Source organism: Labilibacter marinus (genome assembly GCF_001659685.2).
In the GTDB taxonomy this organism is placed as follows: domain Bacteria; phylum Bacteroidota; class Bacteroidia; order Bacteroidales; family Marinilabiliaceae; genus Saccharicrinis; species Saccharicrinis marinus.
In genome coordinates this window covers 1-57671 of the sequence record NZ_LXYE02000042.1, presented here as the reverse complement: position 1 = coordinate 57671, position 57671 = coordinate 1, and the positions used below count along the sequence as shown (strand labels likewise).

General features: G+C 34.7%; 55 protein-coding genes and 2 tRNA genes (1 of these 57 running past the window's edge). 25 read left to right on the top strand and 32 right to left on the bottom strand.

Annotated elements, in window-relative coordinates; all coding sequences use genetic code 11:
- On the top strand, positions 1 to 1779 hold the 3' portion of the coding sequence (locus A8L32_RS17415) for a transglycosylase domain-containing protein (RefSeq protein WP_066632215.1). It extends 573 nt beyond the left edge of the window; 1779 of the gene's 2352 nt are visible here — the last part of the coding sequence; its start codon lies off the left edge, out of view; its stop codon occupies positions 1777 to 1779.
- 68 nt (positions 1780 to 1847) lie between these two features.
- Here A8L32_RS17415 and radA read toward each other — a convergent pair whose 3' ends face one another.
- The 4 genes from radA to panC all read right to left on the bottom strand — a co-directional run bounded on the left by radA (position 1848) and on the right by panC (position 5003).
- A complete protein-coding gene (radA, locus tag A8L32_RS17410; RefSeq protein ID WP_066632214.1) occupies positions 1848 to 3215 on the bottom strand; it encodes a DNA repair protein RadA in 1368 nt (455 codons plus the stop codon).
- A gap of 22 nt (positions 3216 to 3237) precedes the next feature.
- Entirely contained in the window at positions 3238 to 3735 is a 498-nt protein-coding gene (gene rfaE2 / locus A8L32_RS17405) for a D-glycero-beta-D-manno-heptose 1-phosphate adenylyltransferase (RefSeq protein WP_066632213.1), read from the bottom strand.
- A 67-nt stretch (positions 3736 to 3802) separates the two neighbouring features.
- Complete coding sequence (gene panD / locus A8L32_RS17400; RefSeq protein ID WP_066632212.1) at positions 3803 to 4153, bottom strand: aspartate 1-decarboxylase; 351 nt, start codon at positions 4151 to 4153, stop codon at positions 3803 to 3805.
- Complete coding sequence (gene panC / locus A8L32_RS17395; RefSeq protein ID WP_066632211.1) at positions 4143 to 5003, bottom strand: pantoate--beta-alanine ligase; 861 nt, start codon at positions 5001 to 5003, stop codon at positions 4143 to 4145. Before panC ends, panD begins: the two co-directional genes overlap by 11 nt.
- A 254-nt stretch (positions 5004 to 5257) precedes the next feature.
- On the opposite strand from panC, the gene A8L32_RS17390 reads away from it, so the two are divergent.
- The 4 genes from A8L32_RS17390 (at position 5258) to glmS (ending at position 11539) form a co-directional block, all read left to right on the top strand.
- A complete protein-coding gene (locus A8L32_RS17390) occupies positions 5258 to 6067 on the top strand; it encodes a glycogen/starch synthase (protein ID WP_066632210.1) in 810 nt (269 codons plus the stop codon).
- A gap of 42 nt (positions 6068 to 6109) precedes the next feature.
- The gene (locus A8L32_RS17385; RefSeq protein ID WP_075591076.1) at positions 6110 to 7552 is read left to right on the top strand and encodes a DUF4270 family protein; all 1443 of its coding nucleotides are present in this window, start codon (positions 6110 to 6112) and stop codon (positions 7550 to 7552) included.
- A gap of 131 nt (positions 7553 to 7683) precedes the next feature.
- On the top strand, positions 7684 to 9642 hold the full coding sequence (locus A8L32_RS17380) for a DUF4954 family protein (protein WP_066632205.1): 1959 nt from the start codon (positions 7684 to 7686) through the stop codon (positions 9640 to 9642).
- 61 nt (positions 9643 to 9703) lie between these two features.
- Positions 9704 to 11539 carry a glutamine--fructose-6-phosphate transaminase (isomerizing) gene (glmS, locus tag A8L32_RS17375; RefSeq protein WP_066632203.1) on the top strand — a complete coding sequence of 612 codons (1836 nt, stop codon included), beginning with the start codon at positions 9704 to 9706 and terminating at the stop codon, positions 11537 to 11539.
- Positions 11540 to 11619: 80 nt separating this feature from the next.
- Here the strand turns inward: glmS and galE are convergent, their stop codons facing one another.
- The gene (gene galE / locus A8L32_RS17370; protein ID WP_066632201.1) at positions 11620 to 12648 is read right to left on the bottom strand and encodes a UDP-glucose 4-epimerase GalE; all 1029 of its coding nucleotides are present in this window, start codon (positions 12646 to 12648) and stop codon (positions 11620 to 11622) included.
- A 230-nt stretch (positions 12649 to 12878) separates the two neighbouring features.
- On the opposite strand from galE, the gene A8L32_RS17365 reads away from it, so the two are divergent.
- Positions 12879 to 13811 (top strand): HU domain-containing protein, encoded by a 933-nt coding sequence (locus A8L32_RS17365; protein WP_075591075.1) that lies wholly within the window; start codon positions 12879 to 12881, stop codon positions 13809 to 13811.
- A 69-nt stretch (positions 13812 to 13880) separates the two neighbouring features.
- On the opposite strand, the gene A8L32_RS17360 is transcribed toward A8L32_RS17365, so the two are convergent.
- Complete coding sequence (locus A8L32_RS17360; RefSeq protein WP_066632197.1) at positions 13881 to 14891, bottom strand: aspartate-semialdehyde dehydrogenase; 1011 nt, start codon at positions 14889 to 14891, stop codon at positions 13881 to 13883.
- Positions 14892 to 15015: 124 nt separating this feature from the next.
- Here A8L32_RS17360 and A8L32_RS17355 point away from each other — a divergent pair, with 124 nt between their 5' ends.
- Positions 15016 to 17862, top strand: coding sequence for a lamin tail domain-containing protein (locus A8L32_RS17355; protein ID WP_066632195.1), 2847 nt, complete (start codon positions 15016 to 15018; stop codon positions 17860 to 17862).
- Between the two features lie 352 nt (positions 17863 to 18214).
- Here the strand turns inward: A8L32_RS17355 and A8L32_RS17350 are convergent, their stop codons facing one another.
- From A8L32_RS17350 to sppA, 3 genes are all read right to left on the bottom strand, one after another.
- Complete coding sequence (locus tag A8L32_RS17350) at positions 18215 to 19027, bottom strand: purine-nucleoside phosphorylase (protein WP_066632194.1); 813 nt, start codon at positions 19025 to 19027, stop codon at positions 18215 to 18217.
- Positions 18999 to 20075: a tetraacyldisaccharide 4'-kinase gene (gene lpxK / locus A8L32_RS17345; protein ID WP_066632193.1), complete on the bottom strand. Its 1077-nt coding sequence runs from the start codon at positions 20073 to 20075 to the stop codon at positions 18999 to 19001. Before lpxK ends, A8L32_RS17350 begins: the two co-directional genes overlap by 29 nt.
- A gap of 63 nt (positions 20076 to 20138) precedes the next feature.
- On the bottom strand, positions 20139 to 21902 hold the full coding sequence (gene sppA / locus A8L32_RS17340) for a signal peptide peptidase SppA (RefSeq protein ID WP_066632191.1): 1764 nt from the start codon (positions 21900 to 21902) through the stop codon (positions 20139 to 20141).
- Positions 21903 to 22029: 127 nt separating this feature from the next.
- On the opposite strand from sppA, the gene folK reads away from it, so the two are divergent.
- The gene (gene folK, locus A8L32_RS17335; protein ID WP_066632189.1) at positions 22030 to 22524 is read left to right on the top strand and encodes a 2-amino-4-hydroxy-6-hydroxymethyldihydropteridine diphosphokinase; all 495 of its coding nucleotides are present in this window, start codon (positions 22030 to 22032) and stop codon (positions 22522 to 22524) included.
- 46 nt (positions 22525 to 22570) lie between these two features.
- Here folK and upp read toward each other — a convergent pair whose 3' ends face one another.
- Complete coding sequence (upp, locus tag A8L32_RS17330) at positions 22571 to 23224, bottom strand: uracil phosphoribosyltransferase (protein WP_066632188.1); 654 nt, start codon at positions 23222 to 23224, stop codon at positions 22571 to 22573.
- An 11-nt stretch (positions 23225 to 23235) separates the two neighbouring features.
- On the bottom strand, positions 23236 to 24342 hold the full coding sequence (locus A8L32_RS17325) for a DegT/DnrJ/EryC1/StrS family aminotransferase (RefSeq protein ID WP_066632186.1): 1107 nt from the start codon (positions 24340 to 24342) through the stop codon (positions 23236 to 23238).
- A gap of 68 nt (positions 24343 to 24410) precedes the next feature.
- On the opposite strand from A8L32_RS17325, the gene A8L32_RS17320 reads away from it, so the two are divergent.
- From A8L32_RS17320 to A8L32_RS17300, 5 genes are read left to right on the top strand one after another with little or no spacing between them, the layout of a single operon-like run.
- On the top strand, positions 24411 to 24821 hold the full coding sequence (locus A8L32_RS17320; RefSeq protein WP_066632184.1) for a sugar 3,4-ketoisomerase: 411 nt from the start codon (positions 24411 to 24413) through the stop codon (positions 24819 to 24821).
- Positions 24821 to 25228 carry a sugar 3,4-ketoisomerase gene (locus A8L32_RS17315; protein ID WP_066632182.1) on the top strand — a complete coding sequence of 136 codons (408 nt, stop codon included), beginning with the start codon at positions 24821 to 24823 and terminating at the stop codon, positions 25226 to 25228. Before A8L32_RS17320 ends, A8L32_RS17315 begins: the two co-directional genes overlap by 1 nt.
- Positions 25222 to 26160 carry a hypothetical protein gene (locus A8L32_RS17310; protein ID WP_066632180.1) on the top strand — a complete coding sequence of 313 codons (939 nt, stop codon included), beginning with the start codon at positions 25222 to 25224 and terminating at the stop codon, positions 26158 to 26160. Before A8L32_RS17315 ends, A8L32_RS17310 begins: the two co-directional genes overlap by 7 nt.
- Before the next feature lie 46 nt (positions 26161 to 26206).
- Positions 26207 to 27964 carry a hypothetical protein gene (locus A8L32_RS17305; protein WP_075591074.1) on the top strand — a complete coding sequence of 586 codons (1758 nt, stop codon included), beginning with the start codon at positions 26207 to 26209 and terminating at the stop codon, positions 27962 to 27964.
- On the top strand, positions 27954 to 29348 hold the full coding sequence (locus tag A8L32_RS17300) for a glycosyltransferase family 39 protein (protein WP_066632177.1): 1395 nt from the start codon (positions 27954 to 27956) through the stop codon (positions 29346 to 29348). Before A8L32_RS17305 ends, A8L32_RS17300 begins: the two co-directional genes overlap by 11 nt.
- On the opposite strand, the gene A8L32_RS17295 is transcribed toward A8L32_RS17300, so the two are convergent.
- Positions 29345 to 30541 (bottom strand): ATP-grasp domain-containing protein, encoded by a 1197-nt coding sequence (locus A8L32_RS17295; RefSeq protein ID WP_066632176.1) that lies wholly within the window; start codon positions 30539 to 30541, stop codon positions 29345 to 29347. The genes A8L32_RS17300 and A8L32_RS17295 overlap by 4 nt on opposite strands.
- Positions 30542 to 30669: 128 nt before the next feature.
- On the opposite strand from A8L32_RS17295, the gene A8L32_RS17290 reads away from it, so the two are divergent.
- The 3 genes from A8L32_RS17290 (at position 30670) to A8L32_RS17280 (ending at position 33954) form a co-directional block, all read left to right on the top strand.
- Positions 30670 to 31767, top strand: coding sequence for a glycosyltransferase family protein (locus A8L32_RS17290; protein WP_066632174.1), 1098 nt, complete (start codon positions 30670 to 30672; stop codon positions 31765 to 31767).
- Positions 31768 to 31841: 74 nt separating this feature from the next.
- A complete protein-coding gene (locus tag A8L32_RS17285) occupies positions 31842 to 33041 on the top strand; it encodes an oligosaccharide flippase family protein (RefSeq protein ID WP_262495126.1) in 1200 nt (399 codons plus the stop codon).
- A 1-nt stretch (position 33042) separates the two neighbouring features.
- Positions 33043 to 33954, top strand: a complete 912-nt coding sequence (locus tag A8L32_RS17280) for a glycosyltransferase family 8 protein (protein ID WP_158027261.1) — start codon at positions 33043 to 33045, stop codon at positions 33952 to 33954.
- On the opposite strand, the gene radC is transcribed toward A8L32_RS17280, so the two are convergent.
- The 4 genes from radC to A8L32_RS17260 form a co-directional block, all read right to left on the bottom strand.
- Positions 33949 to 34644, bottom strand: coding sequence for a RadC family protein (radC, locus tag A8L32_RS17275; RefSeq protein WP_066632170.1), 696 nt, complete (start codon positions 34642 to 34644; stop codon positions 33949 to 33951). The two genes, A8L32_RS17280 and radC, sit on opposite strands and share 6 nt — an antisense overlap.
- 101 nt (positions 34645 to 34745) lie before the next feature.
- A tRNA-Glu gene (locus A8L32_RS17270) sits at positions 34746 to 34817 on the bottom strand.
- A gap of 14 nt (positions 34818 to 34831) precedes the next feature.
- On the bottom strand, positions 34832 to 35083 hold the full coding sequence (gene rpsT, locus A8L32_RS17265; RefSeq protein WP_066632168.1) for a 30S ribosomal protein S20: 252 nt from the start codon (positions 35081 to 35083) through the stop codon (positions 34832 to 34834).
- A gap of 35 nt (positions 35084 to 35118) precedes the next feature.
- Positions 35119 to 35190 (bottom strand) — tRNA-Glu (locus A8L32_RS17260).
- Between the two features lie 353 nt (positions 35191 to 35543).
- On the opposite strand from A8L32_RS17260, the gene metK reads away from it, so the two are divergent.
- From metK to A8L32_RS17225, 7 genes are all read left to right on the top strand, one after another.
- Entirely contained in the window at positions 35544 to 36794 is a 1251-nt protein-coding gene (gene metK / locus A8L32_RS17255) for a methionine adenosyltransferase (RefSeq protein WP_066632166.1), read from the top strand.
- A gap of 273 nt (positions 36795 to 37067) precedes the next feature.
- Positions 37068 to 37271, top strand: coding sequence for a sulfur carrier protein ThiS (thiS, locus tag A8L32_RS17250; protein WP_066632165.1), 204 nt, complete (start codon positions 37068 to 37070; stop codon positions 37269 to 37271).
- Between the two features lie 64 nt (positions 37272 to 37335).
- Positions 37336 to 39087 (top strand): phosphomethylpyrimidine synthase ThiC, encoded by a 1752-nt coding sequence (thiC, locus tag A8L32_RS17245; protein WP_066632163.1) that lies wholly within the window; start codon positions 37336 to 37338, stop codon positions 39085 to 39087.
- Between the two features lie 6 nt (positions 39088 to 39093).
- Positions 39094 to 39819: a hydroxymethylpyrimidine/phosphomethylpyrimidine kinase gene (locus A8L32_RS17240; RefSeq protein ID WP_066632159.1), complete on the top strand. Its 726-nt coding sequence runs from the start codon at positions 39094 to 39096 to the stop codon at positions 39817 to 39819.
- 5 nt (positions 39820 to 39824) lie between these two features.
- Entirely contained in the window at positions 39825 to 40598 is a 774-nt protein-coding gene (gene thiG, locus A8L32_RS17235; RefSeq protein WP_066632157.1) for a thiazole synthase, read from the top strand.
- A gap of 3 nt (positions 40599 to 40601) precedes the next feature.
- Positions 40602 to 41711 (top strand): 2-iminoacetate synthase ThiH, encoded by a 1110-nt coding sequence (gene thiH, locus A8L32_RS17230; RefSeq protein ID WP_066632155.1) that lies wholly within the window; start codon positions 40602 to 40604, stop codon positions 41709 to 41711.
- Between the two features lie 12 nt (positions 41712 to 41723).
- Positions 41724 to 42419, top strand: coding sequence for a HesA/MoeB/ThiF family protein (locus A8L32_RS17225; RefSeq protein ID WP_066632153.1), 696 nt, complete (start codon positions 41724 to 41726; stop codon positions 42417 to 42419).
- Here the strand turns inward: A8L32_RS17225 and A8L32_RS17220 are convergent.
- Genes A8L32_RS17220 through A8L32_RS17210 form a run of 3 tightly spaced genes read right to left on the bottom strand, consistent with a single transcriptional unit; the run spans position 42416 to position 44291 of the window.
- A complete protein-coding gene (locus A8L32_RS17220) occupies positions 42416 to 43045 on the bottom strand; it encodes a hypothetical protein (protein ID WP_066632151.1) in 630 nt (209 codons plus the stop codon). The two genes, A8L32_RS17225 and A8L32_RS17220, sit on opposite strands and share 4 nt — an antisense overlap.
- Positions 43046 to 43090: 45 nt before the next feature.
- The gene (locus tag A8L32_RS17215; protein ID WP_066632146.1) at positions 43091 to 43843 is read right to left on the bottom strand and encodes a DUF6048 family protein; all 753 of its coding nucleotides are present in this window, start codon (positions 43841 to 43843) and stop codon (positions 43091 to 43093) included.
- Positions 43818 to 44291: a DUF6452 family protein gene (locus A8L32_RS17210; protein WP_066632244.1), complete on the bottom strand. Its 474-nt coding sequence runs from the start codon at positions 44289 to 44291 to the stop codon at positions 43818 to 43820. Before A8L32_RS17210 ends, A8L32_RS17215 begins: the two co-directional genes overlap by 26 nt.
- Before the next feature lie 245 nt (positions 44292 to 44536).
- Here A8L32_RS17210 and A8L32_RS17205 point away from each other — a divergent pair, with 245 nt between their 5' ends.
- Both A8L32_RS17205 and A8L32_RS17200 read left to right on the top strand, forming a co-directional pair.
- Complete coding sequence (locus tag A8L32_RS17205) at positions 44537 to 45868, top strand: M16 family metallopeptidase (protein WP_066632140.1); 1332 nt, start codon at positions 44537 to 44539, stop codon at positions 45866 to 45868.
- Positions 45869 to 45898: 30 nt separating this feature from the next.
- Positions 45899 to 47956 (top strand): M16 family metallopeptidase, encoded by a 2058-nt coding sequence (locus tag A8L32_RS17200; protein ID WP_066632138.1) that lies wholly within the window; start codon positions 45899 to 45901, stop codon positions 47954 to 47956.
- A gap of 140 nt (positions 47957 to 48096) precedes the next feature.
- Here the strand turns inward: A8L32_RS17200 and A8L32_RS17195 are convergent, their stop codons facing one another.
- The 13 genes from A8L32_RS17195 to A8L32_RS17135 all read right to left on the bottom strand — a co-directional run.
- Positions 48097 to 48990 (bottom strand): hypothetical protein, encoded by an 894-nt coding sequence (locus A8L32_RS17195; RefSeq protein WP_066632136.1) that lies wholly within the window; start codon positions 48988 to 48990, stop codon positions 48097 to 48099.
- A gap of 215 nt (positions 48991 to 49205) precedes the next feature.
- Positions 49206 to 50681 (bottom strand): sensor histidine kinase, encoded by a 1476-nt coding sequence (locus A8L32_RS17190; RefSeq protein ID WP_066632134.1) that lies wholly within the window; start codon positions 50679 to 50681, stop codon positions 49206 to 49208.
- A gap of 20 nt (positions 50682 to 50701) precedes the next feature.
- A complete protein-coding gene (locus A8L32_RS17185; protein ID WP_066632242.1) occupies positions 50702 to 51403 on the bottom strand; it encodes a response regulator transcription factor in 702 nt (233 codons plus the stop codon).
- A 313-nt stretch (positions 51404 to 51716) separates the two neighbouring features.
- A complete protein-coding gene (locus A8L32_RS17180; protein WP_066632132.1) occupies positions 51717 to 52061 on the bottom strand; it encodes a septal ring lytic transglycosylase RlpA family protein in 345 nt (114 codons plus the stop codon).
- A gap of 125 nt (positions 52062 to 52186) precedes the next feature.
- Positions 52187 to 52627: a hypothetical protein gene (locus A8L32_RS17175; protein WP_066632131.1), complete on the bottom strand. Its 441-nt coding sequence runs from the start codon at positions 52625 to 52627 to the stop codon at positions 52187 to 52189.
- Positions 52628 to 52816: 189 nt separating this feature from the next.
- The gene (locus tag A8L32_RS17170) at positions 52817 to 53350 is read right to left on the bottom strand and encodes a carboxymuconolactone decarboxylase family protein (protein ID WP_066632130.1); all 534 of its coding nucleotides are present in this window, start codon (positions 53348 to 53350) and stop codon (positions 52817 to 52819) included.
- A 70-nt stretch (positions 53351 to 53420) separates the two neighbouring features.
- Entirely contained in the window at positions 53421 to 54284 is an 864-nt protein-coding gene (locus A8L32_RS17165; RefSeq protein WP_066632129.1) for a helix-turn-helix domain-containing protein, read from the bottom strand.
- A 72-nt stretch (positions 54285 to 54356) separates the two neighbouring features.
- Positions 54357 to 54893: a hypothetical protein gene (locus A8L32_RS17160; protein ID WP_143525155.1), complete on the bottom strand. Its 537-nt coding sequence runs from the start codon at positions 54891 to 54893 to the stop codon at positions 54357 to 54359.
- A gap of 1 nt (position 54894) precedes the next feature.
- Positions 54895 to 55896 carry a hypothetical protein gene (locus A8L32_RS17155; RefSeq protein ID WP_066632127.1) on the bottom strand — a complete coding sequence of 334 codons (1002 nt, stop codon included), beginning with the start codon at positions 55894 to 55896 and terminating at the stop codon, positions 54895 to 54897.
- Entirely contained in the window at positions 55893 to 56324 is a 432-nt protein-coding gene (locus A8L32_RS17150) for a VOC family protein (protein ID WP_066632126.1), read from the bottom strand. Before A8L32_RS17150 ends, A8L32_RS17155 begins: the two co-directional genes overlap by 4 nt.
- Before the next feature lie 33 nt (positions 56325 to 56357).
- Complete coding sequence (locus A8L32_RS17145) at positions 56358 to 56702, bottom strand: TfoX/Sxy family protein (RefSeq protein ID WP_066632125.1); 345 nt, start codon at positions 56700 to 56702, stop codon at positions 56358 to 56360.
- 67 nt (positions 56703 to 56769) lie between these two features.
- The gene (locus tag A8L32_RS17140) at positions 56770 to 57300 is read right to left on the bottom strand and encodes a hypothetical protein (RefSeq protein WP_066632123.1); all 531 of its coding nucleotides are present in this window, start codon (positions 57298 to 57300) and stop codon (positions 56770 to 56772) included.
- 2 nt (positions 57301 to 57302) lie between these two features.
- Positions 57303 to 57671, bottom strand: a 369-nt coding sequence (locus tag A8L32_RS17135) for an RNA polymerase sigma factor (protein ID WP_066632121.1), incomplete at its 5' end; no start/stop codon positions are given.

The window sequence follows — 57671 nt, the reverse complement described above, 5'->3', positions numbered from 1 at the left end:
ACATTTTTTGGCGCAAGCTCTGATTCCATTAAAATTGAAGAAGCTGCTACGCTTGTAGGCATGCTTAAAAACCCTGCATTATACAACCCCGTTCGAAGATTAGAAAAAACACAAGCAAGACGCAATGTTGTATTAGATCAAATGCGAAAAGCACAATTCATTTCAGAAATCGAATACGACTCAATAAGAAACATCCCCTTAGAATTAAAATTTAAAAGAAGAGATCACAAAGAAGGTGTGGCTCCATACTTTAGGGAATATATTCGTTTAACGCTAAATGCAAACAAGCCACTAAGAGAGAACTACCCTCCTTATTTAAAAAATAAATTTATTGCAGATAGTATCGAGTGGGAGAATAACCCAATTTATGGTTTTATCAATAAAAACTTAAAACCTGACGGCACTCATTACAATATATATAGAGATGGTCTTAAAATATACACCACTGTAAACTACAAGATGCAGACGTATGCTGAACAGGCCGTAAAAAATCATCTAGCAAATGATTTACAGAAAGATTTTTTTAGGGAGAAAAAAGGGAGATCCAGAGCTCCTTTTACGAAAAAACTAAGTGAGGAGCAGTACGAAAATATCATTAACAAAGCTATACGTAATTCTGATCGCTACCGAGTACTAAAAAAGGCAGGTGCCGATATGGATTCAATCATGCATTCATTTAATACACCTGTAAAAATGGATGTATTTACTTGGGATGGCGACAAAGACACCGTACTTACTCCGCTTGATTCTATCAAACACTTTAAGCATTATTTACGAGCCAGTCTTTTTTCTATTGAACCCAATAACGGACATGTAAAAGCTTATGTTGGAGGACCTAACTTTAAGTATTTTATGTATGACATGGCTACAAAAGGGAAACGCCAGGTTGGTTCAACGATAAAACCATTGGTATATACTCTGGCCATGCAAGAGGGGCATACACCTTGTGATTTAGTCCCAAATATTCCACAAACTTTTGTGTTACCAGATGGAAAAACATGGACTCCAAGAGATGGAGGGAAACGACGCAAAGGAGAAATGGTTACCTTAAAATGGGGATTAGCTAATTCCAATAATAACATTTCAGCATGGGTAATGAAACAGTACAACCCAGAGGCAGTAAGAGATATGATTCACGAACTAGGTATTCTCAGCCCTATGGATGCAGTTCCTTCCTTATGTCTTGGAATCCCAGACTTCTCCTTAAATGAAATGGTTAGTGCCTACAGCACATTTGCTAATAAAGGGGTGAGAATTGAACCTATGATGATTAGTAGAATCGTAGACCGATTTGGAAATACGATTGGGCATTTTACACCTAAAAAGAAAGAAGTAATTAGCGAACACACTGCTTTTTTAATGCTGAATTTACTACAAGGAGTAGTTAATGGAGGTACAGGTACACGTCTTAGGTACACATATCAGTTTACAGGACAAATTGGTGGTAAAACAGGAACCACCCAAAATCATTCGGATGGATGGTTTATTGGAGTAACACCTAACTTAGTAACTGGAGTTTGGGTAGGTGGTGAAGATAGAGATATTCATTTTGATGGTATTACACTGGGGCAAGGAGCTAATATGGCCCTACCTATTTGGGCCCTGTACATGAAGGATATTTACGAAGATGAATCTATAGCCATTACTCAGGAAGATGTTTTTGAAGAGCCTATCAACTTTAATTTAATATTGGACTGTGAAGGAGATGCAAAACCTCAAACCGAAGAAGAGGAGGACGAGAGCAATTATACCAATGGCTCTGAAGAGGAATTCTTTTAAACCAATAATACTTCACCAATAAAATTACAACAAGGGTTTCGATTAAATGCGAAACCCTTTGTTTTTTTTTAGGCAAATAACAATTTAAAAGCTTCTTCTAATTTACTTACTTGAGTAACTTGAATGTCATATTTAACCAAATCAAGTCCCTTTGTAAACTTCGGTATTATAATCTGTTCAAAACCCAGTTTAGAAGCCTCTCCTATTCGCTGTTCAATTCTTGTCACTGGTCGTATTTCACCAGAAAGACCGACCTCGCCAGCCATACAAATTTTAGGAGAAACAGGAATATCTATATTAGAAGATAAAATGGCAGAAACCACCGATAAATCAATAGAAGGGTCATTTACTTTTATACCTCCTGCAATATTTAAGAACACATCTTTAACGGCCAACTTAAACCCAGCCCTTTTTTCCAATACTGCCAACAACATATTCAATCTTCGCAGATCAAAGCCTGTTGCAGACCTCTGCGGCGTTCCATACGCTGCTGTACTAACCAACGCTTGAGTTTCTATCAAGAACGGCCTCATACCTTCAATTGCTGCCGAAATGGACACTCCGCTCAAATTATCATGTTGATGAGACAGTAATAATTCAGAAGGATTTGCAACCTCACGAAGACCATTACTTAACATCTCGAAAATACCAATCTCAGCCGTAGAGCCAAATCTATTTTTTATGGAACGCAAAATTCGATACATATGATTTCTATCTCCTTCAAACTGAAGAACAACATCCACCATATGCTCTAGCACCTTAGGGCCTGCTAGGTTTCCTTCTTTATTAATGTGCCCAATTAAAACCACTGGTAAATTTGTTTCCTTGGCCACTCTTAAAATAGAACCCGTACATTCTCTAATTTGAGAAACGCTACCAGGTAACGATTCAATCGTTTCACTACTTAATGTTTGAATAGAGTCAATAACAAGCAAATCTGGATTTACATTTTTAATGTGACCTAATATCTTCTCTATGGAAGTTTCGCTCACCACCAAGCAATTTTCATTTCCCTGATGAATTCTATCTGCCCTAAGCTTAATCTGCTGTGGACTTTCCTCACCAGATACATACAGTACTTTTTTTGAACCAATACGAAGAGCCATTTGCAAAACAAGCGTTGATTTTCCAATGCCAGGTTCACCACCCACTAAAATTAACGAACCAGGTACCATCCCACCCCCCAAAACTCTATCTAACTCAACATTAGACGTATTAATTCTAGGTAAATCAGAAATTGGCACATCCTTAATTAACTCAGGCTTTGAAGATGCCGTTTCAAAAAAATTCTGTGTAGTTGTAGTTTTGGCATTTGACTTAATCACCACCTCTTCTACATAGGTATTCCACTGCCCACATGCATTACATTTCCCTACCCACTTTGGTGAATCGGTTCCGCAATTCTGACAAATAAATACTGATTTAGTCTTGGCCATATAATACTTTTTAGAAACTTGATTAGCCTTTTAATTCCTGGGCAATTTTATCGATGATATTAGTAGTTGAAAATCCATCTACAAAAGTTATTGTCTCAACAGAACCACCTCTTTGAGTAACGACGTCGTAGCCCACAATATCTTCAATATTATAATCAGCTCCTTTTACTAACACATCTGGCTTAACCGCTTTTATTAATTCATAAGGCGTATCTTCATTAAAAAATACGATTAAATCGATAAACTCTAAGGCCGCTAGAACAATTGCTCTACTCTCTTCATCTACAATTGGTCGCGTAGGCCCTTTTATCCTGCTGACAGAATCATCGGTATTTAAACCTAATAATAAACGGGTACCCTTTTCAGCCGCCTTCGAAAGATATTCGACATGACCTCGATGAACAATATCAAAACAACCATTGGTAAAAACTACTTTTTCATTCGCTTTTTGCCATCGACCAACTATTTTTGAAGCGTTATCCCGTGAAACAATTTTTTCTTTAAAAGATAATTTTTCCATCCGTAGAAATTGTTATAAAAAACAAACCCCGGAAGAACCGGGGTTTATTTCAAAAATAAAAAATCTTTTATACCAATTTGTTAGTTTCCGTATCCGGAAAAACAAATTTAGGTTTAAATGCTTTAGCCTCGTCCAACTCCATCATAGCATAGGTAATTATTATAATCACATCACCCACCGCTACCTTTCTGGCTGCTGCACCATTCAGGCAAATAACGCCCGAACCTCTTTCTCCTTTAATAACATAGGTTTCTAATCGTTCCCCATTGTTATTATTTACTACCTGCACCTTCTCATTTTCAATTATATTGGCTTCATCCATTAAGTCTTCATCAATGGTTATGCTACCAACATAATTAAGGTTTGCCTCGGTAACCGAAACATTGTGTAGTTTAGACTTTACAACTTCAACGTACATTCTGAAAGTTTTTGTAAATCAAATTATCAATCAATCTTACTTCATCTGCAAACACAGCTATACACCCTACAATATACTCACTTTGACTCCAATCGTCAAGAGGTTGCAAGCTATTTCCATCTACAATATTAAAATATTCAACTTCTAATAAAGCAGATTCGTTTATCTTTTCGACTACAAAATTAATAACTTCTTTTATATTTTTAGCAGTCATTAGTTCCTTCGATTCAAATAATGTTTCAGAAATCAATGCAGACTCCTTTCTATGTGCATTACTTAAACGTGTATTTCGCGAGCTCATGGCCAATCCATCAGGTTCCCGAACAATATCTCCTGATAATATCTCTATATCATAATTCAACATTTTAGCCATTGCTCTTATTATAGCTAATTGCTGAAAGTCCTTTTCTCCAAAAAATGCTTTATCTGGCTGAACCAAATCAAAAAAACGACTTACCACCTGAGCAACTCCGTTAAAATGACCAGGCCTAAACTCACCCTCCATCACTTTATCTAACATCCCAAAGTCGAATACTCTTTTATCTTCTTCTGGGTAAACATCCTCCACTGTAGGATAATATAATATCGAACAAGACGACTCTTGAAGCAAGCGCTTATCTTCATCAATGGTTCTAGGATACTTTTTTAAATCCTCCTTATTATTAAACTGAGTAGGATTTACAAAAATGCTCACTACAACCACATCACATGCTTGCCCCGCCTTTTCAACTAAACTCAAATGACCTTTATGAAGAGCTCCCATGGTAGGCACAAACCCAACCGTTTTCCCTTCGATTCTCCACCCTCTAATAATTCTTTTAAGCTCCTCAGACCTAGCTACAATCTCCATATCATTTTTTCAAAAAAACGCCGCAAAGTAAATAATAATATCTGTACAATAAAAGCGGAAATATCACTTGTTGTTCAAAGCCCCTTACTTTATAAATTATATTCTCTTTGATATTTGCTTTTCAACTGACTAACAGCACATACTAGTAGTGTTTTATTTACAATAATAATACTTCACTTTGTTTCCGAACATTATTTTTGCTAATTTTGCACCCTGTTATATTTTTCACAAAGCAATTATCACCAACAATTAAGATGGAAAAAACAAAGGTTTTATTTATTTCCCAAGAAATCACCCCATATCTTCCAGAATCAGAAATGTCGAAAATAGGTAGATTTTTACCTCAAGGCATTCAGGAAAAAGGAAAAGAGATCAGAACATTTATGCCACGATTTGGCTGTATTAACGAGCGAAGAAACCAACTTCATGAGGTTATTCGTTTATCGGGAATGAATTTAATCATTGACGACACTGATCACCCATTAATCATTAAGGTAGCATCTATTCAAGCTGCCAGGATGCAGGTATACTTTATTGACAACGAAGATTATTTTCATAGAAAAGCAACACTTGCCAGTAAGGAAGGTGAAGAGTTTGAAGATAACGACGAAAGAGCAATATTTTTTGCCCGCGGCGTACTGGAAACAACTAAGAAATTAAGATGGGCTCCAGATATTATTCATTGCCATGGATGGTTTACAGGATTAGTTCCTTTATACATTAAAAAGGCCATGAATGAAGATCCACATTTTGCCAACTCTAAATTGGTGTACAGCATTTACAATGACGACTTCAAAAACACTTTCCCTGATTCTTTCCCTGAGAAATTTCAGTTAGAAGGTGTAGAAAATAATGACTACGAAGGCTTAGCTCCATTTAACTTTGAAAATTTAAGTAAGCTAGCTATTAATTTTAGCGATGGTGTTATTCAAGGCAACCCTAATGCTAATCAAAACATTGTTGATTATGCTAAGGCGTCTGGAAAACCATTTTTAGAGTTTCATGATGAAGAAACTTACATTGATGCTTACAATAAGTTTTACGACGAATTAATGGATAATTAATTCAAAATCCTTTTATTAGTGCAAACACTAAATATAAAATTTATGCGAGCGCATTATGTACTCACATGTGTCCTTGTGGCATTGGCTATCTCTTCGTGTGAAGACAATCCTGCTTTAATTGAAGCTGACGACAAATTTCGTCCTGACAACATTATTAATGCTGAAATGTATATCACCTCAAAACAAGAGCTTACTGCTCAAAATTTTGAACAAGATAGTGTTGAATTTAGCGCATATAATTATTTAATGCTCGGTCAGCATAAAGATACTAAGCATGGATCAATCAAAGCCGATTTTACCAGTGAGGTTTCTTTAGGTATTCGTCCGTTAAGAGAACTAAACTATGCTGATACAGTTGAATACGTTTCTACAGAATTTAGGATTCATTACCAAAACAATGCTTGGCTTGGAGACACAGCCGCATCGAATAAAGTTACTGTTTACAGATTAAAAAACTTACTTAATCGCGATGAAAAATACAACTCTAATTTTGATCCCAAAGAAAGAGACTTGTACTATGAGACGCCCATAGGAGAATTGGAATATGTAGTGCGTGACGGTGCTGTAGATACTTTATGGCAGCAAGCCAACTATACGCATCGTTTAGCAATTCCTATAGATGATGAAGTAGGCTTAGAAATTTTTAATGCTGATTCCGCTACTATAACAAACGACGAAGCGTTTAGGGAGCTATTTAAAGGTGTTTATGTTACAACAGAGCAGTTGAATACTAGCGAAGGTTCCTTGCTGAAACTAAACTACAGAGAGCTTGGTCAAGAACTTGCAGTTATATATAGAATCAAAAAAACAATTAAGGATTATCTAGGGGTAAATGATAGTATTGCTTATGACACTATCCCTAAAACTTTCCCGATTAATAAAGAAGGTGCAAAAGCTATCTCGTATAAAAGAAGTTTTGATGATTCTGAAATTGATTTTGACGACACTAATACAGATAAAATATATCTTCAGGGTATGAATGGTGCCATGGCCAATGTAAATATTTCTCAGGAATTTATAGATTACTGGAAAGAAATATTACCTGAACCTGGAGAAAAAAATGATGATATTATCACTAGTATTGCTTCAGTTGAATTATCGTTTTATATAGATACTGTTAGAACTGCATTAACTGAAGGTATTCCATCAAGTCTTAACATTTTTATAAAAGATGATAACGGCGAACTTATTGTTCCTAGATTTGACAGGTCTCAAGAGACCTCCGAAATTGGGCTATTGGCATTTACAGGTGGTGCATTTAGCTTTACTAGTAGTGGACAAATCAAATATACATTTTCTTTTCAAACTGGATTTTTCGAAGAGTTTATCCATCCTACATTACCAATAAATGAGGAGCGAAATTTTAAAGAATTGTACATTGGTATATCTAATCCTAATTTTAGTATTAGAAGAGTTATCTTGAACGGAATGTCCATTAGTGAGGAAAACTCGAACATTACAGTTCGATACGTTGAAGTAAATTAGTTATACTAAACTTATATAAAGTAAACTGCCATACTATTTTCTGTGTGGCAGTTTTTTTATACCCCTATTCTAATAACGTATTCTTTTAGTATTTTAGCATCAAAATCACATATCAATCAGGCTACTTAATCATGACATATAGAGCATTATCTGAAAAGGAAATCAAAACTCTTGAAACGCAAAACTGCCAAGCTATTGACGGATGGGATCAAGTTAAGGTTTCTGATAATTTTAAAAGTTCCAATATCAAAAACACCACTTTTTCAGGTGAGAATTATTTAGGTTTATTTGATAAGACCATAACTATTCCTTCAGGAGGTAAAGATTACAAAGGAATATACAATGTACATCTTCATAACTGTATGATAAAAGATGGATGTTACATAAAAAATATCGGCACTAGTATTTCCAATTATATTATCGAGGAAGATACAATCATACAGAACGTTGGAACAATAAGCGTTGATATGGAATCCTCTTTTGGAAATGGAGTAGTTGTATCTCCTATTAATGAAGCAGGCGGTAGGGAAGTTATAATTTACAACGACCTATCTGTACATACCGCTTACTTAATGGCATTTTATCAGCACAATCCTAAATTTATCAAACAACTTAAGGATACAGTCGGAAAGTACGCAGAAACGCAGAAGTCAACACAAGGAAAAATTGGAGCAAATACAATTATAACAAATTGCAAAAAAATCACTAACATAAATATAGGAGAGTATGCCACCCTAGATGGAGTTGACTACCTAAACAATGGTTCAATCAACTGCTCTGAAAAATCACCAACTTATATTGGAACAGGAGTAGTGCTTGAAGATTTCATCATTCATTCCGATAGTAAAATCACAAACGGTGCCATCCTAAAACATTGCTTTGTAGGGCAAGGTTGTGAGATAGGCGACTTATATACTGCCGAAAACTCAGTATTTTTTGCCAATAGTCAATGCTTACAAGGAGAAGCTTGCAGCATTTTTGCAGGACCATACACGGTAACTCATCATAAATCTACCTTATTAATTGCTGGGTATTACTCTTTTTTCAATGCTGGCAGCGGAACCAACCAGAGCAACCACATGTATAAACTAGGCCCTGTTCACCAAGGAATTATTGAACGAGGTGGGAAAACTGGGAGTGGTTCTTATATACTTTGGCCAGCGCAGATAGGTGCCTTCACAATGATACTCGGTCATCATTACGGTAATCCTGATATTTCATCATTACCATTTTCGTATTTAATTGAGGATGGAGGTAAAAGCGTATTAATGCCTGGGCAAAATATTTTTAATGTTGGAGTTACTAGAGATGTTCAAAAATGGCCAAACCGAGACCAAAGGAAATCAAAAGATACTTTAGATTATATAATTTCTGAAGCTTTAAATCCTTATACAGTAAATAAAATATTAGATGGAATTCAAGTTTTAAAGCAATTACAAGAAAAAGCTTCACCTCAGGCCAAACAACTGCTTTATAAAAACACTCAAATTACATTAAGCTCAATAAATCGCGGAATTAAACTATACGAACAAGCATTAATCAAATATATAGGTGATGAGTTGCTATCTATATTAAATAAAGAGACATTTGACAATATTTGTAATAAATCTTCATTGCATATTGACGAAAGTTTTGTTGATTTAGCTGGTCTAATTTGCAAAACAGACATACTTGAAGATTTCATACAAAAGGTAGATAGTAAAACCAATATATCAGAATGGAATAGTTTTTTCCAAGAACAATTTAATTCGTATAGTGAGTATAAATCTATTCACATTTTAAATGTATTGAAAAGTTACTTTGGTATTGACTATACAAATTGTACGAAAGAAGATCTAGCATCTTTTATGAAACTCTGGCAAGAAAACAATGAAAAAACAAAATCTGCCATTTTAATTGATGCTAAAAAAGAGTTTAACGTTAAAAGTAAAATTGGTTTTGGGATTGATCATCAAGCTGATTGTAGAGTAAAAGATTTTGAAAATGTTCGAGGTAATTTTGAGAACAATTCATTTAAGAAAATAGTTGAAGAGGAATACGAAGAAACGATAGCAAAATATGATCTTGCAATGCAGAAATTAACCAATTAATATACGTGAAAGATCATCCCATTTTGTCACATTTGAAACTTAAAATAAACACCCAAATTATATGTGTGGAATAGTTGCATATGTAGGAGATAAAAAAGCCTACCCAATTTTAATAAAAGGATTACAAAGATTAGAATATAGAGGATACGATTCCGCTGGAGTCGCCTTGATGACCTCAGGAACCCACACCTACAAGTGTTTGGGAAAAGTTAAAGATCTACAAGATCATGCCGATGGAAATATTCTTGATGGGAGTATTGGTATTGGACATACTCGCTGGGCAACTCATGGAGAACCCAACGATATAAATGCCCATCCGCATACTTCCATGAATGGTAAATTCACCTTGGTTCATAATGGCATAATAGAGAACTACGCTCACCTTAAAAAAGAATTGATAAATAGAGGGTACGCTTTTCAAAGCGAAACGGATACTGAAGTATTGGTTAACTTAATCGAAAACATTTATCTAGAAAAGAAGGTAGATGCCGAAATTGCCGTTCGCTTAGCTTTATCAAAGGTAATTGGTGCTTACGGTTTAGTAATCTCTTGTACAGATGAAAAAGGTAAATTAATTGCGGCGCGTAAAGGAAGTCCGTTAGTTATTGGAGTAGGTGATCAGGAATATTACTTAGCCTCTGATGCTTCACCCATCGTTGAATATACAGATCAGGTAATATACATGAACGATGAAGACGTAGCCATTTTGACTAAGGATGATTTAGTTTTAAAAAACATTCAAAATGACTCTCAGAAACCTAAAATACAAAAAGTTGAGTTGAGTATTGAGGATATTGACAAAGGTGATTACGATCACTTTATGCTGAAAGAAATCTATGAACAACCGAACTCGATCTCCGATACTTTTAGAGGAAGGATTTCGATAGACAAAACAAATATATTTTTAGGAGGCATTATCGATGTGATGCCTAAGCTAACTCAGGCAAAAAGAATCATAATTGTAGCTTGCGGTACATCATGGCATGCAGGTATGGTTGGTGAGTACTTGTTTGAAGAATATGCGCGAATACCTGTTGAAGTTGAGTACGCTTCAGAGTTTAGATATCGTAATCCTGTTATAAATTCCGATGATGTTTTAATTGCCATTTCTCAAAGTGGTGAAACCGCCGACACCTTAGCTGCTATTAAAATGGCTAAAGAACAAGGTGCAACTATCATAGGAATCTGTAATGTTGTTGGCTCTTCAATACCTAGAGAAACTCATGCAGGTGTTTATACTCACGCAGGTCCTGAAATTGGAGTAGCATCGACTAAGGCTTTTTCTTCGCAGGTAACAGTGCTTACCATGATGGCATTTATGCTTGGAAGAAAAAGAGGTTTATTATACGATGAGTTATATAAGGAGCTAATTCATGAATTAACTTTAGTACCTGAAAAGATTCAAACTATTTTAAAATCGGCAGATTATATAAAAGGTATTGCCGAGTTATATAAAGATGCGACTAATTCTCTTTATTTAGGTAGGGGTTACTTATTCCCAGTGGCTCTAGAAGGAGCCCTTAAGCTTAAAGAGATATCATACATTCACGCAGAAGGATATCCTGCTGCTGAAATGAAGCATGGCCCTATTGCATTGATTGATGAAAATATGCCTGTTTTTGTTTTAGCAACAAAAGATAAGTCCTACGAAAAGATTGTTAGTAACATTCAGGAAGTGAAAGCCCGAAATGGTAAAGTTATTGCTGTAGTAACTAAGGGTGACGAAACTATTAAGAAGATGGCGGACCACGTTATTGAAGTGCCCGATTCTCACGAAGCAATTGCTCCATTATTAACGGTAGTACCATTACAAATTATATCGTATTACATAGCCGTAATGAGAGGTTGCGATGTGGATCAACCACGTAACTTGGCCAAATCTGTAACAGTTGAATAATTGATATTAACATCACTATAAAACACAAGAGGCTTTCTCGTTTGAGAAAGCCTCTTTCATTTTATTTAAAGTAGAAGATATTACTCTATTCCTCTAACATTCTTTTCCCATTTCCAGGCAGAGGCTAAAGTCTCTTCAAGTGTCTTCTCTGACTTCCAACCTAACTCACTATTTCCATACGAAGTATCTGCCCATATCTTCTCGATATCACCAGCTCTTCTATCTACAACTTTATACTTAAGGTCCACTTTATTTACCTCAATAAATGCTTTTACAAGTTGCATTACTGAATAACCTTCTCCAGTTCCTACGTTAAAAAACTCGTAGTTGGCTTTCTTTTTATCTTCAATTAAACGATTAATAGCCACAACGTGTGCTTTAGCCAAATCAACTACATTAATATAATCACGAACCGCTGTTCCATCTGGAGTATCATAATCTTCTCCAAAAATACTTAACTCATCACGTAAACCTGCAGCTGCTTGAGTAATAAAAGGCACTAAGTTATTTGGAACTCCAAGAGGAAATTCTCCAATTAAACCTGACTCATGTGCACCAATTGGATTAAAATAACGAAGAGCGATACAATTTAATTCCTCATTTACTTTACAGAAATCTCTCATGATATCTTCACAAATAGCTTTTGTATTTCCATATGGAGACTCAGCTTCTTTACGTGGAGTAGCTTCTGTTACAGGTAATACATCTGGCTGACCATAAACAGTACAAGATGAAGAAAATACAAGATGCCTTACATCATACTTTCTCATTCCATCCAATAAATTCATTAAAGAATTTAAATTGTTACGATAGTACTCTAAAGGTTTTTGAACAGACTCGCCTACAGCTTTAAATGCTGCAAAATGAATGATCGCCTCAATTCCATCATACTTTTGGAAGAATTTATCTGTTAAAACACTATCTGATAAATCAAACTGCTCAAAAGAAGGACGAACACCACTAATTTTTTCGATGTTATCTAAAACTTCAATTTTTGAATTAGACAAGTCATCTACAATAACTACATCAAAACCTGAATTTTGTAATTCAACAACAGTGTGCGAACCAATATAACCAGTTCCGCCTGTAACTAAGATTTGCTTACTCATATCGTATATTAAAAATTATAACTTCTAACACTTATCAGCGTAAAATTAATAAATAAAGTCCTAATTCAAAGAATTATTTCATAACAAAACATGTTAATTAACTGTTTTTAAAACAATTAAACTGGTCGGTACTGGTCGGTATTGTTTAGTTTTCAACAGGTTATTAACACATGTTGAAAAGAGTACTGTACATCCACGATTTTTTTTCTTAATTTTGTAATATGCTTAACATGGAAAAACATATAAACGACTTACTATACTTATATGATTGTGTAATAATTCCTGCACTAGGAGGATTTGTTGCAAATAACAAAAGTGCGGAGTTAAATGAAAAAACGGGCGTATTTAGTCCGCCACGAAAAGAAATTGGTTTTAATAAAAGCCTGTCCCATAACGATGGACTATTAATCAATCATATAGCTACAAAAGAAGGCATTAGCTACGAAGCGTGTAATACTAAAATTACCAAGCATGTTAATGTTTTAAAATATCAGTTATCTCAAGGGGAAACAATTTCGTTTGGCATTGTAGGAGATTTGAAAAATGATGCCATTGGAAACATCGTATTTATCCCGAATCAGGAAGAATCTTTTTCTACTAATTCGTTTGGTCTGTCCACATTTCATTTTAATACGCTTGAGCAGATTAAAGACCAAAATGAACCTACACGACAACTTGTTAGAAGAACACTTCGTGCTAAAAGTACACGCCAGATTGCAGCTAGTGTAAGTTTAATCATTGGTTTATTGTTTGTTTCTCCAGAAATTAACGACGTAAACCAACAAAGTAATTTCTCAGATTTCTTACCAAAAGTTAGTAACACTGAGGTTAACGAAACTATTGCAGAAGAGGAAGCTCCAGCATACAAAGTAGCTAAAGAAGAAATTAAACCTATTGAAATTATAGAAGAAACTATAGAACCAGCAATAGTCAAGAATAGTTATTTTATTATAGCGGGTAGCTTTAAACAAATGAAGCCTGCTGAGCAGTTCTTGAAAAAACTTCATAATAAAGGAATTGAGCAGGCTGAGATTCTTGAAGCCAACAATCGCTTTAGAGTTTCTCTACAAGGTTTTACCAATAGAGAACTTGCAGTAGAAGCATTAAGTAGTTTCAGAAAGGAAAATGGACTTAGCTCCTCTTGGCTATTTACAAAAAGATAAAAGAAGTAACCAGATACAAAAAAAGCTGCTCCGACAAGAGCAGCTTTTCTATATTATAAACTAACACAATTACTTAACTAAACCTTCTGCAATCATATATTCTGCAATCTGTACAGCATTTAACGCAGCACCCTTCTTAATTTGATCGCTTACACACCAAAAAGTAATACCATTTGGATTAGAAATATCTTTTCTAATTCTTCCTACAAATACATCATCCTCGCCAGCTAAATAATACGGCATTGGATATTTATTTTCCTTCGTTTCATCAACCACGGTAATACCCTTCATTTTTTCACATTCTTCGCGAAAAGCTTCAGGTGTAACAGGTTCTTCTGTTTCCGCCCAAATAGCCTCTGAATGCGCTCTCATTACAGGAACACGAACTGTAGTTGCACTAACCTCAATATCCGAATGCATAATCTTTTTAGTTTCATTATACATCTTCATTTCCTCTTTAGTGTAACCATTATCGGTAAATACATCTACATGAGGAATTACATTAAATAGTAACTGATGCGCAAATTTCTCAACAGTCAACTCCTTATTTTCTACAAACTGCTTAACCTGCTCCTCTAATTCAGCCATACCCATAGCACCAGCTCCACTAGCCGACTGATAGGTAGAGATATGAACTCTTTTAACATGCGAAAGATTTTCTAAAGCCTTTAAAGCAACTACCATCTGAATAGTTGTACAATTAGGATTTGCGATAATATTACGTGGTGTATTTTTACAATCCAAAGCATTCACCTCAGGTACCACCAATGGCACATCATCTTCCATACGGAAAGCACTAGAATTATCAATCATGATAGCTCCATGCTTCGTAATGGTTTCAGCATACTCTTTAGATGTTCCTCCTCCAGCAGATGTTAAGGCAATATCTATATCTTTAAAATCATCATTATGTTTTAACTCCTTAACCGTAATTTCTTTTCCTTTAAAGGTATATTTATTACCCGCACTCCTCGGAGAACCAAATAAAACCAATTCGCTTAAAGGAAAATCGCGTTCCTCAAGTACTTTCAAAAACTCCTGTCCTACTGCGCCACTCGCACCAACGACTGCTACTCTCATTGAACTCTGTTTAATTATTAATAAATAAATTACGACTAAATAAAACAATTTTAGTAAATTGTATATAGTAGTAATGATGACTTTTATCATGCAAAAATATTCAATTTAGACCAAACCCAATGCTATGACTCGCTTTTTTTTAATATTCTTTTTAATCTGCAGCAATATTTCTGCTCAATTTAACGAGACTTGGGAAAATTCAGACTTTTCTTCCCCTATTAATTGGCAAGGAGACCTTAATAAATTTGAGATTGAACCTGCTGAAAATATCTTAAAACTAAATGCCATAGCGGAAATTTCAGATGCTTACATTTCCACTCAGAGTAATGCTATCAACAATGCGGTTTGGGAATTTTCGCTATCCATGACTTTTAATCCTTCCAGCTCAAACTATGCAAAAATTTTTATTGTAAGTAACCGAGCCGAATTCAATGACGAAATTGAAGGTTATTACGTGATGGTTGGGAATACACAAGACGAGGTTTCCTTATGGAAGAGAAAAAATGGTTCAAACACTAAAATCATAGATGGTGCGGATAAAATATTAAACACTTCTTCCAATCATGTTTCTATCAAAGTTACACGAGACGATAATGGGAACTGGGAACTATATTCTAAACTTGATGAAAGTTATAATTTAGAAGGAGTAACGCAAGATTCAGAAATCAATAGCTCATCTTATTTTGGGATTTATTGTAAATACACTTCTACTCGTAGTGATAAATTTACTTTTGGCACCATAAACGTAACTGGAGATAGCTTTGCAGATAAAGAGCCACCTATGGTAATATCGCACCAATTAAAAGCTGGCAATCAATTTAATTTCGTTTTTAGTGAAGATATTAATTCCGAACTGATAAGCTCAGATAACTTCATCATATCTTCAAGTAATACATCACCAGATCGTATAGATGCGGTTAACAATGAGATTAACCTATACTACAATGATTATTTAGCAGATACTCAGTCAGGACAGATTCATATTAAAAATATAGAAGATCTTCACCAGAATATTATTAATGATACCACCCTAAGTTTTTCTTATGAACGCATTAAACTGGAAGGTAGCAAGGTATCTAATCCCACTTCTATTGAATTAACTTTTAATAAGAGCCTTGAAGAAAGTACTCTTAATGAAATTCAAACTGAAGGAGAACTAAATGCGAACTTCTACGAGTCAATAAACGATTCTTGTGTGCTTTTAAGAACAACAACTGAAATAATTCCTGATAAACCATACGCCTTAACCCTTTCTAATGTTAAGGCTGATTTTGGCGATATTATTGAGCCTACCACATTTAATATTACCTATAGAGTTCCTCATAGATTTGATATTGTATTTTCAGAAATTATGCCCGATCCGAATCCAAACGTTGGACTTTCCGATACCGAATACATAGAAATTTATAATCGTAAAGACTATGCTATCAACTTAAAACATTTCACGCTATCCATTAATGGCAAAACGGTTATTTTACCGGATTACAATTTAGGCGCAAACGAATACCTTGTTATTATCAATGAAAATTATGTAGATGAATGGCCTAGCGACATATCAATTCTCCCCATAAAAAGTCTAGCAACACTACCTAACACTTCTGGCTCTTTAATTCTGTCACATCCAAACAGATTAGTTAGTGATGTTTTAAAATACCCAATACCATTAAAAGAAGCTAATTTTAAAGATGATGGCGGTTGGTCTCTCGAAAAGATTGATCTAGAAAATCAGCAAAAGGAAAGTAATTGGTTATACAGTGTAAATAATAATGGCGGCACTCCTGGCGAAGAGAATTCTGTGAATGCAATAAATACGGATGAAGTAGCACCAACCATTAAATATATTTCATTCGTTAGTGCTATCCATTACGAAATCACCTTTTCAGAATCAATCAACCCTGAGCAAATCGAATCACTCAATACTGTCATTGAACTTGCTGATATAATTCAAAAAGAAATTACCATTGATTCTATATTTTACGATAAGCTATCGATACATCTATCCAAAAATTTAACAGAGAAAATAATTTACCTTTTAATTTTTTCGGAAGACTTAGTTGACTACGCTGGGAATAAACTAAAAACCCATCATCAATACAAAATAGGTGTTCCGGAAGAAATTGACAGCTTTGATGTATGTATTAACGAGATATTATTTAATCCCGTACCTGAAGGGACAGACTTTATTGAACTCTACAACCGCTCCTCAAAAATTTTATTACAAAGCGACCTTTACCTCTCTTCCATGAGTAATTCAATTCCTGATGAATTGCATCCGATAGATAATAAAAATCAATTGTTCTTTCCAAATGATTATTTGGTGATCAGTGAGGATGTATCCGCACTTACACAAACACATCAGCATGCCAATTACATCTTTACAAATGAAAACAATATACCTTCAATGAGTGATGATGAAGGCAACATTGCCGTTACAGGACTCGATGGAGCGGTATATGATTATTTTGAATACACCGATGATATGCACTTTGAATTATTAAGAGATAAAGAAGGAATTTCTCTAGAACGAATTAATCCGAATACGTCTACTATCAACTCCAACAACTGGCATTCTGCATCGGAGCAAAGCGGTTATGCTACGCCTACTTTGCAAAACTCACAATTTTCAGATCATGCAATTTCTTCGGACTCAAAATGGGTAAACCTCGACAAAAAAGAATTTAGTCCTGATTCGGATGGAAGCGATGATTTTGTACAACTCGACTTTAAACTAGAGAAACCTGGGTGGACAGCAAACATATCGGTTTTTAATAAACACGGTCAGTTAGTTAAAAACCTGGCCGCAAACGAACTTATGGGTACCCATAACCACATTACTTGGGATGGGACAACCAATACTTTTAACAAAGCACCTATCGGCATTTACATTATTTTTGTTGATCTTTTTTCATCTTCAGGAGAAAGAAAACAGGAAAAGCTTACTGTGGTTGTTACTGCTGGTGTAAGGAGATAAAATACACTTAGCACTTTTTTTCATGCACAAGTACACATGATTTTGCACTAGTACACACCATTCGTTATCAAGTACACTTAAAATTTGGGTATGTACCATACAACCATGGGCAAGTACATCTATTTTTGCACAAGTACATACAAAATACTCTCATGTACAATAGGTTCGTGAGCAAATACACGTTTTCATTGACAGGTACAATGTTTTTTATACTCTCCCTTAATGTTTTGGCACTGGTACGGATGAAACGTGGTGAGGCACTACTAAATTTAGGAGAAATAAAAACCGACTGAGGAAGATCCCTCAAGCCGGTATATATTGTAAATGCGAATACTTTTGTTTCGCCTATGTTTTATAGCGTTGCCACCAACTCCTTTATTACTAAAGTCATGATTGGTTCTGCTTTAGCCGCAACTTCTTGCACTTCTTCGTGCGAAATTTCAACAATCTCACCCGGGACACCTGAGTCAGTTACTATAGAAACACCAAAACAAGTCATATTCATATGGCGCGCTACAATTACCTCGGGAACTGTAGACATTCCTACCACATCAGCACCTAAAATACGGAACATCTTATATTCGGCAGGCGTTTCAAATGTAGGTCCAGAAGTACCTACATAAACCCCACGTTTTAGGTTCAGGTTATTTTTATCGGCAATTTCAAAAGCTCTTTTAACCAGCTCTTTTGAATACGGTTGACTCATATCAGGAAAGCGTGGCCCCAAATCATCAAAGTTTTTACCCATTAAAGGGTTATCGCCAAACATATTGATATGATCATCAATAATCATCACATCACCTACTACAAAATCAGGATTTAAACCACCACTGGCGTTACTCACCAATAGCGTTTCAATACCCATTAGCTTCATCACTCTCACAGGAAAAGTAACTTCTTTCATGCCGTAACCTTCGTAGTAATGAAAGCGACCTTGCATAGCCACAACCTCTTTACCACCTAGGGTTCCAAAAATAAGTCTACCGTGATGTCCTTCTACCGTTGAAACTGGGAAATTTGGAATCACATCGTAATCCAAAGTGCTCTTAATATCAATTTCCTCAACTAATCCTCCCAATCCAGTACCTAAAATAATTCCGATTTTAGCCTCCGTTTTGGATTGCTCCAATATATAATTAGCAGTTTCTTTTATTTTGCTCAACATAGCTAATAAGTTTTTCTTTAAATTCTTGTTGTTTCTCGTTTAATATCTCTATTTCAATAGGTACATAAAACAGTTTTGACCTTAGACCTGACTCTTCTTTAATGATTTGCTTAAATCTAACAGCATCTTTTTCTGTTGTCAAAATATATTTATTTTCCCCTTCAATTTTCTTGAATTTATCCATTATTGCTTCAATATCTTTCTCAGAAAAATGATGATGATCTGGAAAATTTATTGAACTCACCCTATTACTTAATGTCTTCAAATGAGTAATAAAAGGCGCTGAATTAGCGATTCCGGTTACCACAATAACAGTTGATTCCTGCAGTTTCTCTTTATCAAGTTGACATCCCGTAAACACATTCAGAACACTCTGGTATCCTACTTTTGAGAAATACACAGGCTGTTTTTTTGATGGTTTTATCTTTCTAATATAATGATCCTGGTCTGCCTTTGATAAATCATTAGGACACTTGCTAAAAAGAATAATATCCGCCCTTTTTTTTCCATTCATCGGCTCCCTCAACTCTCCGGCTGGCAATATTATATCTTTCCAAAGAGGCCTATTATAATCTATTACCAAGATACTTAATCCAGGCTTTACATATCGATGCTGATAAGCATCATCCATCACAATCACATCAGGACTATTATTTAAGGATAGCAACGCTTTAATTCCCTCTACCCTCTTTTCGGCCACAGCCACGGTTAAGCCTTCAAACTTATCTTTTATTTGCTTAGGTTCATCACCAATATCCGATGCTTGCGATTTTTCATCGGCAATTAACACACCTTTTGTGGCTCGTTTATACCCACGACTCAACAAAGCTAGTTGATATTTATCCTTTAAACTATTAATGATAAACTCGGTTAATGGTGTTTTTCCTGTACCTCCAACTGTAATGTTTCCAACAGAGATTATAGGTAACGAATATGCCTTAGATTCTATTTTTCCTATGTTAAATAATAAATTGCGCATACGAACTACCACACCATATAGTAATGATATAGGTAACAACAATATCCGTATGTATTTTACAACTTTCATATTCGAAAAAAAAGGCCGTCTTTTACTAGACCAGCCTTTCTATTTTGCAAAGATATATAAACTTTAATTGAGCTCCAATTCGTAGGGCAAACGAGCTTGCATTGGGTCAGCTTCTTTTAAACCTTCTAATAACTTAACCTGCTCTATACTTAAACCAAACAAAGACTGAGACATAAAAGCATTAGCTTCCGACTTCATCCCTTTAAACATTTCCTCAATAGGCGATAGCTTCTCTGGCATCTCTTTGATTCTACAAAGCTCTAAACCAGCTTTTTCTTTGGCTATTTCAATGGCTCTATTTAAACCACCCATTACATCAACCAATTTTTTATCTACGGCATTTTCTCCGCTCCAAACTCTACCCTCTCCAACTTCTTTAATCGCATCCTTGGTTGTATTTCTACCATCGGCACAAACCCCAGTAAACACTTCATAACCTCGCTCCACATAATTCTGCATCATTGCTTTTTCTCCCGAAGTAAATTCACGAGTAACTGTTGGAAAATCGGCATATTTATTGGTTTTTACTCCATCAAATGAGATACCCCACTTTTTAGTTAGGCGCTTTAAATTAGGGATTCTGGCAAAAATACCAATTGAGCCAGTAATGGTAACAGGGCTGGCCACAATAGTATCTGCCTCGCAAGCGATATAATAACCACCTGACGCCGCTACATCACCCATAGATACAATAACAGGCTTCACTTCCTTGCAAAGCTTCACTTCTCTCCAAATAATATCTGAACCCGCAGCGGAACCTCCGGGAGAGTTTATTCTTAAGACTACCGCTTTAATACCTTCATCTTCTCTCGCCTCACGAATAGTTTTACTTAACTTCTCGGACTTGATTCCTTCATCTCCAAGATCATCAATGGCTCCTTCGGCGTAAATAACTGCAATTTTATCTTTAATTAAACCCTTAGTTTCTCTAGGTACATAAACCGATTTGTAATCTGCAAAATTTACTTGTTCAATGTCATCATCTTCATCTGTTTCTGTTAATTCTTTTAACTCTAACAGCACCTCATCTTTGTATTTAAGTCCGTCAATAATATTCGCCTTTACAAAAACTTCATTCTCCGAAAACATACCACCATTATCTGCTATGGCATTAATTTCTTCCGGAGTAATACCTCTTGATGCTGAGATACCTGCCTTAACATGTTTCCAAATAGAATTTAAATATGTGATGGTTTGTTCTTTAGCTGGTTCACTCATACCATCTAATAAAACAGGCTCAACAGCCGACTTAAATTTTCCGTGTTTGAAAACGTAGTAGTCCACGTCAAATTTATCCAACGCACTTTTATAATACATTCTTTCGGTGCTTATACCTTTTAAATCCAACATTCCTTGCGGTGGCATATACACTTTTGTTGCGGCTGAGGCCAAATAATATCCTTTTTGCGAATACATTGGCGCATAGGTATAAATAAACTTACCCGAATCTTTAAAAGCAACTAAAGCTTCTCTAATTTCATTCAAAGTAGCGTAACCAGTCATTGGGTTTCCACACTCTAAATAAATTCCATTAACATTTTTATCGCGACTTGCTTTTTTTATTTGAAAAAGAAGGTCGTTTAAGCCTATTTGAGATACTGAAAATGGAGAGTCACCGAATAAATCCGCAAAAGGATCGTCTACTCCTCTATCTACAATTGCTTTATCTAGGTTAATTGTAAGTAAAGTTCCTTCCTCAATTTCCGTTTCTTTTTCTCCTGCAGAAGCCATGGAGGCAATGACTCCAACGAATAACAACACTATGAATATTGCAGTAACAATTGACCCTACCACCGTTAGAAGTAGTGATTTGAAAAATTTTGCCATAATTTTGAGCTATTTTTGTGATTTGTGTAATACAAGCAAATATATTAAAACATATTATTATACTAAGCCGAGTTGGATTAAAATTAAGAGCTTTACATAGCTCAACACAAATTGTAGATACAAAAAGATGCATCGAGTAATATTATTAATAGGCGGAAACGAAGGAGATAGATTTTTAAATATAAGCAAAGCCAAAAACTTAATTGGAAAATCAATAGGTTGTATCCTTCAACAATCGGGTAACTACGAAAGTGAGCCTTGGGGTTTTGAGCACCAACAAAACTTTATTAATCAAGTCATTGAGGTGAATTCAACATTATCTCCCAACGAAATATTAAAAGAAGGACAAGAGATTGAAAAGGAGCTGGGTAGAAAACCTAAAACTAAAATAGGCTATGAAGGACGTACCATGGATATTGATATTTTGTTTTACAACGAGGAAATAGTAAATCAAGAAGACTTAATTATACCTCATCCTAAACTGCACGAAAGGAAATTTACTTTATTGCCTTTAATTGAAAGATGGGCCGATTTTAAGCATCCCATTTTTAAGAAAAGCTTAAAACAGTTAGGAAAAGAATGTGAAGATGAAGGTTGGGTAAGGTTAGTTGAAAGTTTATAATAATTGGGTGACATAACAAATTCCATTATTGTCACCCAATCAGCAATTAAAGTTTTGTTCCGAAGGCTAAATCACCTGCATCACCCAAACCTGGGATAATGTATTTTTTATCGTTCAGCTCTTTATCTACAGCACCAATCCATAAAGTAATTTTGTCGCTTGGCATGTTGTTTTTTACATACTCTACTCCCTCTTCACTAGCTATGATAGAAGCAATATGAATATGCTTTGGAGTTCCTTTTGTCAGGATAGCTTTGTAAGCCAATTCCATGGATGCTCCACTGGCTAACATCGGGTCGGTTAAAATAACTACTTTATCGTCAAGCGATGGAGAAGATATATATTCGATATGAATATCAAAATCGCCTTTTTCGTTGTATTTTCTATAGGCCGAAACAAAGCAATTTTCGGCACTATCGAAATAGTTTAATACACCTTGATGTAATGGTAAACCGGCTCTAAGTATGGTAGCTATAACCACATTTTCTTTGCTCACATATTCATGAGATACACCAAGTGGCGTTTGAATATCTATACTTTGATATTCCAATTCCTTACTTATTTCGTAGGCCAGAATCTCTCCCATTCTTTCTATATTCCTTCTAAACCTCAATGGGTCTACCTGAATTTCCTTGTCTCTTATTTCTGCAATAAACTGATTAAACAGCGAATTCTGTTTGTTGAAAATGTGGGTTTTCATTCTACTTATTTTTAGTATTCAAAATTATTTATGTTCTCGATGATATAATCCACCTCTACATTTGTTAAAAGCGGATACATAGGTAAACTTAAAACTTCTCGGTGTAATTGTTCGGTTATTGGTAAGCTCAAATGATTGTACTCGACATAGGCTTCCTGCTGATGGGGAGCAACAGGATAATGTATCATATTTCCAATTCCTTTTTCGTTTAAATAATCGATCAACTTTTGCCTTTTATCACACCTGATTACAAACAAATGCCACACATGACTTTCTTCGCTTATACACTGTGGCAAAATAATAGATTTATTTTTTATTTCGGTACGATACCTTTGCGCTATCTTTCTTCTTAACTCATTTTCTTTATCAAGATATTTAAGTTTTACATTTAAAATGGCTGCTTGAACTTCATCCAACCTGGAGTTAACTCCTTTATATGCATTGTGATATTTTTTCTCCGAACCGTAATTCCGAACAGCTTTAATCACCTTCGTCAAATCTTCATCATCAGTTATTACTGCACCTCCATCACCCAATGCCCCTAGGTTTTTCCCTGGATAAAAGCTAAAAGCTGCTGCATCGCCTAAACTTCCAGTCTGCTTGCCATTACAAAGCGCTCCTATGGCCTGCGCATTATCTTCAATCAATAACAAATCATTCCTCTTCGCAATATCAATCAACTTATCCATACCCGAAACTTGTCCGTATAAATGCACTGTCAATATAGCTTTGGTTCGCGAAGTAATATTTCTTTCAACTTCCGCAGGATTTAAATTAAAGGTATTTACATCAGGCTCAACAAAGATGGGTTTTAGTTTATTTTCAGAGATAGATAAAACTGTAGCTATGTAGGTATTCGCAGGAACTATAACTTCATCTCCTTCCTGGAGTTTACCCAATTCTAAGTATCCTCTTAAAATCAAGGAGAGTGCATCTAAACCATTTCCTACCCCAATAACATTTCTAATACCAACATAATTTCCTAAAGTCTCTTCAAATCGCTCAACTCCTTTTCCTAGAATATACCAACCAGAATCCACAAAAGACTCAAACGCCTTCATATACTCTTGCTTGTGCTGAAGGTTTTGCCTATGTAAATCCAAAAATGGTATTTTCATAAATAAGATTTTAAAAGGGATAAATGAAATAATGCATATATTTGAGCGTTTGCAAAGATAAAAAATCAATGTGTTATAACGAGGTCAGCAAGATAGAACTTCCAAAAATTAAAGATTTACGTGGTAATTTATCTTTTTTAGAGGAACACAAACACATCCCGTTTAAAATAAATAGGGTGTATTGGATATATGATGTTCCTGGCGGAGAAGAGCGAGGAGGCCATGCCTTCGTTAATACCAATGAGTTTATTATACCACTATCTGGAGGTTTTAAAGTTGAAGTAATTGAGGGTGAAAAGAATTCAAACTTTCAACTGGATACAACGAATCACGGCTTATTTATCCCTAAAATGACTTGGCGAAAAATAACTGGTTTTTTATCTAACAGCGTTTGCCTAGTCGTTACAGATACTAAACATAAAGATAGCGAATATGTACGTGACTATATGGAGTATATTAAATTGTTAAAAAAGGAGTAATGGCCAACATTGAAGATTGCAAAATAATAACATTACCTAAAATCCCTTCAGAAAAAGGATCGTTGAGCTTTGCAGAAGCTGAAGGCATTATTCCATTTGATATTAAACGGGTGTATTTTACTTATGACATTCCCGCTGGTGCAGAAAGAGGCGGACATGCGCATAAAAATCTTTCGCAACTTATAGTAGCAGCCAGTGGAAGCTTCAATATAATTATTAACGATGGAAAGAAAGAGAAGACAATCTTTTTAAATAATCCAAGAAATGGATTAATTATACATTCAGGTATCTGGAGAGAAATAAATGAATTCAGTTCTGGAAGCATTGTACTAGTAATAGCATCCGAACTTTATTCAGAAGATGATTACATAAGAGATTTTATAAAGTTTAAGAATAGTATATGTTAGAGGTTGTAAGGTATACTAAAGAAAAAAAACAAGAATGGGATGAGTTTGTAAGCCAATCTAAAAACGGACTCTTTTTATTCAAGCGTGATTTCATGGAGTATCATTCGGATAGGTTTGAAGATTACTCTTTAATGGTTTATAAACAAAGTAAACTTGTTGCCATTCTCCCTGCCAATATTGTAGATAATCAAATATTTAGTCATCAAGGATTAACTTTCGGAGGGATCATCATCAAATATAAAACTACTTCAAATGAGTATCTTAAAATTGGAAATTTCTTAAATAGTTACCTAGTATCAAAAGGCGTTAAAGCAGTAACAATAAAGTGTATTCCTGAAATATACAAAACACATTTTGGAGGAGAAGAAGAGTATTTTTTATTTAAGATGAATGCCAACAAAACATCGAGCTACCTTTCCTCTGTTCTTGATTTAACAAAACCATTCTTCAAATCAAAAGGTAGAAAGTCCTGCCTTTCAAAGGCAATAAAAAATAATGTAGAAGTCTCCTTTAGTGATGACTTAACATCGTTTTGGAACATATTGGAAGATAACCTTTCTATAAAATATGATTGTAAACCAGTTCACTCTTTATCTGAAATAAAAACTTTGAAAAATAGATTTCCTGATAACATAAAACTTATTTTAGCAAAGAAAGATGAAACAGTAATAGCAGGTATTCTTTTATTTTATTTCAATAACATTTTAAAAATACAATATGTCAGCTCTACCGACAATGGAAATCAAATTGGGGGAGTAGATGCTATTTATAACTCTATTATAAATTCAAAAAATATTATTGATAAAATTGACATGGGTCATTCCAATGAATCTGACGGACTCACCTTGAACCATAATCTATTGAAGCAAAAGAATAGTTTTGGAGCAAGGGGTGTAATCAATAATGTCTATAAATACTCTTTAGTAATGTAGAATTATCTCAATAAAATTAAACCAATCAACAGTACACTCTCCGATTATGAATATCAATTCTAGAGATACCATTTTAACTTTTTTAGGAATAATTTTATACTTTATTTCAATAATGTTTCAGGGTTTTGATGTTTGCGATGAAGGTTTTGCACTCTCATCATATCAACAAGTTTTTAACGCTCCATCTTCAATTGAGTACAATATGCTATTTTGGCTTACCTCGATAATTGGAGGAGCATGGTATACCATTTTACCAGCTGGTGGAATCCTCAGTTTCCGTATACTAGGAGCAATCACGATTATTGCTACCATGTTAATATCTAGAAACATCCTTAAACCGTATATTCCCAACAAACACATCATCATCGCTTTACTAATGATAATGGTGAGTAAAGGAATTGGCGTAGTTAATTTTAGCTATAACACATTATCTGGTTTTATGTCAGTCCTTGTTCTGTATTATTTTTTTAAAGGATTGATCAATCATAAAAAAGCTTTCATCTTTTTAGCTGGCTTTTGTACTGGCATAAGTGCTTTCGCAAGTCTTCCAACCATAACTATTTCGGCACTCATTCTCCTTATTCCATTTTATCATATTCAGTGCAAGCAAAGCAGTTGGAAAACAAATTTAAGGTTAATGGGATACTACTGCATAGGAATTCTAGTTGGAATAGTACTAACATTAACAATCATGCACCTTCTGGGACATTTAGAAATATTTAGAAAAGCCCTTTCTATGATTAGCCAGCACTCTATAGAATCTGACAGCAATCATAATATATTCATTCTAGTAAAGAAATACATTATTGACTATGTTGGTGTGATAAAAACCGGTTCAATACTTTGCGTTGGCACTTTTATATTACTAATAGTTCAAGAACAACTATCTAGTAAAATATTAACAAAAATATGCAATGTCTTTATTGGTATATTTTACATTTTTATTCTCATACAGAATCCAATTTTCACCACTTATTTTATATGTATAGCGAGTTGCACAATTGTGGCCTTTAACAAAAATAGAAGCTCTCAAATTAGGCTTATTGCTTTTGGCGCATTGGTTACCTCTATTTTTCTTCCTATCGGTACCGACCCTGGAATACATAGCATCGGTCATACTTCAATATGGATTGCATTACCTTTTTTCTTTTTTCTTTTGTGGGATATTAAAAACATAAAATTATCATACAATAACGTTTATACTAATCAATTTATCTCTATCTGTAGGAATCGATTAAAAAGTATCTCTATTATATTTATCTTTGCTTTTTTTGTTGTAAAATTATATTTCATTGCCAATGGTGCCTATTTTGATCCCGGAAGCAGGTTAAACAAAACAGCAAAAATAAACTCTCCTCTTGCACAACACGTACACACCACACCAGAAAGAGCCTATGTTTGCAATATAATTATAAGTAAATTAAAGGAAATAGTAAAACCTGGAGAATATTTAATGGTATATGATAAAATGCCTATGTTACATTACTTAACAAATACTAAACCATATGTATATAACCCTTGGATCTGGGCGTATGACAGCTTTAATTTTGAACAACAGCTTTGTCGAGCAGAAAGCGAAATTGACATCTTACCTATAGTATTAGTTCATAAGTTCGAAACAATATTCTCATTTTCTGAACCTATTTACAACTACCTTGATGAAGATAGATCAGAAACTTATTTAAACCGGGTAAAAAGTCACATAGCTTTAAAAACATTCTTAAACAGGAATAATTATAGTATTTTATGGGAGGATATTTATTACACAATATATAGCTCTGAAAAAAAACAAAATGAAGATTAAACAAATTTATAATCTTAGAATATATCTTAAACATCCGCTCTCTATTACCTTATTAATTGGTTTGTTTTTACGCGCCATATTAGCAATTGCTTACCAGATTCCTGTGTTTGAGCCTGACTCTCATGCATACAGAGAGTTGGCTTCTTACATTATTAAAGGTAAACTTCTTCAATATGACGGATGGCGCACCCCAGGATACCCACTATTACTATTTACCTCTTTAGGGAGGTATTATCTGATTGTAGTATTTATTCAAACAATAATGCAAACTACATCTACATTTCTTCTATATGATTTATTAAAACGGCGACTGCCTAGTAGATATGCATTTATCTCTACTCTTTTCTTTTACACCCTTGTGAAGGTTATGATGTATGAATATAACATATTAACAGAATCTGCAACCTTATTTACATTAACTCTATCAATATGGATAATTATTAGATACGAACTTATTTTACTGAAAAGTGGTTTAAAGTTTTATCTTATCACCTCTTTGATACTAACATTCTGCTTTTTAATACGCCCAATGTTTATTTACATCCCTCCTATACTAGCTTTATTCATGGCCTTTAACATTAAAAAAAAGAAGCTTGGTATTCATATAAAAAAAGTACTAGTCATTTTAATCTTCCCATTTATCGCTTATTTTAGCTGGTGCTCGCTCAACCTCATAAATAATAATTGGTTTACTGTTACTACGTACTCTGGAATAAATCTTGCGCAAACAACAGTAAAGTTTTTTCACCTACCTAAGGGTGAGCACGATGATATTAGCTCTATTTACCAAAAACATATCGACGACTCCTTTGAAATTTATAAAAATCAACAAGAGAATAGTAATTCTTTCCTTACAGTTAAAAAAAATATGGATTTTGAATCAATAGAAGCCCTTTCTATATGGCGAGCTTACGATGAGCTGATAGAGCAAACCCAACTAACTGGCCCTGAATTATCACACCTTTTACATAAAATAAGCAAAAAATTAATCATCCACAACCCTAAGGAATACCTACAACAAGTAGCCCAATCTTGGTATCTCTTCTGGACACATAGGGATATCCCTATCAAAAATGAAAACATAAGGATTCCAGAAATCATTAACATTTATACATTACTATTAGGCATACAAAAAATACTGCTAGTTATTCTTAGTATTATATTAATTCCAGCTATTATCATTGCAATTCACACCAGTATAAAGAGTAAGGTATTTATTAATACTAATAATTTCCTTTGGGTAATAATAATCATAGGCTCAGTACTGCAAGCCTTAGTTACATTCGGAGGTAACCCTAGATTTCTTTACCCATTCATTCCAATAATCTTGATAATATGTGCAAATACATTCTTGAATCTAAAAAATAGACTTAATCGTAACTAATCAATAATAACGTTAAAATAATTTTTTATATTTCTAATAATCTCTATAGAAACATCTTTACTTACAGCCTCAATAATGTATACTGAAATAATATTCCCTGTTCCATCACCTACGGTAACCTCATCGCCTTTATTCTTAATTGAGTAATCTTGAAGAATCCTAAACTGTTTCTTGTCATCTATATTAACGGAACGGAATTTACCACTAACAGTTGATCTTAAAATCAATTGAAAAATACAATCATTTATATTGTAACTTGAAATAGTAATTGGCGTCTTTATTGCCAGTTGAAATGCACATTTTGACACATTCACTCCACAAGCAAACTCAATAGCTTTAGGTATAAAATTCCCTCCGAATCTAGGGCCTAATTCAATAAAAACAATCTCTCCGTTTTTGTTAATTCTTGCCTCGACATTAATTCCCCCATTTTTATATCCAATAGTTTCAACAAACCTCTTTAGTTCATCAATTAATTTTTCTTTTAAAACTATAGGGATTGTCGTTGGAAAAGTCGTTGCTATTGGAGAAAACCTCAATGCCCCTTCTCCAAAATACTGGTCTCCCAGACACTGAAATAACAACCTTCCATTCTGTACAATTGCATCTCCATGAACTTGTTTGAAATCAGTTTCAATATATTCCTCAATAATTACCTCTTTCTTAAAAGAATAGCTTAAAGCAAAATCAATTTTCTCCCTTAACCCTTCAATTTCATTTATAATCTGAACACCTTTGCTCCCCGCCCTGTCAGTTGGCTTTATAATCAAAGGTAAATTCAAATCATCAAGATTTAATTGATCATACTTTTCAATCACTTGAAATTTTGGAGAAAGAAAATTATTGGCACATAGAAATTCTCTAAACAACTTTTTACTAGCCATAATCTCAACTGCCTCAAAAGGATTGTAATGCATATTTAATTCACGCGCAATTTTATTTGCAGCTACCGCTCCTATATCCGTACTAAATGCACAAACAGCATTAATTCTATTTTTCTTAGCAGTAGATATTAGTTTATTAACATCTAGTAAACTAATATTTTTACTAACATTCCCATAAAAGTGTCCAATGTTTTCGGGATTATTATCGCATGTTATTACAATATACCCCTTCTGCTTAGCAAGATTAATTAAATCAACATGATCATCTAAAGCTGGGATTATTAGAATTTTTTTCTGTTTCTTTAACACTGTTCTTCTTTAAATTCTTAATTTTCTTGTAAAAATAGTTTTATTCAATTATTTACATACATCTTTTCCAATACTATATAATTTTGCGCATCGTTTGGCATGAAACATTTAATATTTATTCAAATTACATGAAAGTACTATTACTTGGCGAATACAGCAGCTTACATTACAATTTAGCAATAGGACTAAAAAAACTGGGAATGGATGTAACCCTTGCTTCAACTGGAGATGGATGGAAAAACGTACCTAGAGATATAGATTTAAAACAACCCAAAAAACTTAAGCATTTACTATTTGCTTTGAAAATTATAAAAACTCTGCCTAAACTAATTGGTTATGATATTGTACAACTCATTGCACCTAATTACTTAGTTACTTCTCCTTTATTCTGTAGGATTCATTTTAATATTTTAAAAAGGTTTAATCCTAATATATTTATGTGTGCAACAGGGATGGACTATTTCTATGTAAATAAAGCACTAAAACAAGAACTTAAATATTCAATTTTCTACATATCTGATGCAGCCAGTAATATGCACGTTAAATCTTTAAAGTCGTTCGCTACAGCCCCATCCATTAAGAAACTAAATATTATAACAAGTAACCATTGCAAGGGTATAATTGCCACATCAACTGGATACCACAAAGCGTACATAGACCACTATCCAGACAAAACAATTTACATTCCACTACCTATTGATACGAATAAGTATAAATTTACTAGTAGCATTAATCCTGAAACTAAAAAAATTAAGTTTTTATTAGGCCTTATGAAAGACCGCGTAAAACTGAAAGGGACGGATAGGATTAAAAAGGTATTAGAACTTCTTAAAGAAAAGTATCCGAACGAAGTTGAGTTAACCATTGTAGACTCTGTGCCATTTGAAGAGTATGTACATTTAGTCAACAATTCTCATATTCTATGCGATCAACTTTATGCTTACGGCATAGGCATGAACGGATTAATAGCTCAATCAAAAGGTTTAATAGTTGGAGGCGGGGCCGATGAAGAAATGTATAATTCTTTAGGCGAAGACAATAACAAACCTATTCTAGATCTAAATACCAGTAACGAGGAGATGCTGAAAACTTTTGAAAAGATTATCGAAAACAAAAGGAAATTAGTTCAGCAAGCTCATAAAAGTCGAGAGTTCGTAGTTAAACATCACGATTGTGAAAAAGTCGCACAACAATATTTAACTTTCTGGAAAAGTAAGATATCTTGAAAAAACCAATAGACATACTTCGTTATCTTTCGAGAAAAAAAATAATAAAAATCTCCTTTACTAACTCACAACAAGTGTTGTTAAGGTTTATTTTAGGGATGTTAAATATTAAAATTATTTCTACATGGCTTGGCGCATCAGGCATGGTATTATTAGGTCAGTTTAATAGTTTTACACAAATCATTTCCAATTTTTCTGGAGTAGGCATACATCAAGGCATCACTAAGCTTTGTTCTCAATATAAAAACAGCAATAAAAAAAGGTACCTAATTATTGGGAATAGCCTTTTTCTTGTTACTGTTTTAAGCCTAATCACCTCCCTAATTGTATATATATTCGCTGCAAAAATATCATTGTATTTATTGCATTCTCTACAGTACTATATTTATATTAAACTAAGTGGATTTCTTACTTTTTCATTATCATTTAATAATGCTATTTTAAGTATTTTTAATGGCCTTGAAAACTACAAAACATATATCAGAGCTAATATATGGTTTGCTATTATAACCTTCTTAACATCAATCCCTTTTATTTACTATTTTAATATTGATGGTGCAATTACTGCACTTTATTTAACTTCTGTAATTAATTCATTCCTTGCTATATATTATTCAAGAAAGTTGATTATTCCGACATTAAAAGCCTTCTCCATCTCAAAATACATCAACAAACGCCTATTAGGTTTTGGATTAATGCTACTCTTTGCTACTAGTATTTCCCAACTTAGTTCTATATTAATTAGAAATGTAATTATAGAAGCATACTCCATGGAATTAGCTGGATGGTGGGAAGGGGTATCAAGAATTTCAAAGAACATATTCTCCTTAGGTGTTGCTGCTCTATCACTATACTACCTACCTCAAATATCAAAAAATAAAAAGCGTATAGAGCTCAATAAACTTATTTGGGACTCAATAAAAATAACGATGCCTATTATTCTTATTGCAATCTTTATTATATTTTTAAGTAGAGAATTAATCGTTTATTTTCTATTCTCTTCCAGTTTCGAAGGAATGGAGAACCTTTTTTTGTACCAGAATATAGGTGATGCCATTAGGCTATTTAATTGGTTCTTTGCCATTACTTTTATCATTAAGGAGAAAATTAAAATATACATTATCTCAGAAATATGCATGGCTATTATTTATTATACACTAATACATTCTATTATACCCTTTGTTACAATAGAAAAAAGCACTTTGCCATATTTGATTAACAATGTTATATATTTGTTCTTGTCACAATTTTTATATCGGAAATACATATTATAACATGCACATTCCTATTGTTTTTAGTTTCAATGATAAATATACAATTCCTGCAGGGGTATGCATTACTTCGCTTTTAAGTACTGCTTTTAAAAATAATTTCTATGAAATTCATATTTTATATGGACAGAACAGACTTAACCAAGCGAACCAAAAGAAAATAAAACAATTAGAAAAAGAATATAGTAATTGTGCTATTTCTTTTGTAAGCGTAAATAATAAGTTTAATAATGCATATGAAATTAGAGATGTAAGTCTAGATACATATTTTAGATTATTAATCCCAAGCATATTTGCAGCGCATTCAAGGGTAATTTATTGCGATGTGGATATCATATTCAAAAAAGATATATCTGGTCTCTTAAAAACTAACTTAACTAATAAATGTATTGCTGGTGTAAAAGAATATCCGAATTCTATCTTACACCCCAAGGTAAAAAGACATATATCTAAGCTTGATCTAGAGGCAAGCAAATACATTAATGCAGGAGTACTAATATTTAATAATGATATTATTAATTCCCATAAGAATTATGAAACATTGATAAACAGCCATATGAAAAGGAAATTTAAATATCAAGATCAAGATATTTTAAACATCATATTTAAAAATGAAATTAAATTCCTCCCTGATAGTTACAATTATAACTATAACTCCATCGAACAAGGAATAAACATTATAGACCCTCACATTATACATTACACTTTACAAAAACCATGGAACCAACCAAAACTATTTAGCCAGTATTGGTGGGATAATTACGCAAATTCTATTTTCTATGATGAGAAATTTTACTTTTCGCATATAAAAGAAAATTATAGCTATTTTGATATAGTAATTAATTTAGGAAGGAGATTAAATAAAATAGGGCTTTTTCATTTATATCGATTCTTACAACGATTCTCAAAATCATAACTCCCCCTCATCCGAAAAACTATAAAATCCACCATCTGTCACGATAATATGATCTAGTACAGGTAAATCAAGAATTTTACCTGCCTCTTTAAGTTTGAGTGTTATGTTTTTGTCTTGCTGACTAGGTTGCTTATTTCCAGAAGGATGATTGTGGCAAAGTATAATAGAAGAAGCCAGTTGGTCAATACCTGCTTTCATAATTAATTTAGTATCCATCACGGTTCCCGCTATACCTCCTTGGCTAATTTTCTGGGTACTGATCACCTTATTAGCTCTATTTAAAAGTAGAATCCAAAATTCTTCGTGCGGTAAATCGGCCAAAACTGGGTGCATTAAATCAAATACATCTCTACTGCCAGTAATCTTAGGTTTCTCTTTGACCTCACTCAATTTCCTACGACGCCCCAACTCCATGGCTGCTACAATACAAATGGCTTTAGCTTCGCCTATCCCTCTATAATCTCGTTTAAGTTTTTCGATGGTTGTCTTCCCAAGCTCGTTTAGATTATTACCTACATCATTTAAAATACGCTTAGAAACATCTACGGCAGATTCTTCCCTATTTCCTGAACCAATTAATATGGCAATTAATTCAGCATTTGATAAACTGGAAATTCCTTTGGAGAGTAATTTTTCTCGGGGCCTGTCTTCAACAGCCCACTCTTTAATACTCAGTTTTTGGTAAGTCATGGCATTTTCGTTTATAACATAAGATATAAATTTCTTTATTATAAACCAATCTTAACCATAACAAAAAAACCTCCACGTTAAGACGTGAAGGTTCTCTTGAGTACTCCGTAGGGGAATCGAACCCCTGTTACCAGGATGAAAACCTGGCGTCCTAACCCCTAGACGAACGGAGCAGACAAAGCTTTAATTAAAGCTTGTTGATATGCTTGGCTAACTTAGATTTTAAGTTAGAAGCTTTATTCTTATGAATAATGTTTCTTTTGGCCAACTTATCAAGCATTGCAGCTACTTTTGGATACATTTCTGTAGCAGCTTCTTTTTCACTTGTATCACGCAATTTTCTTACCGCGTTACGAGCAGTTTTTGCAAAATACTTGTTGTGAACTCTTTTTTTCTCTGCTTGGCGAATTCTTTTTAACGCCGATTTATGATTTGCCATCTTGTATAACCCTAAATTTCTAATCTTTTTAAAAGTACTCCGTAGGGGAATCGAACCCCTGTTACCAGGATGAAAACCTGGCGTCCTAACCCCTAGACGAACGGAGCATTAAAACATTCAACGTTTCTTTGTTTTTAAATGCGGATGCAAAGATATAGCAAATTATAAACACTCCAAATATTTTCTGAAAAAAAATGAAATATTTTTCACCACGTATTGAACCTTAGCATTTTAATATGTCGCAAATATCTAATTCATAGGGCTTTTTTAACGATTCCTATAAAATAGATGACAATAATCTTGTGTTATAAAGGTAATCTTTTTTACTTTTGCATCATCAAGTTTAAGGATAGTGGATGGATTTGACTGATTGCAACCACTCTAAAAAAGTGCTAAAACGCATTATATCTTTTCTTTTTTAGCTATCCACATATTTATTAATATATAATTATTAAATGTAATGGCTTATTTATTTACATCGGAGTCCGTTTCAGAGGGACACCCAGATAAGGTAGCAGACCAAATTTCGGATGCATTGTTAGATGAATTCTTACGACAGGATTCCGAATCGAAAGTAGCTGCAGAAACATTAGTTACTACTGGCTTGGTTGTTTTAAGTGGAGAAGTAAAAACAACTGGTTATGTTCCCGCTCAAAACATTGCTCGTAAGGTAATCGAACGCATTGGTTATACTAAATCGGAATATATGTTTGATTCGGGTTCATGTGGAGTAATTTCTGCCATCCATGAGCAAAGCGAAGATATTAACCGTGGTGTTGAAAGAGAAGACGAAGAGAACCAAGGTGCAGGTGACCAAGGTATGATGTTTGGTTATGCTTGTAAAGAAACAGAGGGATATATGCCTTTCCCACTTCAACTTTCTCATCAATTATTAATTGAGCTTGCAGCCATTCGCCGAGAAGGTAAAGAGATGACTTACCTTCGTCCTGATTCAAAGTCGCAAGTAACGATGGAATATGGTGATGATAACAAACCTGTTAGAGTTCATACTATAGTAATATCTACGCAGCACGATGATTTCGATGAAGAAGTTGCCATGTTGGCCAAAATCAAACAGGATGTGAAGGATATATTGGTTCCTCGTGTTAAAGCAAAATTAAGCACTAACGAACAATCCTTAATCGATGATAACTTTATATTACATGTAAACCCAACGGGTAAATTTGTAATTGGTGGTCCTCATGGAGATACAGGCTTAACTGGTCGTAAGATTATTGTGGATACATACGGTGGTAAAGGTGCTCACGGTGGTGGTGCATTTTCTGGTAAAGATAGCTCAAAGGTTGATCGTTCTGCTGCTTATGCTGCTCGCCACATTGCTAAAAACATGGTAGCTGCTGGAGTAGCAGAGGAAGCATTAGTTCAAGTAGCTTACGCAATTGGCGTTGCAAAACCTGTAGGTTTATTCATTAATACTTACGGAACTTCGAATGTTGATTTAAGCGATGGGGAAGTTGCAGAAAAGATAAATGACATATTTGATATGCGACCTGCAGCAATTGTAAAAAGGTTTGGACTTAAAAACCCAATCTTTGAACCAACAGCAGCTTATGGTCACGTGGGAAGAAAACCATATACACAAAAAGTAACCGTAAAAGAAAACGGCGTTGATGTAGAGAAAGAAGTAGAGTTCTTTACCTGGGAGAAATTAGATTACGTTTCTAAAATAAAAGAAGCTTTCAACTTATAAGCTGAATTAATTTATATTATCATAACTAAGGCTATTCGATTAATTTCGGATAGCCTTTTTTTTGTTGCTTATTCTTTTAAGTAATCTTGATGCTTTTTTAAATCAAACCATTACCTTTGTGTTCATCTAAAAAGGGGTGCCTAACATTTCAGGCTGAGATTATACCCATTGAACCTGCGCAGGTAATGCTGCGAAGGGATTCGTGAATTACCTCAGTATACTTTTTGGCACCATATGTTTAATCGTATCTAAACAGATACACAATATTAATGTATGGTTATTTTTATTAATGATGAAAAGAAGATAGTGGAACAAGATATTGTTGTTGCTACACTTCTTGAAGAATTAAAACTCACCAACAGTCCGGGTATGGCTTTAGCGGTCAACAACCAAATTGTGCTTCAACAAAACAGAGCAACCACAATACTTAAGGAGAATGATAAAGTGTTAATTATTTCCGCTGCAAAAGGCGGTTAAACATTCATTCTTAATAGATAAGCAGAATCATTCAAACAAAAATCGCAAAACAAAATAAACATCGATGAAATCATCCAACTTTTCAAATATAACCAGAGGAGCTTTTCCTAAATCAAAAAAGATATACGTAGACGGAACACTGCATAACATTAAAGTTCCAATGCGTGAGATTAATCTTAATGGAGATAATACCCCCATCACTATTTACGATACTTCAGGCCCATACACCGATCCTAATTACGAGATGGATTTAACAAAGGGTTTGCCAGCCATACGAGAAGAGTGGGTAATGGAAAGAGGCGATGTGGATCAACTTTCGGAAAAAACTTCGGAGTATGGAAAAGCTCGCTTAAATGACGAAAGCCTAAATGAGGTTCGTTTCGAACATCATAGGATCAAGCCTCTAAAAGGCAAAGAAGGAAAACCGGTTACTCAATATTATTATGCCAAGCAAGGCATCGTAACGCCTGAAATGGAATACGTGGCTATTCGCGAAAACCAGAAGTCAAAAGAATACTATAAAGCAGAAGGCTATTCGCAAGAAGAAATTGATGCCATCGAATTTATTACACCCGAATTTGTGCGTGATGAGATTGCTGCTGGCAGAGCCATTTTACCAGGAAACATCAATCACCCAGAATCAGAACCAATGATTATTGGTCGTAACTTCTTGGTAAAGATTAATGCTAATATTGGAAACTCTCCTACGACTTCAAGTATTGAGGAAGAAGTTGAAAAAGCAGTTTGGTCTTTCCGATGGGGAGCAGATACTATCATGGACTTATCAACAGGTGCTAATATTCACGAAACCAGAGAATGGATTATTAGAAATTCTCCAGTACCTGTAGGAACAGTTCCACTATATCAGGCTCTTGAAAAAGTAGGTGGCGATGCCGAAAAGTTAAGTTGGGAAATTTATAAGGATACCTTAATTGAGCAATGCGAGCAAGGTGTCGATTATTTTACCATTCATGCTGGCATCTTAAAAAAACTAGTAGAAACTACTGCAACTAGGACTACTGGTATTGTATCTCGTGGAGGATCTATCATGGCCAAATGGTGTTATTCACATAATCAAGAAAACTTCACTTATACCTATTTTGAAGAAATTTGTAAGATTCTAGCGCAATACGATGTAGCAGTTTCTTTAGGAGACGCCATGAGACCAGGAAGTATTAAGGATGCCAACGACAAAGCACAGTTCGGAGAATTAGAGACTTTGGGCGAGTTAACCAAAATTGCCTGGAAACATCATGTACAAGTAATTATTGAAGGCCCTGGTCACGTACCTATGCATATGGTTAAAAAGAATATGGACATGCAGTTGAAGCATTGTCACGGAGCTCCTTTTTACACCTTAGGACCTTTAGTTACTGATATTGCCCCTGGTTACGACCACATTACATCGGCCATTGGAGGAAGCATGATTGCTTGGCACGGAACAGCGATGCTATGTTATGTAACCCCGAAAGAACACCTTGGTCTTCCTAATAAAGAAGATGTAAGAACAGGCGTGGTTACCTACAAGCTTGCAGCTCACGCAGCGGATTTAGCCAAAGGTTTTCCAGGTTCTGATATCAGAGACAATGCCATGAGTAAAGCTCGTTTTGAATTTAGATGGCACGACCAGTTTGCTTTGGCTTTAGATCCTGAAAAAGCCATTAAAGACCATGACGAAACCTTGCCAGACGAAGAGCAAAAACAGTCGCATTACTGTTCTATGTGTGGTGAGCATTTTTGCTCTATGCGCGCTAATTACGAGGTTAGAGAAAAAATGGAAGCAGCAACAGCAGCAGCAGCTTGCAGCAAAGATTAAATAACAATGAAGCAAGCTCCTTTTGTATTAACTATTGCAGGGCATGATCCAAGTGCAGGTGCAGGAATAACAGCAGATTTAAAGACCTTTGAACAGCATAGCGTTTATGGTTTTTCTGTTGTTACTGCTATTACGGTGCAAAACGATCATCAGTTTTTGGCTAATCATCCTGTAGGTATAGATGTGATTCTTCATCAGATAAAAATATTAATGGAGAGTTACCCTATTGATGTGGCCAAAATTGGACTGGTTAATAGTTTTGATGAACTAAAGGAGATTATAGCTTTATTAAAAAATAGGAACCCAGATATAAAGATTATCTGGGACCCAATTATAAAAAGTAGTTCTGGTTTTAACTTTCATCAGGATATGTCTATCGAGGAAGAAATTCTCAATAAACTATTTCTGATTACGCCCAATTATAATGAGTATGAGATGCTCAAAAATAAAGGTATTGATTTATTTAAATACTCTTGCTTATTAAAAGGTGGGCACAACAAAGAAAAACCCGGAACAGACATTTTAATTACAAATGGTGAACAAACCGAAATAGAAGGCAAATCCTTTCATGGTCAATCAAAACATGGTACAGGATGCGTATTGTCTTCAGCTATTTCGGCCAATCTTGCTCATAACTTAGGTATTCTGCAAGCCTGCATTCAAGGCAAAAAATATGTAGAGCGATTTATTCTGAGTAACGAAGGCAATCTTGGGTTTCATCAACAACAATAACAATCATGGATAAATTAACAATAGCGGATAAAACATTTAATTCCAGATTATTCTTAGGCACTGGAAAATTTAGTTCTAACCAATTGATGCAAGATTCTATTGTAGCTTCTGGTTCGGAATTAGTGACCGTTGCCTTAAAAAGAGTAGACATGAAAAGTGGTGCTGACGATATGCTGAAGCACCTCAATATTCCTGGTGTAAATTTATTACCTAACACAAGCGGTGTTAGAAATGCTAAAGAGGCTGTTTTTGCAGCTCAGTTGGCTGCCGAAGCTTTAGGTACTAAATGGCTAAAACTTGAAATTCATCCCGACCCAAAATACTTATTACCTGATGGGGAAGAAACGCTTAAAGCGTGTTACGAACTGGCCAAAGAAGGTTTTATCATCCTCCCATATATCCATGCCGACCCTGTTCTTTGCAAAAAGCTAGAAGATGCAGGTGCTTCTGCAGTAATGCCACTAGGTTCACCTATTGGTACCAACCAAGGTTTAAAAACAAAAGAATTTTTAAAAATAATCATCGAACAATCTAATTTACCTGTGATAGTGGATGCTGGAATTGGTGTTCCATCTCACGCTGCTGAGGCCATGGAATTAGGCGCCGATGCTGTTTTGGTAAATACGGCTATCGCGGTAGCGCATGACCCTGTGCAAATGGGAGAAGCATTTAAAATGAGTGTACAAGCTGGCAGAATAGGCCATTTATCGGGACCTGGAGCCGTGCGCCAACAAGCAGAAGCCAGCAGCCCATTAACCAGTTTTTTAAGCGAACTATAAGCCATGTCTTTTAAAAATATTCATCAACAATATAATTGGGAAGAAACTACTCAATCTATCGAAAGCAAAACTGCCCAAGATGTAGAATTTGCTTTAACTAAGGATAGAATTGACTTGGAGGATTTTAAAGCATTAATTTCTCCTGCTGGCGAAAATTATTTGGAACAGATGGCTCAACTCAGTCATCGCTTAACGCAAAAGCGTTTTGGTAAAACCATTCAGTTATACATTCCGCTATACTTATCCAATGAGTGTGCCAACGGATGTATTTATTGCGGTTTTAATTGTCAAAACAAAATCTCTCGACACACGCTAAACAAAGATGAGATTCTGAAGGAGGCGGAGATAATTAAATCGATGGGATTTGAGCATTTGCTGTTGGTAACTGGCGAACACCTAAGAAATTGCGGCGTGGATTATATCGAAGAAGCTATTCAGTTGCTTCGCCCCCACTTTGCTTCGCTATCTGTAGAGATTGCCCCGATGGATTTACCAGATTATAACCGCTTACAAAAACATGGTTTAAATACGGTATACGTTTATCAGGAAACTTACCACAAGGAAAGGTATTCTATTTATCACCCACGTGGTAAAAAAGCTGATTTTGATTATAGGTTAGAAACACCTGATAGGCTCGGAAAAGCAAATATTCACCGGATAGGCCTAGGTTGTTTATTAGGCTTGGAGAACTGGAGAACAGATAGTTTTTTCACGGCTCTTCACCTTCAGTATCTCGAAAAGACTTATTGGCGAACTAAGTATAGCATTTCTTTTCCTCGCTTGCGCCCGCATGCAGGTAGCTTTGAGCCTAACTATCCTGTTAACGACAAGCAACTAGTTCAACTCATTAGTGCTTATCGAATTTTTAATGGAGAATTAGAAATATCATTAAGCACACGCGAAAATCCAATTTTCAGAAACAATATGATTGGACTTGGTGTTACGAATATGAGCGCAGGCAGCAAAACCGAACCTGGAGGATATGCCAATCCTAACAAAGAGCTCAAGCAATTTGAGGTCTCGGATGAACGCAGTCCTGCCGAAGTTTCTGGCGTTATTCAATCCGCAGGATACGAAACAGTATGGAAAGATTGGGATCAATGCCTCATGTAATTAAATTTAAGTATGTCGATAGATTTAGAAAGATATAACCGTCAAGTCATGCTACCTGGCATGGGCGAAGAGGGTCAAGAGAAATTAAGTAAAGTAAGCGTATTGGTTGTTGGTGCTGGAGGCCTTGGCTGTCCTGTTATTCAATACCTCACTGGGGCAGGAATTGGTACTATTGGTATTATTGATGCCGATGATATTAGCCTGACTAATCTTCAACGTCAGATATTATATACCGAAGAAGAAATTGGCATGAATAAAGCTGAGGTAGCTGCTAAGAAAATGGCTGGACTTAACTCCACCGTTGATTTTAAAGTATATACTCACTTTTTAACGGAAGAAAATGCAGAAAAGTTAATCGGTGCTTACGACATTATTGTTGGAGCAACCGATAATCTTGAGTCAAGGTATTTAATCAATAAATACACGAGTAAACTTCAAAAACCATTTGTACATGGGGCAGTATCAGATTTTGAAGGACGTTTTTCCGTTTTTAATTACCAAGGTTCTCCTTCCTATTCGGATGTATTTCCAACACCCCCTGAAAGCAAAGGAGGTATTTTGGGTGTAATTGGTGCTTTACCAGGTACTATAGGCAGCCATATGGCCTTAGAGGTGATAAAAATAGCAGCTCAGGTAGGCAAAGTTTCCAATGATGGATTATATATTTTTGATGGATTAAATAGCTCTTTGATGAAACTTAAGTACTAATATACCATTTTGTCTTTTTTAAGTTTATTAGATAATCTTCGAGCCATATGATTATTTAACGTATCGTACCCTGCATAAATCCCCTCTGCAACAATATTAGCAGTCCATAAGTAATTGCCTCCCTTTTGTGCATCAAACAAGTAAGAGTAGAAATTAAAATTAGGCTCGTTTCTTTCCCTAGTATAAGAGGTGCCACTTTCGTAATTGTCCGTTACATATTTAGTTTCTGTCCAATAATCCTTAAGGTTAACTAGTAAAATAGACTGGCAACCTGAATTCTTTATTCTATCTTGAAACTCCTCGTAGGAATATAGCTCATCCATTTTAAACATAGCCCCAGAGGTAATGACATTTGGAAACCCATTATCCGAGACCAAATTCCTTTTAATTGTTTTCTCCAATTGATCTCGATACTTAGATTCTTCGAATGAATTAAATTCTCCTTGTATATATTTAATATAGTTGGCTTTATCAAACTGCTTAACATTCTCATCGCTTTCAATACACAAGACTAATACAGAAGAATATGGTTTATCAAGAGTTTCCTTCTTTAAAGTCTGTACTGATGTTGATGCGCATGATGTCAGCAACAAAATACTTATTACAAAGTATAAATTTTTAATCATAATATTAAAAGTTAGTTTAATTAAGCACTTCAATTATGATGCCAACTACCTACCAAAATTCTTTTTATTTCCCCATGGAATCTGATATGCCAGCACATAAGAAAAACCTAGGTTAATTGCGTTTGAACCATAACCATATCCTGGAATAGTATATGGTCCTAACAGTTCATCATTTGTAGTAGCAATTTTACTTTTTACGCGTATAAACCAGCTCATGTAAAAATTATTAAGCACCTCGCTACGTAATCCAAAAACAGCCTCTACCCAATGGGAACTTAAATTATAAGGTGATACTGAAAAGTTATAATCGTTCCAATATCCATCACTTATTGTAATGGAGCTGGCGCTATGTTCTTGAAATGCGTAGGCATATCTTAACCCAATTAAAATATTATCATTATTACCTGGTTCATCCACTATAAATATATCATAATCAATACCCGCTTTGATATAAGCTCCAGTAGATTCATAAGTATATGATTTATCATCAAAGGAAACTTTTTCTGAACCAATTGATCCCGCCAAGAAGGTTCTTTTGCCGAAGTTTGTACGTACATTAGCTTCTAAAGCAAAACGATCGCTATTAAAAACGGGAACCAAAAACCTAGAAATATCTATACCGAATTCCGTTCCTCTTTTTTTATTCGGGTATGGAATCTTTTCTTTTTTCTGACGAGGAGTACCTTCTCCATCCAACTTCTCTTGATCTTCACGCTCTTTGCTCGATTGGGTATAATCCTGAGCAGAAAGTGCCAGCGAAAGTATGAATAAGCTAGTTATAAAGATATATCTTAACATTTTCTAAATTTTCGTTGTAAATAACTTTGTCATAATCCACAATCACTGTGTCAATAAAGGATCTATCAGTATAATAAACACTATCTATATAAAAGGAAAAAATATAGCCACATTCTCCCGAAACAAAATTCAATTCCTTCTGATGAATAAACGAGATAGTATCCCTCAGTTTATTAATTTCAAGAACAAATTGTGTAGTGTCTGTTTCCATATTTAAAGGCATAAATATTTTACTCACACTAGCCGAATCGTAAAGTAATCCAGGTCCACCAACCCCATACAAGTCTATCCCTATAACTGAGGTATCCTTATCACTAGTAGCTGACGCCGAGTAAAACCCACCTTGAACCGCTTGTTGATTGGACAAACAAAAATCAGAGCCCTGATTGCTACATGCATAAACACCGAGCACAGACAGCAGAATTAAAGTCCAACTAAATATCTTCATGAATTTATCTTTAAATACAAAATGCAATATTAGTAAAAATAGCAGCAATGAGCCTACAATAATCTCTCCAAACAATTGGAAAAATAATATATGTACGAAATCAAACATGCACATGTACGAAATCGAACATAAATAAAACACCCTAAAATCAATAACTTTTTGATATACACAATAGTTATACATACTGGCATACTCATTGATGAGGATAGCTCTAACTTTTAATCTTTAATTTAAAATAAAAGTAAATGCAAAAATTTAAACTAACACTAGTCATAGCCTGTCTTTTTACAGGACTAGGCATGCATGCTCAATCTAACAAGATTGAATTTGAGGAGTTTGACCTAGATAACGGCTTGCGCGTTATTTTACATCAAGATAACACAACTCCAATTGTTAACATCTCTGTAATGTACCATGTAGGTTCTAAAAACGAGACTCCTGAACTAACTGGTTTTGCTCACTTTTTTGAGCACTTAATGTTTGAAGGAACCAAAAACATTGGGCGTCATGAATACTCTAACTACGTAGAAAATGCAGGAGGTACCCTAAACGCGAATACTTCAAATGATAGAACGTATTACTACGAAATACTTCCTTCCAACCAACTTGAATTAGGTTTATGGTTAGAATCGGAAAGAATGTTACATGCCGTTGTTGATTCTATAGGCATAGCTACCCAGAAGCGCGTAGTTATTGAAGAGAAAAAACAAAGATACGATAATACTCCTTATGGAGACATTTTAAAAGTAACCTTCGAGGGAGCATATAAGAAGCATCCATACCAATGGCCTGTAATAGGAGATCCGGAGCATATTATGAATGCAAAAGATCAGGACTTTGTTGATTTTTACGACACTTATTATGTGCCTAACAACGCTTGTTTAGTAGTTGCTGGAGATATTGATAAAGCTGAGGCTAAGGAGTTAGTAAATAAGTATTTTGCTGAAATACCTAAAGGAACTAAACCAATGTTACGCCCTACAGAATTCGAAGATCCTCAAACTGCAGAGGTAAGAGACACCGTATACCGAGCTGTTCAGATTCCTGTAATTTTACATGCTTATCATATTCCAGCTTTAGGCACTGATGATTATTATGCCATGGATATGCTTAACCAAGTATTATCAAAAGGTCAAAGCTCTAGATTACATAAATCTTTAGTAGACAAGCAAGAAAAAGCTATGATGGTTGGATCTTTCTCTATGGGATTAGAAGATCCAGGTATGACTTTAGCATATGTGTTCCCAAACACTGGGGTTGACAATGCGGCTATTGAAGAAGCTATGGTTGCAGAAATTGAAAAAATGCACAACGAATTAATTTCGGAAAAAGAGTTTGCAAAAATTAAAAACCAAATAGAAAACACTTCTATTAATGGTAACCGCAAACTTGCTACAATTGCTGAAAATTTAGCAACTAGTTATACTTACTTCGAAAATACAAATTTGGTAAATGAGGAGTTGGATAAATACTTGGCTGTAACTCGCGAAGATATTCAGCGTGTCGCTAAAAAATATTTAAACGAAAAAAATAGAGTAGCTATTATTTATCTTCCAAAAACAGCGGAAGCAAACTAATCTAATCTTAACTTTTAAGCATATTAAATAATGAAGAAATTATCCATATTAATAGTTTTAGTTCTGTCGGTTCTTGTTGCTAATGCACAATTAGACAGATCAAAAGCTCCCAAGGCAGGCCCTGCCAAAAAACTTGAATTAGGCGAATTTACCAAGTTTGAACTTAAAAACGGACTTAAAGTAATCGTGGTTGAAAACCATAAGCTTCCCGTTGTTTCTTACTCTCTATCTTTAGATATTGATCCTATTTTCGAAGGCGATAAAGTTGGTTATACAAGTTTTGCTGGCGATTTAATGAGAACTGGAACGACCAATAAAACCAAGGATCAGATAGATGAAGAAATTGACTTTATTGGAGCTTCATTAAGCACAAGTAGTAAGGGAATTTATGCCAGCTCATTAAAAAAGCACTCTCCTAAATTATTGGATTTAATGACTGATGTACTTTATAATCCTTCTTTTCCTCAAGAGGAATTAGATAAAATCTTAAAACAATCATTAACGGGTATTAAGAGCGAAAAAGATGATCCAAAATCTATATCACGCAATATTCGTCAGGCTTTAATGTTCGGAAAAGAATCTGCCTATGGTGAAATGGCTACTGAGGAAGCTTATGAAAAAATAACCATTGAAGACTGTAAAAACTACTATGAAACATATTACAGACCTAACGTGGCATATTTAGTTATTGTTGGAGACATTACTCCTAAGCAAGCTAAAAAAACCGCTAAAAAATATTTCTCGCAATGGGAAAGTAAGGAAGTTCCTACGCACCAATTCACCAAGCCTGCAGGTTTTGATGGACCAATTTATGCCATTGGACATAAGGATGCAGCTAATCAGTCGTATATCACGGTTTCTTATCCTTTAGATCTTAAACCAGGTACGCCAGATGCACTTAAAGCTAGTGTGATGAACAAAATCTTAGGAGGCGGTGGTTTTAGCGCTCGTTTACTTAAAAATTTACGTGAAGATAAAGCTTGGACTTACGGAGCATATTCTCGTATCAATACAGATGAGCACATGGGTAGCTTTATGGCTTATTCTAATGTAAGAGGAACCATTACGGACAGTGCTTTTGTTGAAGTTTACAAAGAAATGCAGACGATCATTAGCGAGGATGTAAACGAAGATGACTTGCAGTTAGTTAAGAATTCATTGGCAGGTAGTTTTGGTCGTGCGCTCGAGGATCCGTCAACGATTGCTCGCTTTGCGGTTAATATTGATAAATATGGTTTACCAGCCGATTATTACGAAACATATCCGGAACGTTTAGAAGCGATTACTATAGCAGATGTAAAAGCTTCGGCTGAAAAATATATTCAACCAGAAAATGCATTATACTTGGCTGTGGGTGACATTAACGTAATTGAGCCTTTAATGCAAAAAATTGCACATGGTAAAGAGGTTACAGAATACGATTTTTATGCAGAAAAAGTAGTGCGAACAGGTGTTCCTGCAGGTTTAACTGCTGAAAAAGTAATTGAAACTTACGTTGATGCCATGGGTGGTGCTGAAAAATTAAAGTCGGTAGAGGATCTTAGTATGAAAGCAACTTTAAAGATTCAAGGAATGGAATTGGCTTTAAATACATATCAACAAGCTCCTAACAAAATTAAAGTAGAAACTTTAATGGCTGGGAATGTTTTAAGCAAACAAGTTTATAATGGTGAAGTGGGTATTATGGTAGCACAAGGACAAGAGCAAAAACTAGAAGGTGAAATGCTTGAAACCATGAAATACCAAGCTATCCTATTCCCTGAGTTACAATATCAAGAATTGGGTTATACATTAGAATTAGTAGGTAAAGATAAAATTGACGGTAAAAATGCGTACAAAATGACCATTACCGATCCTTTAGGAAAAGCTAGCACAGTATATTTTGATGTTGCCTCAGGATTAAAAATAAAGCAAGTAGCCACCTCTCCAATGGGGAATTCTACTACAATTTATGCTAAGTATAAAGAAACCGAAGGTATTAAATTCCCTTCAGTTATGAGCCAAACAATGGGACCTCAAATGGTGGATATTGAAGTAACTTCAATTGAATTAAATAAAGGACTTGAAGAAAGTGTTTTCAATAACTAATGCTATTTCGTAATAGCTTTTTGATTGAGTATTAGTATAAAGGGATTCCTGCTGGAATCCCTTTTTTCATGCAAAAAAAAGCTAGAAATCATACCTAATCCCATAAGGCATAATTCCCAGCTCTTCGGACATGTTTATTTTTACCTCATTACAGACCCTTTAGGGAAACTGCCCATCACATTATCATTCATCATATATGTTTTGTGATCCATGGCAGGAGTTGGTACATTACCTACTAATGGCTTAAACACAAATGGAGCAGGACTATTATCCGGGCTTGGTTCAATGGAAATTACAATAGTAGATCCTGTTAGATCCGTTGGAAAAGTTAAACCTGCAGGCGCATTCTTTACAAAATCCTCACCTGGAAAAGTTGGACCACCCATACCGCTAAAAGGAGCACTATTATCCTTCATATCTGCAGCAGTAAAAGTTCCTGTAGTTACTGGTTGTCCATCAATAACTGCCCAACCTTCATACACCCAGCCTGATGGTAAAGTAGGTAAAGTTAATCCTGTTGCAGGACTTCCTGATGCTAAATCTAAAAACCAAACTCCACTTAATTCGTCGGTAGTTTCTGGAGTAGTTGGAGTAGCTAAAATATACTTACCTGCAACCGATGAAAAATCATCACCTAGAGCAGCTCCATGTGCGGCTGTAATATCTGCGGAAGCACCTGAAAATCCTCCACCTAATATTTTAATAGCACTCGGTGCAGGATCATTATCTGGATGAGGCTCTATAGACAATACAAAGTCAGTTGCGGCACTCAATTCCATTTTATCCACCTTAAAAGTAGATTGTGATAATTTACCCATATCATCTACCATAAAAGTACCCGTACTTACAGGAGCTCCGTTTACAATAATCCAACCTTCATATCTTTCGTTAGATTCCAATTTCATTAAATTATCTATATCAAGCGTTAACATTCCTTCTGGTGCAGGAACCTCATTATGATCATCTTCGTTACACGATACAAAAATTACGCTTAAAGCAATTAGCCACATGGCAGGAAATACAATACGTTTCATAATATTAAAGTTTTAATTGATTTTTAATTAGTCTTAAATTGTTTGACTTTTAATTACAATTCAAATATCACCTTAAAGTATCACGAGAATATCACGAAATAATAACTCTTCTGTGATCTTCAAAAAAACATATATTTTTCAAAGTATTAAAGCATAAAAAAAGCCGCTACCAAATTATATGAGGTAACAGCTCCTTGTTATTTTAATCTATAAGATTATGCAGAATATGCGGGCAAGTTAAAAATAAACTCAGCATATTCACCTTCCACACTTTCTACATGAATATTTGCATCGTGGCCATCAATAATCTTTTTTACAATGGCTAAACCTAAGCCAGTTCCTTGAATCCCTAATTCTGTTTTATCAATTTTATAATAGCGATCGAAAATATGAGGCAGGTCATTTTGTGCTATTCCCGAACCTGTATTTTTTATACGAACCTCTACTCCTCCATTTTTAATATTGGTTTGCAAGAAAATCTTGCCCTGCTCAGGAGTATACTTAATAGCATTATCTAATAAGTTTTGAATAACTCGATCAATCATCGACAAATCAGCAAAAACCATTGGAGCAGCTTCACTTAAATCAGAGCTAATTTCAATCTGTTTGTTTTTAGCCAACAGACTGACCTTTGTATTAGCATCGCTCAATAATTCTTGAGCAAAAAATGGCTCTTTCTTCATTTGAATTTGACCAGCTTCTAATTTCGAAAGTTCAAATAAATCACTCACCAAACGAGTTAATTTCTCACTACTTTCTAAAACCACTTTCAAATATCTATCAACCTCCTCTTTTTCTAACGAATCCGATTTCATCATCAGGGTTTCTATGTAACCATGAATAATGGCCAGAGGATTACGAAGATCATGCGAAACATTAGCAATCAGCTCTCTTCTTAACTGATCTACTTTCTTTAACTCCTCAATGTTTTCAAGGATTGTATCCGACATGCTGTTAAAGGTTCCGGCTAAAACCGCTAACTCACCTTTATGGGCTGATTCTGGAATACGGGCATGCAAATCTCCCTCCTTAAATTTATTCACCGTTTGTATAATCACTCGAATATTCTTTGTTAGCATCCATATTAATGCGATACCTAAAGAAAAGGCCGTTATCAGCGTTATGATAAAAGAATTTAAACCAACCTTTAACCAATAACTACCCGAAACCGCTGCTGCAATATTTTCGTGTTTCTCGCTATCTAAAACGATATAAATATAACCCAGAAACTTTTCACCCTCAGTTACACCTGTGGCCGAGAAAATTGTTTGCTCTCCAGGATTTCTAGGATCATCGCCTAAAATATATTTTTCGCCTTTGGTAGCTATAAACTCTTTTACAGGCTCAACATCAACTCGGCTTAGCTTTACCTTTTTATCCAATACAACAAAAGACAATATTTCGCCATCGGGGCTCACCAAATAAACCTCAATACCTGGATTTACTGCCATCATCGAATGCATAATTACACCTAGCGCTTCCTTATTTACTTCTCCATTTTTAAAAGGAGGCGATTCTTTTAGTAAGTACTCCGCCACCTCTGCATTTAAGCGTTGGGTAGTTTCCTGATAATATTTATCCGAAGCAATAATCGTAATTGTGATATACGAAAAGCTTACGATTAATAGTACGAGTAAAAAACTTAGCGACAAACGCCAATAAAGGCTACGTTTTAGATTATATCTTGACATAAAATATTGGATTAATTCTGTTATATATCATCATTAAATCGATATCCCACTCCCCAAGTGGTTAAAATATATTTTGGTTTGTTGATATCGGGTTCAATTTTAGCCCTAAGCCTGTTAATGTGCGAATTAACCGTATGCTCGTAGCCATTAAACTCGTAGCCCCATACCAAACGTAGTAACTGATCTCTATCGTAACTTGTGCCCGGGTGCTCCGCCATTAAAGCCAACAGCTCAAATTCTTTAGGGGTTAAATCAATACGTTTTTCCTGATAGGTTACTTTTCTTTTTTCCTTATCGATATTTAATCCGTCAAAGAAAAACTGCGAATGTGCATTTTCTTGCTTGCCCTGACTATTCTGATCTTGACGACGAAGTATGGCTTTTACACGGGCAATAAACTCGCGAATTCCAAAAGGCTTAGTAATATAATCGTCGGCTCCACTCTCTAAACCCAGCACCTTATCTATTTCTTCCGATTTTGCGGTAAGCATTAATATGGGCGTAAAATTATCTAGTGCTCTGAGCTTCTGGCAGACCATAATGCCGTTCATTTCTGGAAGCATTATATCCAAAATAATTAAATCGAAGGCTGTTTTTTGAGCCAATTCAAATCCCAGTTTGCCATTTTCGGCTATTTGGGTATCACATTCTAAATCTTTTAAATGGATATTAATTAGATTAAAAATATCTGGATCATCTTCTACTATTAAAACCTTGTACATAATTAAGTGTTTAGTATATACCAATATTAACATGAATTAAACCCTATAATTTTATTTTATAACTCTTCTGCTTCTTCATAAAAATTCGCCTTAGCTATGGCTATGTCTCATTTTTATTCCTTGCACAAGAGTCCTAATTCTATAATTATTTAAGATTTACCTCATTTTAAAATTGGTATGATTCAACAAAACTAGCGGATAAGTATCACAAAACTATCACGACACTAACTGTCGCATGAATATTGAAATACTTACAAAAAGTCTATAAAAAAAATGGGATTTCTTAAGGTGTAGTGATTCTGGCAGGCGGTATTTATTTAATGACTTCTATCTTAACGTCAATAATTCCAGGTAATACGCCGTCAATTTCTGAGGCTGCGCTTTTGGATAAATCGATTATACGACCTTTAATGAATGGCCCCCTATCATTGATTTTTACTACAACCGATTTATTATTGGCCAAGTTGGTTACTTTTACTTTTGTACCAAAGGGTAATGTTTTGTGAGCGGCCGTTTTTAACTGATGTTGATATATCTCGCCACTAGCAGTTTTTCTTCCTTCAAATTTATCGGCATAATAAGAAGCCTTACCTTTTTCTTGAGCTATTACAACAGCACAAATTGCGATAAATATTAACGTAGAAATAAATCTTTTCATGGTTCGTTTCCTAAATCTAAAGGTATATTATTAGAACGAGGAAATACTGAAATTAGTTTTACCAAATGAAAATACCTTGAATGAAATAATCACCCAAGGTACTTCAACATAAAATATTTACCATCTTATACTATGGCTTCTTTGCGCTCCAGCACAGTAAACTTATGCACAAAATACCAAAGCGGAATGCCATAAGCAACATGTCGCAATAAAGAAACTAACGGGAGCATTTTTGACATTTGCAATCCTGCGACACCAGCTCCCAACAATGGGAACATAAAAAACCACACCAAAGCCACAGTTTCAGCAATTACGAAAAGTTGTGCTTTTACAAAACTAGAGCCAGGTAACGACGGGGCAATACCAGCATATAAAATACCCAATAGTATTCCGTTGGCATAATGACCAAGCAGACCATAAGTAAAACCTAAACCGGTTTTATCGCCCAGTAATGCGGCAATATCAAACCATTGTCCGGTAAATAAAAACCCTACTATATCAAAAGCTATTGTGCCTGCAACTCCTGCAAGGATAGCTTTAGTCCAATTTATTTTATTTGTGTTCATTTTTCTAAGATTTTGATCGTTAGGAAACGAATTTATATTCTTGCAAAGAGTGCGAAGAATAGAAAGCAAAGGCGAATTAGTTTTACAACGCTCGTTCCCTTTTGATTAATTTATGGATTCCTGAATTGAGATTAATGCCTGCTTAGAAGATTCCAGTTCAAGGCAGGCATTAAATAAGATTTGTGCTTTTTATAATTCCGGTGCAACCGGGAAATCGATGGCAAATTCTGTAAGATTATGAATGTAATTACTGATTACCTTATCCCCTACCTGAACAACTACATCAATTAGGCTTACCTCATCATAACCTGCATCAAAAAAGGCATTTTTAACTTCTTCGCTGGCTTTACCTTTGTTTTCAACAACTGCTTGAGTAAATTTTGCCAAGGCATCTAACTTTTCATCAAACGATGCTGAACCGCCTCTGATTTCCAGAATTTGCTCTTCGCTAAAACCATTCATCTTACCTAATACAGTATGAGCAGATTGACAATATCTACAACCGTTAATTTGACTGGTTACGATATTTACCACTTCCTTTTCTTTAGCTTTTAAAGTAGTTTTACGGCCTTGTAAAGCCAGGTAATCGCCTAACGCTGTTTCGCTTTTTGCAAAGTAAGCATACAAGTTAGGTACAAAGCCTAATCCTTTTTGTAAGTTATCAAAAATGGCTTGATTACTTTCAGATACTTCTCCTCTGGTGGGAACTGCAAATTTTGTCATGTCTTATTGTTTTTATTTGTTATTGTTTCAAATTGACATTACAAAAGTGCGGCAAATAGCAAGGGCGATGTTAGGTAGTTTTTCCTGAGGGGTGTGCAATTTTTCCCGAAAGCTTGTTTTCTCGAAAAAAACTAGGAGAAACACCTTCATTTTTCTTAAAAAAGCGACCAAAGGTTTGAATATCCTCAAAGCCTATTTCAATGGCAATATGTTTTACGCTCTTATCTGTATAGCGTAATAATCGACGTGCTTCCAGCATTTTTCTATCCTGAATATACTGCAATGGTGTTTTTGAAGATATTTTAGAAAATAAGTTTGATAATGTTTTGGGTGATTTAAATAATAAGTCGGCATACTCGGCTACGGTATGTTTGGTTTTAAAATGCTGCTCTACTAAAAAGTTATACTCACGCACAATATCAATCTGATGATCGTCCATCTGCATATAATCTTCTTGCTTTTTATATACCCTAGCACATAATATCAAGAATCGTTTCAGCATCATCTGAAGCATTTCTAACTGGAGGTTATCTTCCGTTTTTAGCTCCAATACAAACATTTCAAATACCGTTTCAAAAGTTCGTAGCTCTTCTTCTGGTACATAAATAACCGGCAAACTAGAAGCCCCAAAAAACAATACACCTTTACAGCCTACTTCACTGTCGTGATCTAAAATGCAATAAAAAGGGCGATTAAATCGAATCATTTGAGCAGCCACAATCTTTTTGGCCTCCACCTGATGAAACTCGGTTAAGCAAATGATCTGATTCTTTTTGAATTCATAGTCAATACCATCAATGGCAAGATGATTACCATCTTTGGTAAACCATAATAAAGTCAAATCACTTTCCTCACTTTTACTTAGTTCGGCATGATTCTCGTTATCCAGATTATATATTCTAAGTTTTTCGTTGGTACTGCCTTTGTATTGCATGTGTTGGTATTAAGCTTGTAAGTTTCATAAACACCCTCACTAAAAAGAATGTTCGGTTTACATATTCCTCAATTACTGCTTACTATGTTTAATGATGCGATCATTACCGTTTGTGTGACGATAGTAATTATACTCAGGAACTAACATATTGGGATAATAACCTAAATCTATGGCAACTTCGTTCACGGGCATCATCATATACCTTTGTGCTCTATAGATAGATTCTTTGGGAGTTCTTTTTATTAAATTGAGAAATTGATATTTATTACATTCGCTATTTACAAGACTTTTATACTGGATTTGAAACTGATGGAAAATATAATCCTGACCTTCAAAACTAAAGTGATAGCCTTTGAGCTGCTCAGGCAAATAGTACTTAAACCTTGCTTTTCCGCTTTTGCGAAATGAAACATTCAGGTAACACCATTCCAAATCAATACCACTAAATACATAAGCTCCAGTTCGCCTATTAAAAGTATGCACCTGAACTTCACCATGAATGGTATCGTTCTGCTCTGTTATTATAAATCCAGGAAGTTTTTTGGCTTCTGTAATACTGCAGAAACAAAATAGGATAATAACAAGCGTATGTATTTTTCGATTTCTCATTTCATTCATTCCTTATAAACTCAATAACCTCATTATCCGTCTTAATATGTGTTTTGCTATTTCTCTCTAATTTAAGTTTAATTTTACTAAGCTGTACAATCCTCCAAACTTTACTTTCCCTACTATTACATTCAGGAAAATATATGAGTTCATTTGTTGAATTTAGTTCCCATTTTTTCACTTCCGTTCTGCCAAACTGAGAAATCTTAATTGAATCCTTTTCTATGATTAAACTTTCTTTGGGATCTGCATCTAACAGCCCCCAAAGAGGCACTGGAGGCAAGGGTATACTATCATTTATTGGACAAATCCACTTACCAATTAACCCACAAGTATCCATTTTACATTCTATTTCAGTCATCTTGTAATCCATTACTACATTTGCAAATCTTTTTAGATTAACTTCATGTTCGGAGCAAGAGTGGATTAAATATAAAGGATAGGCAATCTTATCTATAATTAAGAATTTAAAACCTTTATAATTAGATATACTCCATCTTGTTGTTCGGAAAGACCTATCAATTTCCATAAAAAGGGAATCATTAATAAAATCTATAGAATCTGTATAATGAGGATATTTTATAACAAATGCTTTATTTGTAAGTTCTACATTGGGAGACGTCTTATCTTGCAGCAATCTCTTAAATACCAAATCTCTTTTATTATTAATCGTATGGTTTAAAACCAAGCTATCTGTGTTTAATGACTTTATCAGGAAGGTATCTGACACTGTTTTTAAAGAATCCTTAGTCAATATGTATTTAAATCTTTCTGTAAGTCCTATTCTTCCCGACATCGGATAATCAAATACTTTAACAGTCAATTCTTCTTTCTCAATATCTAAAAGATATCGATTTGTCATTATTACAGAATCAGACTCTGTGTGGTCAATTTTATAAGCTCCAATCCAAATTCCTTCTAACTTACTCTTAGGTTGGCAAGATGTTAAGACCAATAAACCAGATAGTACGAAAATAAGTTTGTGTACTATTTTAAACCTCATATTTCCCTCTCCTCAAAAACAATCTCATACTTGATACCTTCTAAATCTTTAAAGAAAAGAGCGTAATAGCTTTCTCCATGTTGTGGATAATATTTGGGCGGATCAATAATATTTGCTCCTATTTCCTTTATCAAAGGATATAAACGATCTACCTCATCTCTGGATTCCGCCTTAAATGCCAAGTGATGCAATGCGCCTGGCTTACGGCGATGAATCTCGTCATTTTTAAAAACTTCTCTGGGAGAGTTGATGCCTATAATTAATTTGGGATGTGAATATTCAACTACCTCAAAGTCGTGTTCCTTAACAAAACCCTTTGCTTTAAGATTAATATCAAAACCCAATAGAGCGAATAGTTTGTCGTAGAATGGTTCAGCAATTTTAATATCGCGGACTGTTATTTGAAGATGATCGATAATGGGTTCCATATAGTTATATGATTAAAGACAAAAGAACAGATATTACTTTTTCTTTTTACTAGAATTAGCGAACGGATTAAAATCTAAACTCAATTGCACCCAATACTCCAATTCTTCGTCCATATCAATAGCTTCGGGTTCTATATATACATAACCAATAAGCGGCTTCTTGGTAAAATCCATTTCTTTACAGCCAGGCTTAGTTAAAGCTTCTTCATAAATATCGGGACCTACACGTGCCATTAAGTTATTTTTGATGATGCCCACACACATTTTATCATCCACCATAAAGGTGAGGCCCCCCATCATTTTATTTTCGCGGTATGGTACTTTTTTATCTTTGAGTACCATTCGAAGTCTATCTGCTAAATGCTCATCGTATGCCATTAGTTTCAGAATTTTAAATTGATTTATAAAACTAATTAAAGTTGAGTCACTTTACAATTAAGCCAATTTATGATTCTATTTCCTTGATCAATTTTAAGGAGTCATCTCGTAAAGGCTTGTAACGGTTTTTCCAAATTATTATTCCAACCACAATTGCAATTATTATTGTAAAAAAGAATGAAACTTGAATAAATAGAGGAGTATTATAAAATACATTTATATACAATCCTATATGCAACATGAATAATCCAATGATAAAGGTTATGGACTTAAAGCTAAGGGCTCTGTATCGCTTAGCTGCTTTTTTTAACATCATTAGAGTTGGTTCAGAATAATCAATTCCTCCATACTTTCTTTTATTATTTCTATAACTCCAGAAAAGAATTAATAATCCCCCCAAAGTGCAAATGTTTGCAACAATTATACTTAACTCCTTTCCTCTTGAAAATAGATCAATTACTATATAGAGGTATAAGGGTAATAAAACAGAACAAACAATAACAAAAGCTTTACTTATTCCTGCTATTACTTTATCCTCTTTTTTAAGCTTACTGCATAAATACTTTAGCGTGTTTTCATCTATATGAGTTGTCGTCATGGCTACTTGCTTAAATTCTGTTTTAACTGCGCTTTAATTCGGTAAATCTTTACTTTTACATTGGCTTCGGAAATACCTATTACATCGCTAATATCTTTCATCGAGAGTCCTTCGAGCATTAAAGACATCAATGCTTTGTCAATGACCGATAGCATATTCAATTCACTTTGTAATTTTTCGAATTGTTCCTCTTTAAGCTGGGATGCTTCTTTATCATCTTCATACATCATCCCTAAATTTTGGGTATCTGTATTAACGATGAGTTGCATTTGCTTAAAAGCTTTTCCTGTATAAGTAAGCGAGGTATTAACGGCAATCCTATATATCCAGGTACTCATGGATGAGTCTCCGCGGAAATTCCCCAGGCTCTT

Bases quoted from the DNA above. Each gene is read 5' to 3' on its own strand.
- thiG (WP_066632157.1), top strand. From the start codon at position 39,825: ATGGATAAATTAACAATAGCGGATAAAACATTTAATTCCAGATTATTC.
- thiS (WP_066632165.1), top strand. From the start codon at position 37,068: ATGGTTATTTTTATTAATGATGAAAAGAAGATAGTGGAACAAGATATT.
- A8L32_RS17290 (WP_066632174.1), top strand. From the start codon at position 30,670: ATGAAAGTACTATTACTTGGCGAATACAGCAGCTTACATTACAATTTA.
- radA (WP_066632214.1), bottom strand. From the start codon at position 3,215: ATGGCCAAGACTAAATCAGTATTTATTTGTCAGAATTGCGGAACCGAT.
- A8L32_RS17220 (WP_066632151.1), bottom strand. From the start codon at position 43,045: ATGATTAAAAATTTATACTTTGTAATAAGTATTTTGTTGCTGACATCA.
- A8L32_RS17180 (WP_066632132.1), bottom strand. From the start codon at position 52,061: ATGAAAAGATTTATTTCTACGTTAATATTTATCGCAATTTGTGCTGTT.
- upp (WP_066632188.1), bottom strand. From the start codon at position 23,224: ATGAAAACCCACATTTTCAACAAACAGAATTCGCTGTTTAATCAGTTT.
- A8L32_RS17365 (WP_075591075.1), top strand. From the start codon at position 12,879: ATGGAAAAACATATAAACGACTTACTATACTTATATGATTGTGTAATA.
- lpxK (WP_066632193.1), bottom strand. From the start codon at position 20,075: ATGAAAGTTGTAAAATACATACGGATATTGTTGTTACCTATATCATTA.
- A8L32_RS17165 (WP_066632129.1), bottom strand. From the start codon at position 54,284: ATGCAATACAAAGGCAGTACCAACGAAAAACTTAGAATATATAATCTG.
- A8L32_RS17215 (WP_066632146.1), bottom strand. From the start codon at position 43,843: ATGTTAAGATATATCTTTATAACTAGCTTATTCATACTTTCGCTGGCA.
- A8L32_RS17240 (WP_066632159.1), top strand. From the start codon at position 39,094: ATGAAGCAAGCTCCTTTTGTATTAACTATTGCAGGGCATGATCCAAGT.
- A8L32_RS17350 (WP_066632194.1), bottom strand. From the start codon at position 19,027: ATGTTGAGCAAAATAAAAGAAACTGCTAATTATATATTGGAGCAATCC.
- A8L32_RS17315 (WP_066632182.1), top strand. From the start codon at position 24,821: ATGGCCAACATTGAAGATTGCAAAATAATAACATTACCTAAAATCCCT.
- glmS (WP_066632203.1), top strand. From the start codon at position 9,704: ATGTGTGGAATAGTTGCATATGTAGGAGATAAAAAAGCCTACCCAATT.
- thiH (WP_066632155.1), top strand. From the start codon at position 40,602: ATGTCTTTTAAAAATATTCATCAACAATATAATTGGGAAGAAACTACT.
- A8L32_RS17380 (WP_066632205.1), top strand. From the start codon at position 7,684: ATGACATATAGAGCATTATCTGAAAAGGAAATCAAAACTCTTGAAACG.
- thiC (WP_066632163.1), top strand. From the start codon at position 37,336: ATGAAATCATCCAACTTTTCAAATATAACCAGAGGAGCTTTTCCTAAA.
- A8L32_RS17145 (WP_066632125.1), bottom strand. From the start codon at position 56,702: ATGGCATACGATGAGCATTTAGCAGATAGACTTCGAATGGTACTCAAA.
- A8L32_RS17175 (WP_066632131.1), bottom strand. From the start codon at position 52,627: ATGAACACAAATAAAATAAATTGGACTAAAGCTATCCTTGCAGGAGTT.
- A8L32_RS17140 (WP_066632123.1), bottom strand. From the start codon at position 57,300: ATGACGACAACTCATATAGATGAAAACACGCTAAAGTATTTATGCAGT.
- A8L32_RS17325 (WP_066632186.1), bottom strand. From the start codon at position 24,342: ATGAAAATACCATTTTTGGATTTACATAGGCAAAACCTTCAGCACAAG.
- A8L32_RS17280 (WP_158027261.1), top strand. From the start codon at position 33,043: ATGCACATTCCTATTGTTTTTAGTTTCAATGATAAATATACAATTCCT.
- A8L32_RS17205 (WP_066632140.1), top strand. From the start codon at position 44,537: ATGCAAAAATTTAAACTAACACTAGTCATAGCCTGTCTTTTTACAGGA.
- A8L32_RS17320 (WP_066632184.1), top strand. From the start codon at position 24,411: ATGTGTTATAACGAGGTCAGCAAGATAGAACTTCCAAAAATTAAAGAT.
- A8L32_RS17390 (WP_066632210.1), top strand. From the start codon at position 5,258: ATGGAAAAAACAAAGGTTTTATTTATTTCCCAAGAAATCACCCCATAT.
- A8L32_RS17310 (WP_066632180.1), top strand. From the start codon at position 25,222: ATGTTAGAGGTTGTAAGGTATACTAAAGAAAAAAAACAAGAATGGGAT.
- A8L32_RS17150 (WP_066632126.1), bottom strand. From the start codon at position 56,324: ATGGAACCCATTATCGATCATCTTCAAATAACAGTCCGCGATATTAAA.
- A8L32_RS17155 (WP_066632127.1), bottom strand. From the start codon at position 55,896: ATGAGGTTTAAAATAGTACACAAACTTATTTTCGTACTATCTGGTTTA.
- A8L32_RS17170 (WP_066632130.1), bottom strand. From the start codon at position 53,350: ATGACAAAATTTGCAGTTCCCACCAGAGGAGAAGTATCTGAAAGTAAT.
- radC (WP_066632170.1), bottom strand. From the start codon at position 34,644: ATGACTTACCAAAAACTGAGTATTAAAGAGTGGGCTGTTGAAGACAGG.
- A8L32_RS17185 (WP_066632242.1), bottom strand. From the start codon at position 51,403: ATGTACAAGGTTTTAATAGTAGAAGATGATCCAGATATTTTTAATCTA.
- A8L32_RS17195 (WP_066632136.1), bottom strand. From the start codon at position 48,990: ATGAAACGTATTGTATTTCCTGCCATGTGGCTAATTGCTTTAAGCGTA.
- A8L32_RS17300 (WP_066632177.1), top strand. From the start codon at position 27,954: ATGAAGATTAAACAAATTTATAATCTTAGAATATATCTTAAACATCCG.
- panC (WP_066632211.1), bottom strand. From the start codon at position 5,003: ATGGAGATTGTAGCTAGGTCTGAGGAGCTTAAAAGAATTATTAGAGGG.
- A8L32_RS17305 (WP_075591074.1), top strand. From the start codon at position 26,207: ATGAATATCAATTCTAGAGATACCATTTTAACTTTTTTAGGAATAATT.
- A8L32_RS17160 (WP_143525155.1), bottom strand. From the start codon at position 54,893: ATGAGAAATCGAAAAATACATACGCTTGTTATTATCCTATTTTGTTTC.
- A8L32_RS17225 (WP_066632153.1), top strand. From the start codon at position 41,724: ATGTCGATAGATTTAGAAAGATATAACCGTCAAGTCATGCTACCTGGC.
- galE (WP_066632201.1), bottom strand. From the start codon at position 12,648: ATGAGTAAGCAAATCTTAGTTACAGGCGGAACTGGTTATATTGGTTCG.
- A8L32_RS17200 (WP_066632138.1), top strand. From the start codon at position 45,899: ATGAAGAAATTATCCATATTAATAGTTTTAGTTCTGTCGGTTCTTGTT.
- sppA (WP_066632191.1), bottom strand. From the start codon at position 21,902: ATGGCAAAATTTTTCAAATCACTACTTCTAACGGTGGTAGGGTCAATT.
- folK (WP_066632189.1), top strand. From the start codon at position 22,030: ATGCATCGAGTAATATTATTAATAGGCGGAAACGAAGGAGATAGATTT.
- A8L32_RS17210 (WP_066632244.1), bottom strand. From the start codon at position 44,291: ATGAAGATATTTAGTTGGACTTTAATTCTGCTGTCTGTGCTCGGTGTT.
- A8L32_RS17190 (WP_066632134.1), bottom strand. From the start codon at position 50,681: ATGTCAAGATATAATCTAAAACGTAGCCTTTATTGGCGTTTGTCGCTA.
- A8L32_RS17360 (WP_066632197.1), bottom strand. From the start codon at position 14,891: ATGAGAGTAGCAGTCGTTGGTGCGAGTGGCGCAGTAGGACAGGAGTTT.
- rfaE2 (WP_066632213.1), bottom strand. From the start codon at position 3,735: ATGGAAAAATTATCTTTTAAAGAAAAAATTGTTTCACGGGATAACGCT.
- A8L32_RS17355 (WP_066632195.1), top strand. From the start codon at position 15,016: ATGACTCGCTTTTTTTTAATATTCTTTTTAATCTGCAGCAATATTTCT.
- metK (WP_066632166.1), top strand. From the start codon at position 35,544: ATGGCTTATTTATTTACATCGGAGTCCGTTTCAGAGGGACACCCAGAT.
- rpsT (WP_066632168.1), bottom strand. From the start codon at position 35,083: ATGGCAAATCATAAATCGGCGTTAAAAAGAATTCGCCAAGCAGAGAAA.
- panD (WP_066632212.1), bottom strand. From the start codon at position 4,153: ATGTACGTTGAAGTTGTAAAGTCTAAACTACACAATGTTTCGGTTACC.
- A8L32_RS17385 (WP_075591076.1), top strand. From the start codon at position 6,110: ATGCGAGCGCATTATGTACTCACATGTGTCCTTGTGGCATTGGCTATC.